This window comes from Gemmatimonadota bacterium (assembly GCA_009838645.1).
GTDB lineage: Bacteria > JAAXHH01 > JAAXHH01 > JAAXHH01 > JAAXHH01 > JAAXHH01.
Window position 1 is genome coordinate 519043 of record VXRC01000049.1, and the last position, 57437, is coordinate 576479.

The window sequence follows — 57437 nt, forward strand, 5'->3', positions numbered from 1 at the left end:
CCGGATTCGGCAAGGCCCTGGACATCTGGGACGGGCTGGGGTGGGAAGCGATTTTCGCGGGCATCGCGGCGTACACCGACCGGATGAAGGCCGCCTTGCTCGAGGTCCCGGGACTGGTGCTGGAAACGCCGGCGTCCTACGACGATTCATCGGGCATCGTTACTTTCCACGTGCCGGGCCTGGAGGCGGGTCCCCTGTCGGAGAGCCTGCAGCAGCATGAGAAAGTGCTGGTCTCCCCGCTCGAATTCGCGGCGGAAAGCACCCGTGTATCGACCCACGTATTCAATTCGGACGAGGACCTGGAGCGGCTGACGACGGGGATCCGGAGGGTACAGCGAGAGGGGCTGGACGCCTGAAGAACCCGCCTACCGGAACCAGTCGTAGTTGAGCCCCAGCGAACGGTCTTCAAGGGGCAAATCGACGCGCACGCCGCCCCGCGCGGAGGAGCGTTTCAGGGCGATCTCCACTTCCAGCGCCATGACGACCCTGCGGCCCGAGTTCTTGGGCTCGTCCAGCTTCCCTGCCAGGCAGTCCATCACGTCGTTCAGCGAATACACACCGCCATAGGGAGGCACGAACTGGGGACCCGGCCAGGGTACCTCCACCCGGTAGGGCCGGCCTTCCACCTCCATCTCCTCCCATCGCTGCCAGCCCGTTGGGAAATCGTAGGCCAGGTCGCCTTTGCTACCGTGCAGGCGCACGCCCGGCGCGCCCTTTCGAAAATGCACCACGAGGCCGCTTTCGGTCACCAACATGCCCTGACCCATGAATTCGTCGCTTCCCGATTCCCGCCGCGGTACATCGCCGGTTCCGATTACCCAGGCCGGTTCGCTGTCCACGAAATAGGACCAGTTCTGATGCTGGGCGAAGGGCCCCGGGGCCTCGATCGACAGCAACTCTCCGATGCCGCCGTCGCGCACCAGGGCGCCGGCACGGGCGAAAGATGGATGGGTGGTGGCGATCGCGCCGCAGCTCAACGGCACGCCCGCTTCCGCGCAGGTCCGTACCATCCGGTCCGCTTCCTCCAGCGTATGGGCCATAGGTTTCTCGGTGAAGATCCCCTTCGCGCCATGGTGAACGGCGAGGCAGGTGAAATCGGCGCGATGCTTGGTATTCGTCGCTACAGCTACGATGTCCGGTCGTTCGATGGCCAGCATGTCCCCGGCGTCGTCATAGAGGGATACGACGCCGTACCGTTCCCGGAAGGCGCGCAACCGTTTCACGTCCCGCTCCGCCGCCGCGACCAGTTCGACGTCCGGGCGGTCCCACAGCGCTTCGGCGTAGGAGGAAGGCAGCCCCTCCGTGCCCGGGTTTTCGTGGTAGTGGAAGCGCCGGTGGATGTTCAAATCGGGCGTCGGACGATCGATGTCGTCCACATCCCACACGCCGGTCCTCTGCGCGAGATCGTACAGCATGCCCATCCACCCGAGACCGATGAGTCCTGCCCGGTACTTTGCCACGGAATGCTCCTTCGTGATAAGCGGATTCGTCAAAACGGCAACGGAACGTCCAGTCGCTCGCCCATCTCCCGTACGGTACGCTGTTCGATCTCGCCGAACCGGATGCCCTGCTCCCGGTGGAGTGCCATACGTTCCTCTTCAATCGCACCGGGTAACAAGGCCTCGTCATATCCCGGCATGGGCTCGTAGGTTTCTCTCACATCCCTTACGAAACGATCCACTTCCTTTTTGAAATCCGCCGTGGGAATCACCGTTTCGGTGTGAATGGCCAGAACCATGCCGCCGTGACCCGCGCCCGGCCACCGGACCTGTACCTCATCGGCCTCCGGCAGCGCGGCGCCGGCCAGCGCGCATCCCAGGACCGTGGCGACCGCCCCGTAACCGATGCTCTTGAAGAAGGCGGCCGGTATGCGGGACAGGAGATCGTCGAATTCGGGCGAATGCTGGTAATCGGCCAGGATGCGCGTGGCCACGTCCTGCACGATCGGAGGCTCGTCGCCGGCCGGAATCCCGAAGCAGAGCGGCGGATTGCCGAAGTAACCGATCTGGGGCTTCGGGTCCTGGCCGCGGGCATCCCCCATGTTGCGGTAACCCTGGACCGAGAATCCGATGCAGCCCGACTCCATGCACATGCGGGTGTAGTGGCCCGCCGATCCATAGTGCCCGATATGCCGGGCCAATCCCATGCCCAGTCCGGTTTCACGGGCCTTTGCGATGGCGCCTTCCGTCGCATCCACCATGGGCCAGTACCCGAGCGTGCCGTCGCCATCCACGATGACGGAAGTAGGCGATTCGGCGATGACCCGCACACTGGGCCGTGGATTGTGATGCCCCTCGGCGAAGGATCGCGTATAGCCGGATGCCGCGCGGACCCCGTGGCTGCGAACGCCTCTGAGGTCGGAGTTAACCAGCAGCCGGCTGATGATCGAGGCATGGTGGCCCGACAAACCCACCTTCTCGAAACAGGCCGTCGTGAAAGCCAGCAGGGATGTTTCATCGACATGGATGTATGCTTCCGGCGGACGGTTCATCGATGGTTCCTTTGGATTTGCTGCGGTTGTATTTTCTGCAGTGTACAGGGCCGGATCAGACCACCATGGGCGTCTGGAGCACGGTCAGTCCCATGTCGATATACTTCTGCCGGTCCGATGGGTCCAGGAGCGCCAGGCTGACGGCGACGGACGTTCCCTCCATTTCCCGGGCGACGTGGCGGACGCAATCGTCCAAAGTCCGAAATGGCGGGTTCCGGTACCGTTCGATGTCGTACATGAGATCGTTGGGCCCGAAGGTGAGGACGTCTACGCCCTCCAGCGCCAGTTTCCGGCAATTGATGACCGCGTCGACCGATTCGAGCTGAAGCCATAGCACGCCCGTGTCGTTCCACCAGGCCGCATACTCGAGGCGGTCGTCACGACCGGTAATGCCGTGGCGCGCGCTGCCTCCCCAGCTTCTACCGCCGAACTGCGGATAGTAGAAGAAATGGACCGCTTCGCGCACCGTGGATTCCTCCCTGACTTCGGGAACGAGGATGCCCGCGGGCCCCAGGTCCAGATAGTTCCCGATCAGGTAGGTGTGCCGGGTATGCTTGATGCGCAGGATCACCGGCACGTCCAACGCCTCGGCGGAGGCGCAGAAGGAAACGATCCGGTCCTCGCTCTGGGGGCCGTGCTGGCAGTCCACGTTGAAGAAATCGATCTCGCCCTGCTGCAGATACCGTTCCAGGTCCTCCCGGCCGGAATCCATGGATACCCCCAGGCCGGTCACGATTTCGCCGCTGCGGATGCGGTGTTTCAACGAGATGGGCTGGACCATGGCGTAATGCTCCCTTCTTATCTTTACATCTTCGTCTATACCTTCGTCAGTACCTGAAGTTGTACTGGTGTATCTACACGTATTACAGCCGAGGGATGACGCCTCAGGGTTCGTTCGAGGCGGCGCCGGTCCGCGACGGGTATGTGCGCCTTGTCCCACCACCGGGCCCTGCACCGGTCGAACAGTTCCAGGCTGTCGAAGTAGTGCCGAAATACGAAATCGATGCGTGCACTTGACGCGAGCATTCGGCCGGCGACCGCCTCGGCCACCACCCGGTCCGCGAAATGAAAGTCGACGTATTCGCGGGCCAGCGTGGCCACCAGGTTCACTTCATGGGCGACCTGGCAGTATACCTGCTGCCTCGCGTGCCGGCGTTTGCCAAGGCTTGCTGGGAAATACGGACGGATGTCGACGACCCGGCCACCGGGCTTCAGTACGCGAATCGATTCGTGAAGGGCATGCCCCATGCCCTCTTGTTGCACTCATCACAAAGACCACGAGTACAGGGCCAGGTCGAAACTCCGGTCCTGAAAGGGCAGGCGGGACGCATCGGCCACGCCGAAGCGCGCGATGCCGTCCAACCGCTTCCGGGCATGAGCGCGCCCGACGTCCTCCCCGGCCTGGTCGACTCCGACGATTGATTCGATCCATCCCCTGATCCGGTTCGACAACCGGCCGTCACCGCAACCGATGTCGAGGACGCGCGCGCCGGCAAACGGTACGTGCCGCTTGAGTATCCGCGTTTCCCGCCGTTCCGGATCTACTCGAACGCCTTTCATGCCTCACTCCTGCCTATCATGCCTCACTACCGCCTCTACTGGTAACAGGCCGGACCGGAATTCGAGCCGGGCCGGGTTTTGCGCTGGTCTGGACATCATACCAGTCCGGATATCAGGTCGGTCCGGAAATCAGCCCAGACCGGCCACCTCTTCGATCCCGACCCAACCGCTGGTTTCCTTCGACTGCTCTATGGCCAGTCCCGTGAGGTAGAGCCCCGCGGCCATCCTGGCGTCGGTGCGGTTCGGCGTGCCCTTTTCCACGGCGTCCAGGAAATCGGAGACGCACTCCGCCTCGCCGGGCCACCCGCCGACCACCGGCATCGCGGGCTTTATGCGCATCGTTTCGCCATCAGGACCGGACTTGCTGCGCAACTGTATCGTATTGCGAAAATAGTCGACGACCAGGTCTCCGTCGTCGCCGGTCACCTCGATCTTGGTCTCCAGCGTATCGACCGAGTCTATGTTCAGGTGGATCGTGCCCCAGAGGCCGCCGTAGTCGAAATGGACCAGGCTGTGGAACTGTCGCCGGCCCGGCTGCCCGTGGCCGTCCATGACGAGCACCTTGTCCGGCGAACGGCCGATGATGCTGTTCAACCCGTCCACGTACCAGGGTCCCAGGTGGTGAGCGAGGCACAGGTCCGGGCCGCCGAATTGCGCCCAGTTGCTTCGCAGTTTCAGGTGGACGGTCTGCGGCACGCCGACCGCGCCCTGCCGCAACAGTTCCGCGGCGCGGCGAATAACCGAAGCGTAGCCGATTTCAAGATCGCCGTGGGTGACCTGGTCGGCCGTGACCAGCCGCTTCAGCATCCTGCGTATGCCGTCGGGATCGTCCGCGAGCGGAGGTTCGTAGTAGGCGGCGATCCCCGCGTCGAGGACGGCGTTCATGGCCGCTTCGTGGATGGCGTCGGGTATGGCCATCATGACGGCATCGAGCTCGGGACCGTCCAGCAATTCCTCGAAACCGCCATAGACCTGCACATCCGGATCCAGTTCCTCACGGATGCGATCCTGGGACGCTTCGCTGAACGCCGCGGCGGAAACGATCACCACCCGGTCGTGCTGCCGCAGGGCGGGTACGAAGGCTATTCTGGACCAACCTCCATATCCAATCAGGCCGACGCGAACGCTGGTCATTAATAGGTCTTTCACAGGATTACTTATCGTTTCACTACAGACGGGAATCGAAGTATATTACGACAATGAAAATCGCCATGGATCGGTATGGCAAGCACTAAGTAATATGGAGACTCCGGCTTGAGATACCTTTACCTGCTCGTTCTCCTGCCCCTGGCTTTGGCTTCAGGCCATTCGGCGGCCCAGGTGAACATCGAAGCGCTGCGTGGAGACACGGGCGACACCGGTTTCTCAGGCGCCTTGGCCCTGAGCCTGGAGATGCATACGGGGAATACGGACCTGAAGGAAATCGGACTGGAAGGGCGATTGGACTTCGATCATCCCAAGGTGCATACGTTTTTGCTTGCCCGTAACGACTTCGGATGGGAACAGGGCGAGCGTTTCGCCGATGAAGGACTGATCCACCTTCGCCAGCACTACCCCCTGCCTGGACGGTTCGGCATCGAGGCGTTCACCCAGTACAACTATGATACGACCTATCGGCTCGATGCCCGCGCACTGGCCGGCGGAGGGCTTCGATTCCACCTGGTCGAGTCCGAGGCTTTCCAGCTGTGGGAAGGCGCTTCCGCCTTCGTGGAACACGAGCGGCTGAGCGAATTGATGCCGGCGGATGACCACCCTGACAACGCGACCGTCGTCCGCTGGAGCCACTATCTGTCATCGAGAATCGCCGTTAATGACCGCGTCGTGTCCACGTGCACGGTCTATTTCCAGCCGCTGTGGAACGAGATCGGCGACACCCGCGTCCTCGGCGAACTCAATCTGGAGATCGACTTGGCCGGACCGCTCGTGCTGTCCCTGAATTTCGTCACGCGCTACGACAGCCGACCTCACGAAGGCGTCAGCAAGTTGGACACGGTGCTGGAAAACGGTTTGGCCGTGACTTTTTAGGATGGCAAAAGGTGGAAGAGAATCATAAGTTTAAGCCAGGGGCCACGGCCTAAACACAGGAGACCAGGAAATGGAGTTCAACGACCAGGTAAAGCAGGATTTCGACCGCGACGGCTTCGTGCTGCTCAAGGGGTATCTGTCTCCGGCGGAAGCGGCCGAGATCAACAGCAACATCGACCGGTTCATCGAAGAGGTGCTACCTGGTGCGCCGGATACGACGGCCTTCTACGAAGACAAAGCGGATCCGTCGTCCATCAAGCGGCTGCAGAACATGGCTGAACTGGACCCGTACTTCGACGGGCTGTTCGGTTCCTACGGTTTTGCGGAACTGGCGGGATTCCTGCTCGCGGACGACGTGCTTCCCAAGAATCCCCAGTGGTTCAACAAGCCGGCCAGGGTGGGCGACGTCACCCCGCCCCACCAGGACGGCTTCTATTTCATGCTGGAACCCAACGAGGCCGTGACCCTGTGGATCGCCTTGGACGAAATCGACGAAGAAAACGGATGCATGCGTTACGTGCGGGGGTCGCACCGGCGGGGCATGCGTCCCCACCGGACGTCCAACATACTCGGGTTTTCGCAGGGGATACCCGATTTTTCCGACGAGGACAGGGAACGGGAAGTGGCCATGCGCGCCAGTCCCGGCGACGTCTTCGCCCACCACAGCATGATCATTCACCGGGCGGACGCGAACCGGTCCGACCGCCGCCGCGCCGCCCTTGGGCTGGTGTATTTCGCGGCCAGGGCAAGGAAGGACGAAGAAAAGGCCGAACGCTATCGCCAGGAACTCTTTGCCCGGTGGGAAAAGGAAGGCAAACTCTAACGGGTGGCGCGCGGCGACAGCCGGACCGCTATACCGGGCTGTTCCTCGCTACTCCTCGCTATTCCTTGCGTTCCGCGTCGCGGTCTTCGGCGAGTTGCGCGCCCCACAGGTGCATGGTGTTGACCGGCTTGCCCTGTAGTTTCAGGTAGTAGAACAACTGCCCCTTGTGCTGAACCAGGTGTTGCACCATCTCGAGCATGCGATGGCCAAGCACGGGCGTGGATGGGTCCCACGGCGCGGGGGCGGGTTCGTTCTGCATCCTTTCCTCGCCGGCAAGCTTGAGCATTTCGAAGGCCAGGTCCCGATCCGCCGCGAGTTTTTCCTTTGCTTCCGCCACCGAGGCGACGGTGGCCATTGCTTCGGCCGGGGGCAGCATATCCCCAGATCCCATGTCGTCCGCGCTGACGCCTTCGGGCAAACCGAAGTCGCCGGTTACGAATCCCTTGATCGCCATGCCGCAAGCTTCGCCCACGTGAAAAAGCAACTGGCCCGTCGTCATCCAGTTGTCACCCGACGACGGTTTCCAGTCGAGATCCTTATCCTCGACGAGGTCCATCAATCCGTCTGCCGCCTGGTAGGAGTAATGCAGTTCACGAGTCAGTATTTCGGTCCAGTTCATGTTTTATCCTTTCAGGGTGTGGTCTGCCACGCGCCTTCATTCAGTTCCACAAGCGCAATATAGTTGCCGCAGGAATCGTCGAAAATGGCCTGGATGCCGAAGTCCTGTTTCGTCGGGTCCACGCTGAACCGGACACCCAGCTTCTTCAATCGTTCGTACTCGGAAGCGATATCGTCCACGGAAAACACGATGGACGGCATCCCCGAATCATATAACTCCTTGTGGTAAACCTGGGACCACTCGGTACCCTTCGGTTCCAGCAGGAGGGTCGTGCCTTCGGGTTCCTCGGGAGAAGCTACGATGGCGAGACTGGCCTCGGGCACGAACATGATCTCCTTGAAGCCCAATATCTTCGTGTAGAACTCGTGCGCCTCGATGGGATCGTTCACGAACACGCCCGTCATTTCGATTCGCATTTTCTACCTCCATGGATCCGAATCGTTTTATGATGGTTTAATTGCGGGCACCGCAAACCGCGTTTCAAGCGGACAGTCGACGTAAGACCGATTCAGCCACCGGACCGCCTTAGTACGTCCGCAATGCGCGTTCTACCCCCTGCATCGGCATGATCCAGTGCGGTATTACCGGCACCGTCCTTCGCGTGGATATCGGCCCCCGCTTCGATCAGCAATTCCGTCACTTCGTGGCAGTCGTCGTCTTGCGACGCGTTCATGATCAGCGGCGTTCTGCCGAAGAAGTCACCCGGCTGCAGGTTGCGCGAATTGACGTCCGCGCCGTGATCGAGCAGCACGCGCACCGATTCCGGCTGATGCTCCGAGGCCCAGTGCAGCGGCTTGCCGCCGTACAGGCCGGTTTCGTCCGCTTCCACGTCCGCGCCGGCTGCCAGCAGGACACGGACCACCTCGATCGCATCATTGTGTGCCGCCCAGTGGAGAGCGGTCTCGAATATCGGCCCCCTTTGAAAAACCGCCAGGGCATCCCGCTTCGTATGCTCCTTCACGATCTCCACCCAGCCGCAGCGCGCCGCCATTACGATCCCGATGCCGAGCCCGTTCGTACCCGCCGCCCGATGCGGGATCTCCTCCAGGAAATAGCGCCTGACTTCCTCCTGCTTTTCCCAGTGCGCCACGATCACCGGAGGATAGTGGTACGGCGTGTAGGGATGTATCTCGGCATCCCGCGCCACGAGCTCCTTCACGATGTCCAGCCGTCCGTGACCCGCGGCGCAGTGAAGCGGCTGGCGTTCGTTGATGCCGCGGTCGGGATTGACCACGTCAACCAGCCAGGGATGCGCATCCAGGTTTCGGACTACTTCGTCCAGGTTTCCGGTTCGAATGGTTTCGAAGAAACCCGCCACGTCCACCTGTCCGTTCCGACGATGATCTTCAGGCACTATATTCGACCCCGCGTGTTGGATAGGATGCATGTTTCTTAAACCAGTTCAATGTACGAATGGCCCGGGTATGACGCCACAGGTTTTGGCTGATTCCGGCCAACAGAACCGATGGGCGAGATGTTGACACATACCGGGCCCATACCTACATTATCATACTATATACCGGTGCTGGGTATTCAAGCGTATTGCGAGCATGGGAAGCCAGGAATCCAGGTGGATTGCGGGCACGGAACAGGAGCGATTATGGGAACGGTCAGGGTGCTGGTGGGCACGCGGAAAGGGGCGTTTATCCTGTCATCGGACGGCGCCCGAAAGGACTGGAGCGTCGACGGTCCGCATTTCGGAGGTTGGGAGGTCTACCACATCAAGGGATCCCCCATCAATCTGGATCGCCTCTATGCGTCCCAGGGCACGGGCTGGTTTGGGCAGCTGGTGCAGCGATCGGACGACGGTGGAAAGAGTTGGGACCCGGTGAGCAACGAATTCACCTACGAGGGAGAGGTGGGCACCCACCTCGATTTCGACGACAACCCGCGTCCGTGGGCGTTCAAGCGGGTCTGGCACCTCGAGCCATCGCTCTCCGATCCGGAAACGGTGTACGCGGGCGTCGAAGACGCGGCGCTCTTTCGCTCGACGGACGGGGGCCGTTCCTGGCAGGAACTGGCCGGCCTGAGGAACCACCCTTCTGGCTCGGGCTGGCATCCCGGCGCGGGCGGGCTTTGCCTGCACACTATCCTGCTGGACCAGGGCGATCCGGACCGGATGATCGTCGCCATATCCGTGGCGGGCGCATTCCGGACCCTGGACGGCGGTGCGTCCTGGCAGCCGATCAACAAGGGCCTGCATTCCGAATACATGCCCGAGCCCGAGGCCGAGGTGGGCCACTGCGTGCATCGACTCGCCATGCATCCGTCCCATCCGGACGCGCTGTTCATGCAGAGTCACCGTAACATCATGCGCAGCGACAACGGAGGAGATCACTGGAAGAATGTGAGCGGCAACCTGCCCAGCGACTTCGGCTTCCCGATCAGCGTGCACGCCCACGAACCCGAAACGATCTACGTCGTCCCGATGAAGGGAGACTCCGAGCACTACCCGGACGAGGGCCACCTGCGCGTCTACCGGAGCCGGACCGGCGGGAACGAATGGGAACCGCTGTCCTCGGGGCTGCCGCAGAAAGACTGCTACGTCAATGTCCTGCGGGACGCCATGGACGTGGATATGCTCGATGACTGCGGGATCTACTTCGGGACTTCGGGTGGCGCGGTCTACGTATCCCCCGACGGCGGAGATCACTGGAGCTCCATCGTGGAGAATCTCCCACCGGTCATGTCCGTCGAAGTCCAGACCCTCCCATGATACGCGTCGTCCTGCCCTATCACCTGCGTAACCTGGCGGGTTGCCGGGACAAGGAAGTCATCCTGCGGGTCGCCGGCAGGGTCGTGACCCAGCGCAAGATCCTGGACGCACTGGAAGCACGCTTTCCACAGCTCGGCGGCACGGTCCGTGACTACGGATCGGGATGCCGCCGGCCCCTCGTCAGGTTCTTTGGTTGCGGGCGGGACCTTTCCCTCGAATCGCCCGACGCGCCGGTACCGGAAGCCATCGCGCAAGGCGAGGAGCCCTACCGAATCGTGGGTTCGGTGGCCGGCGGGTAGCGGAATCAAGGCGCACCGAGCTCCTTCAATACCGCCAGCTCCCGGCTGGTTTCTCTCCATTCCGGACCGGCGGCGAACCGCTCCGCGTATCCCAGCGGTGTCAGCTCCAGCACTTCCTTGAAGAAATGGTCTTTCCTCTTGTGGATGCAGTCCATGACCAGGCCGTTGTCGCCCGGATTCGACTGGATAGACGCCGCCACAGCCAGGTCGGGCTGCAGGTCCAGCAGGTGTACGAATACGTGAAAGCCCGTCCCCTGGTTCGTGCCGATGGCATGAAACAGGGGCGTCTGGCCTCCCACGCCGTTCCTGCCCACCGCAACTCGCGCGTCGAGATCGGCCCCGTGTTCCAGCAGCATGGCCATCGCATCCAGTTCGTGAAACTCCACGGCCACGTGGAGCAGCGTACTTCCCCGCAGGGTCAAATGATTGCCGTAGTCGAGCGAAAAACGCGCCGTGACGAGTTGTTCGTTCGTTTCGAGGCGGGCTGCCAGGGAATCCAGATCTCCACGGTGGATGTCCATGACCGGACCGTCTTCAAAAGTGGCGCCATGGTCGATCAACAGGTTAATACAGGCGTGGAGATGGACCGGGCTCGACCGGGTATAGGTCTGCAGGAAACCGTACAGCACGTCGCAGTCCCACCCTTCGTTCCGCGCGTCGTTCGGGTCGACGCCGACGGCCAGCAACCGCCGCAGGTGTGCCAGGTCATGGCCCTCGCAGCAGCCGAAGAGCGAAGCAGCCAGGTCATGGATGTCGGCGCCGGCCTGCAGCAGTCGCGTCGTCATGCCGACCCGCGCCAGCATGTCGGCGAGCACCAGGGGCTTGACCGGCCGCTCCCTGCCTCGACGATCGATCCAAATGCAGGGCGTCTCCACCAGTTCGGGCCTGGAGGTGATCACCGTTTCGAAGGCGGGCAGGTCATTGCGCACGATGGCCTCGCCCAGTGCGTGATCTTCGGCCAGGCATTCGGTTTGTGGCATGATCGATTACGCTTCGTTGGTAATCCGTTCTATTTCAACATTTCGACGATTTCCTGGTGCCCGGCTTTCTCCGCCCGCGCCAGCGGGGTCGCCCACTCCGCACTGCCGCCCCGGGGATCCGCACCCCGGTCCAACAGGAACGCCGCCAGGTCCCGGCGTCCCCAGCGCGCGGCCCATCCCAGCGGGGTGGAGCACCATTCGTCGTCCACGGCCTCGATGGTTGCGCCCCGGTCCAGAAGCAGGGCGGATTTCTCCACGTCGCCGATTACCGCCAGTTTGTGCAGGTAGGTGACGCCGTGCCAGTTCGCATTGTTGGGATCGGCGCCATGGTCGAAGAACAGGTTCAGCATATCGAGGATATCGTCATTGGGGGTCAGGGCGCGCCCGTCCAGGTGCCATCCCTTGCGCCGGCGGAACGCGTACCCCATGTAGTTGTTGGCGTACCAGGGCCGGTTCAGTTCCGCCCCCGCCCGGATCAACATTTCGATGATCTCCCTGCGCGCGAAGCCCGCCGCCATGCAGAGCACCCCGTAATCGCCGCCATAGTTGGCCAGGCCGGGGTCCGCGCCGAGGAGTTCGCCGACCACGGGAATGTTGTCCAGCAGCACGTACATGCTGATGTCGGCCGTCGCCCCGTGCCGGTAGAGCAGGTTGATCATCTCCTGTTTCTTCCCCTGGCCCAGGGCCTGTGATAGGGGCACGCCGCTGGACTCCACCGGGGCGTTGGGATCGGCGCCGTGATCAAGCAGCAGTTTCGCCGTTTCCAGGTGATTGCCGGCCACGGCTTCGTACAGCGCGTGTCCCCTGGGCGCGTTGTGTTCCGGGGCGTTGGGATCGGCGCCGTGGTCCAGCAGCAGTTGCACGATGTCGGTGTATCCCTGTGCTGCAGCACTGAACAGCGGGGAGTGTCCGCAGGTATCCTGGTCGTTGGCCAGGTTTCGATCCTGGGCAAGGAGTGTCCGCACGCGCCGGTCGTCACCCAGGGCGCACGCGACCGTCATGCTGTAGTTCGCTCCTCTTGCTATCAGGTATCCGGTGAGCAGCGGATCCAGGCCTCCCCTGGACTTGCGCGCACGGAACACGGCCACGTGCAGCGGTTTGCATCCATCCCACCTGACCGGATCCGGTTCGGCCCCCTTGTCCAGCAGCAGGGCCGTCATTTCCAGGTTGTGTGCTGCCACGGCCTCGTGGAGGGGTCGGTTGCCCCGTTCATCCGAGGCGTTGATCAACTCGGGAGAAGCCTCGAACAACGCGCGGGTTTCCTCCAGGTCGCCTTGACGGACTACTTCGCAGGCCCGTTCGCCCACGGGCGGCGCACTGTACCTGGACGCGATGGCGTCCGTCAGAAGACCGGCGATCTCGTCGTACCCACGGTCCCTGGCCCGTTCGAGCGGCGGCACGTGATAGTCGAGTCCCGATGCCGACGAAGGGTCCGCGCCGTGGTCGAGCAACAGGCGGACCGCCTCCGTGTGCCCTTCCCGTACGGCGAAGTGCAGGGGCTGGTAGTACGCCCAGTTGCCGTTGGCCAGGCCGGGGTCTTCCCGCAACAGCGACCTGACCCTGTCGAGATCGCCTTCCACCGCGGCCAGCAGCATGTCCCATACCTTGTTCGGATTGCCATCCATGAAATGACCTTGCTCGCTCTTGAAATCGGGTCGTATCCAATCCATAACTCGGTCTCCGAATGTATCGTTTGCAGACGGCGCGTAACCGTTCAGTTCACTTGACAATGTGCGGAGCAGACTCGGCTTCAACTTGCCCCTTGCTTCGTACAGCCTTTTGCGCACCGTGCCCGCTTTCAATCCCATGAATCTGGCGATTTCAGGTGCTGAGTAGTCCCCAATATACCGAAGCACCGTTACTTCTCTCAGTGTTTCCGGCAATGCTTCCACCGCGCCGCGGACTTTATCGCTTATGTCCCTGCGCACGGCCCGGTCCAGGGGACTTTCCACCGCCGCCTCGATGTCCCCCTCCATGGGTACGAGTCGGTGGTTATCACGTCTCCTGAACCGGAAACACTGCCACTGTATGATCCGCCGCAGCCAGGACGGAAACGAAACCGGGTCGCGAAGCGACTCGATGTGCTGCCAGGCGGCGATGAATCCCTCCTGCGCGGCATCTTCCGCCAGGTGCCTTTCACGCAAAAGGCCCAGCGCGTAGCCGAAGGCCATGTCCTGATAGTTGGCCACCACCTTGCCGAAAGCGGCACTGCGATCCTCATGGGGTAAGGATTGGTCGGCTGATACCCGTATGTTGTGCTTTAGATCGTCTGTCATCTTCCGTGATTGTGACGATGCGGTGTTGGTTATCCTGCTGTCCACTCGTGTTACTTCAGTGTCATTTTCCACGCCAGGTGTTACAATATCGTTGAAGTATCCCGTGTAACGGACGCGAAGCGGGCTGGCCGTTCGGGAGACCTGTCACGCGCGGGGGCGCGGCGAGAGGCCGGCTTCAACAAGAGTGACGGTATCTGTTCAGATAAAAAACCGGAGGGACCGCACGATGCAGAACCTTAAAGTGAACGCGCTCCGGGTCTTCGTCCCGTCAAAAGACTACGAAAATTCAACCCGGTTCTACGAGGACCTCGGATTCGAAGTGGCCTGGGCCGCGGACGAAGTGAAGGAGATGCGCATCGAGGGATTCAGCTTCTTCCTTCAGAACTACTATCAGAAGGAGTGGGCGGACAACTTCATGATGCAGCTGAAAGTGGCGGACCTGGACGCCTGGTGGGCGCACATCGTGGAAAAGGACCTCGCGGCACGCTACGAAGGCGTCCGCGCCGCGGAGCCGAAAGTCTTCCCCTGGGGACTTCGAGAGATCAATCTGATCGATCCGGCCGGCGTGCTCTGGCACATCGCCCAGGATGCGGATTGACCTTTCTTATCGCGAATGATCATGTCCCGCCGGAACCGTAATCGGCCAGAAGGTACTGTACGGCCAGGTTCGTGTAATCTCCCCACCGGTCCGCGAAATCCCGGATCTGATCCTCGGAAATGCGTTCTCCGTTGAAGTAGTGCCGCTCGATGGACCGTTTGACCGCGAGATCGCCGGCGGCGATGACGTTGCCCCGTCCCAGGTAACGCGCGAGAAACCAGTCCGCCGTCCACCGTCCGATCCCCACAAGGGCCGTCAATTCCCGTTCAACCGACGCGTCGTCCTTCTCCGCGAGTCCGGCCAGGTCGATTTCGCCCTCACGAATGGAACGCGCCAGGTTCAGGATGTACCGTTCCTTCTGTCTCGAGAACTGCAACGGCAGCAGATCGCCGGGCACCGCTTCCGCCATTCGGTCGGGCGTCGGAAAGGCATAATGGGTTTCGCCGCTGAACACGTGAGGTTCGCCGTATTCGGCCACGAGCCTGCTCCGCACGGTATAGGCGAATCCCAGGTTGATCTGCTGGGCCGTGATCGAGGACACGATCATCTCGAAGGGGTCGACCTGCAGATTGGGACGCAGGCCGTGGTGGTTTTCCACCGCGGCGGAAAGGACCGGGTCCCCGGACGCGAACGCGTAGAAGGCCTGCAGCGGGAAGGACAGGCCAAGGATCTTCCCGGCTGCCTTGATCGCCTCGTCGAGCACTTCGCAGGACACCTCGTCGATCGCCGGGGAACCCGATCTGGCAGCCCCGTCCGGGGGCGTCAGGCGCAATTCGATCCGGTCTTCGACGCCGTACAGGGACAAGAGACACGGTCCCCCGGCTGTACGGACCACCTTGCTGAAGACGCCCGCTTCGAACCGGTTGGCGAGGTCGGTGCCATACCGCCGGTACCGGTCGAGCGTGGCCTCGAAGTCGATGATCGTACCGCTGTCCGCTACGGTATGTACCACGTTTCTGATGGTCTGGTTAACCCCTTGCATACGTCAGCGTTACGGTCTTTCAGAATGACGCATTCATGCCGGAAACCGAAGAAGCAATTACGATTCCAGGGGCTTCCACAGTCCGACAAACGTTCCCTCGTTGTCCGCGATCCACGCGAAGTGGCCCATGCCCGGGACTTCGGTTGGAGGTACGATGGACGCTCCACCCAGTTCCACGGCCTTCGCGACGTATGCGTCCAGATCGTCAACCTGCACATAGACCAGCGTGTAGTTGTGCGGCTCGTGACCGAGGGCGGAAATATGCCCTGTGATCCCTTCATCGTCCCCGGTGTCGATCATGGACGCATGTTCATGCGACTCCATGTTCCACCCGAACAGGTCGGCGTAGAAGGCCTGGGTTTCCTCTCGATTCTTGCATCCGATCTCGAAATGCACGACGGGATTCGACATTGCGCGCTCCTCTCTGGTTGTGGTGCGTGTTGCTGCGGTTCTTTCTACGTCTTGTACTTGTCATTGAGTCCGTGGCTGGCCCGGATCATGGGCAGGATTTTCTCCAGGCGCCTGGCCCTGGTTTCCGCCCGTTTGGCCTGGGAGATATACTCGGTGTACTCGCGCTGCTTGCCCGGTGTAAGGGCGTTGAACCGCTCGCCGGCGTCACGGTCTACCGCAAGGGCGCCGGCCAGTTCATCCGGTATCTCAACCGGCTTCTTCCTTTCAGCCTTGATCGCTTTTCCCTGCCGCTGGTTATTGATGGACTCGGCCACGTAGGCGCGCAACTGCGGTTCGTCGATCTCTTCGACCGCCTGAAACCGCCATTGTCGCATGGCCCGGGTCCTGCCTTCCTGCGCATTGACCAGGACGCCTTGTTCGTCGCGCAGCAACGCGCCCTGGAAGAACCAGACGCTCACGAACTCCTTGAACGCCCCGATGCCCGCCACATTCTTGCCTTCATGGGTATAGCAGGGCTGACCCCACTTGACGGTCTCTTCGACCTCGCATTCGTTCATGATGGCGCGCAGTCTTCCCAGCAGGGAGCGCCATTCCACGTGGCCATCCAGGTAGTCTTCAACCGATTTAAAACGTTGCACAGTTTGTCCTTTCAGGGAACAAGAACTAGGGCGAGACTTCAGACGTTCCCGATGGGTATTGCTGAGTGCTCAGCGTGTTTCCGAATAGACTGAGCCGTCCGGACATGGCGGCCTCCACGTCAAGTTCGTATGCGTGAGCGACGGTCGTGACGATGGGCCGGATCTGCTTCTCGACGTAGTGCCCGTAGTCTATGGGGGCCATGATCCGGTCCTCCGGTTGCGGTCCGTCAAGGGTAATCACGTACCGGATGACACCCGTAGGATTTTCCATGAGCCGGGCCGCCTTGACGTGGGGAGGCACCGAACGGGTGTAGGATTCGACGGGCTTGCGCAAATTCTTCCGGTAGACGAGCAACTCGTCCCGGCGGCCTGAGCGGACCTCCTGGACCCAGTGGTAGATTTCTTCTTCGATCTCGTTGCCGGGCACGTCGTGAAATACCCGGTCGAGCAGCACGCCCTGCAGCCGGTGGGCCAGGTCGGTCCAGTCCCGTCGTACGGCTTCCATGCCCACGATTTCCACGCGGTCGCCATCGGTTCCGCGCCGCAGGCCCGCGTAACCCTTGGCCCTGCCGCGCTCGACGTCGCCCCGCATGGAAGGCAGCAGGAACCGGTGGTAGCACTTTTCGAGTTCCAGTTCGAGGAAAGACGCCACTCCGTATCGTTCCCTCACGTGCGCGGCTAACCGGGCATTGATCCGGTCGCATACCTTCCTTCCCATATCCGTGGCCTGGTCCGATTCCGGACTATCAGCAGGATCGAGATCCACGAACACCGAATCCGTGTCCCCGTAAAGTACTTTATAGCCGTCCTTCTCCAACTCATCCCGGCACCACTTCAGGATGTAGTGTCCGAATTCGGTGATCGCACCGGCCAGTTGAGGCGCGGCGAAGCGGCAGGAAGCGGAGGCCAGTACGCCGTAGAAGGAATTCATGACGATCTTGTAGGTATAGGAGGCGAGTTCGTCCCCGGTAGTCCTGGCCTCCTCGCGGCGCTTGAAAAACTGTTCCAGCATGGAAGGCAGAATGCCCGGGGTACGGGAGAACCGTGCGCCATTGGGGGCTTCGATAATGCTCCCGGGCTGGTCGCCGTCGGACACGCGGCCAGGTTCCGCACCGGACACGCGGCCGGGTACCCCATCGGACACGCGGCCGGGCACCGTGCCCGTCTCGTCCGATGCCGCTTGCTGGCCCTGGATATGCGCCAGGGGATCGATGTTGTAGGTGCGGATGATGGATGGGTAGAGACTCTTGAAGTCGAAGACGAAGACGTTTCGGTAGAGCCCTGCTTTCGCGGGGATGATCAACCCGCCCGGCGCGCCGGCGCCCGGGGTGCGGTCCACGCCGGTCGTCGGCGCCACCATGCCCCGTTGATGTAGGGCGTTGATGTAGATGTTGTCGAAAGCGGCCACGCTGACCCACGCCCGTTCCAGTGGCAGGCCCGTCAGCAGCCCCCTGCGCAGGGTCAGGTTGATCAGTCCTTCCGCCTCCAGGATGTCGAGTACCAGCCTCGCGTCCTCGAGACAGTAGGCGCAGAAGGTCGCCCGGTCCTCGCGATAGACCTCCGTGATCTTCTCCGCCCTGGAGCTCCCCTCGTCGTCCTCCAGCAGCTTGCCCCGGCCCAGGATGGCGTTGGCCACGGTGTCCAGCCGGTAGTCCTCGAACCGCTGCAGCGTGCCGCGCAGCAGATGCAGGGCGTCCAGGATCTGCCGGCCATGGATCACCATGGTGCTTCCGCCCCAGATTTCCCCGGACCGGTACCAGGACTGGTCATCGGTCCGCCCGAGTTGAAACGGCACGTTCAGATCCCTGAAGCGTCGCTGCAGGACCTGCAGGTCGAAGTCGACCAGGTTCCATCCCGTGATCAGGTCCGGATCCATTTCGAGTACACGGGACGAAAGGCCGCGCAGCATCGATGCCTCGTCGGCCCAGCAGACCAGGTGCGGGGGGTCCCCGTCGGCCGGTTCGCCGACCATGTGTATTTCTACCGCTTCTATCCCGCCGTCCGAACCCGACAGCACCAGGCCCACGGCGTAGATGGTGGTCGCTTCGGGGTCCGTTTCGATATCCAGGGCTAGCACGCTGAAGGCGGGTTCCCAGTATTCCGGTTGAAGTTCGGGGTTGGCATAGACCCGGTCGACCCGGTCGCCGGATATCCAGGCGCCGCTGATCTTCACCCCGCCCCGTAGGCCTCGTCCGATCAGGTACTGCCTGGCGAAGGGGATATCGCCTTCGTAAGTCCGCGTCTGTTGGACCTCCAGGCTCTTGACCAGGTTGCGCTGGTCGCGCACGCGCTCGAACTGGATGCCTGCCACGGGTTCGCCGTCCATGGTGGTGTATTCCGATGGGACCACCCGGGCGGAAATCCCGTCGGAACGGATCCGGGCGTCGAGCTCACGTTGTTCCGACACCCGGACGTAGAGTGTGGGCGAAACCCGGTCGTCCGTGAACTGAAAAGTCTGGCCGTTTTGGAGTTTTCCGACTCCGCAGATCACGTCCCGGCCGTTCTCCGCCCGATGGAACACGTGGAGCAGGTAGCCCACGTCTTCGGGCGCGGCCGCCCCGCCGGGCGCGGATTCGTTGCCTGGAGCGGATGCTTCACCCGCGGCGTTTTTATGCGGTAGCGCGTTGGACATGGCTCAAGTGGTCTCGGAGAAACCGGCCGGTGTAGGACGCGTCGATCCCCGCCACTTCCTCGGGCGTGCCGGTGGCGATGACTTCACCGCCGCTGTGGCCGCCTTCGGGACCCAGGTCGATGATGTGGTCGGCCGTTTTGATTACGTCGAGATGGTGCTCGATCACCACGACGCTGTGACCGGCTTCGATCAGCCGGTTCAGGCTGGACAGCAGGTGGACGATGTCGGCCAGGTGCAGCCCGGTGGTGGGTTCGTCCAGGATGTACAGGATATGGCTGCCCCGGCGCAGCTTGCCCAGTTCGCTCGCCAGCTTGATGCGCTGGGCTTCGCCACCGGAGAGGGTGGTGGCGGACTGGCCCAGCGTGAGGTAACCCAGACCCAGCTGGTCCAGCGTCCCGATCTTCTTCGCGATGGAGGGCCTTTCTTCGAAGAAGGTGACCCCCTCTTCGACGGACATGTTCAACACGTCGGCGATGGTCTTGCCCCGGTAGGTCACTTCCAGTGTTTCCGGGTTGTACCGGGCCCCCTTGCAGGCCTCGCAAGGCACCTCCACGTCCGGCATGAAGTAGAGTTGGGTGGTGATCGTGCCCTCCCCGTTGCATTCGGCGCAGCGTCCTTCGGCCACGTTGAAGCTGAACCGGCCGGGCCGGTATCCGCGGGATACCGCTTCGTCCGTTTTCGAAAAGAGCGTCCTGATCTGGTCGTAGAACCCGATGTAGGTGGCCGGGTTCGAACGGGCGTTACGGCCGATGGGCGACTGGTCTATGTTGATGACATGCTTGATGTGCTCGACGCCTTCGAGCCGGTCGTGGTCTCCCGCGAGCACACGGCTGTCGTACAGCTGGTTGTACAGCTTTTTGAACAGCACTTCGTTGATCAGCGTACTTTTCCCGGATCCGGATGCACCGGTCACGCAGACGAACTTTCCCAGGGGAATCTCGACGTCGATGTCGTTGAGGTTGTTCTCCCGAGCACCCAGGATGCGCAACGATTTTCCGGTGGACCCGCGCCGTATCTGCGGGGTCTCGATGGTCCGTGCGCCCGAGAGATACTGGCCGGTTGGCGACGCGGCACAGTGCAGGATATCGTCGAGCTCGCCCTGCACCACCACCTCTCCGCCGTGCACGCCCGGTCCCGGTCCCATTTCCACGATGTGATCGGCCGCCCGGATGGTCTCCTCGTCGTGCTCCACCACGATGACCGTATTGCCGAGATCGCGCAGTTGCCTGAGCGTGCGGATCATCTTCACGTTGTCGCGGGGATGCAGACCGATGCTCGGTTCGTCCAGCACGTACAGCATGCCCATCAGGCCCGATCCGATCTGCGTGGAGAGCCGGATGCGCTGCGCTTCGCCGCCCGAGAGGGTGCCGGCGCGACGGTTGAAGTTGAGGTAGTCCAGGCCGATGCCCAGCAGCAGGTCGAGCCGGCCGATAATCTCCCGGATCACCTGACGGCCGGCCAACTCCTGGCGCCTCGCGGGTTCGATGGCTTCCAGCTCGGCGCGGAGTTCGTCGAAATTGATCTCCCCGAAATCGTGGACGGTGCGGCCGTTGATCCGGAACAGGTGCCGGGACTCCTTGAGCCGGGATCCCTCGCAGTCGGGGCACACCCGCTCCACCATGACCTTTTCGAGCCAGGCTTCCATGCCCGAACTGGCCACCTGCTTCTGCCGATACCGCTTGTAGTTCCGCTCGATCCCCTTGCCGATTCCGCCGAAGCCCCATGGCTTACCGAGCAGCTTGTGGTCGGGTTCCTTCGCATCGGGCGGCGCCAACAGGGGGAATTTGTCCGGCGTGCCGTCGAACAGCACGTCCTGGATATGTGGAGGTAACGCACGGAAAGGCGTATCGAGGCTGAACCCCATGTGCACCGAAAGGCTGTACATGACCCGCCCGGACCAGGTATCCGGCTTGTAGTTGAAGGCGTCCTTGACGAAGCAGCCGTCCCGGATGCTCAGCGACTTGTCCGGTACCAGCAGGTCCCGGTGCACGACCATGTACGTGCCGAGTCCGAGACAGGTCCGGCACGCGCTGGACGGATTGTTGAACTGGAAGTAGTCCGGCGCCAGGTCGCCCACCGCGAGATGGTGTTCCGGGCAGCCGAAGGACGCGTAGAACCGTTCGACGGCGGTTTTTTTGCGGCAGGCCGCCACGTGGATCCTGATGAACTGGTCCCCGGCGATCAGTGCGTTCTGAATCCCCTTGACCAGTTGTTTCTCGACACCTGGTTTCAGCACGAACCGGTCTACGATCACCTCCATGCGAAGGTCACCGGATTCGTCGACATCGACCTCGCCGCTGATGTCCACGGGCGTTTCGTTGATCACCAAGCGGCGGTACCCCTTCTTCCGGATCTCCGCGAAGAGAAAGTCGAGGTCCTCGCCATAGATCCGGGTAACCGGCGCGCGCAGTTCCACTTCGGTGCCTTTGGGCAGCGACAGCAGTTCATCGAGGATCTGCACCGCGGTCTTAATCGGAAGGTCGCGTCCGCAACAGGGACAGCCGGCGCGGCTGATCGTGGCGAACAGCAGGTTCAGGTAACTGCTGACATCGGTCATGGTGCCCACGGTGGAGCGTGGATTGCGCGCGACGGTCTTCTGCTCGATGGAGATGACGGGAGAAAGCCCGAAGAGATAGTCCACGTCCGGCTTGCCCACTTGCTGGATGAACCGGCGGGCATAGGAGGAGAGCGACTCCATGTATCGCCGCTGGCCTTCCGCGTAGATGGTATCGAAGGCCAGGGAAGATTTCCCCGAACCGGAAAGCCCCGTTACCACGATCAACCGGTTGCGCGGCAGTTCTACCGTGATGTCCCTGAGGTTATGCTCCCGGGCGCCCTGTACCAAGATCGTCGTGCGGGGACCGTTACCGTCGCCGCTTTCGATGGCGTGCGGGCCGGCCGATTCGGGATCGACTGATGCGGTACCGGTCGAGGCGGGATCGGCGGATGTACGCGGCCGGACCGGGATTTCGGACATGCCCATGCTCCTTAATCACCGTGCGACTGTTCGCCCACGGCAGCCGTAGTATCGCCCACGGCAGCAGCAGAATCACCCGCGGTAGTAATAGAACCCGAGTTCCTCGTACTCCACGTTGCTCTTCAACGTGAGACGCAGCGGGCTGGAAACCCGGGAAATGACGTCCTTGTCCGCGAGCCATTCGCACACGGTGGTAACGCCTCTGAGATTCATCTGGTTATCGAACCAGGTCTCGATCTCCGTGACCGACCTGGCCGATCCTTCTTCTTCGAGGTAGTCTAGAATGGGCTGGAACAGGTCCGGCAGGCGTTCCTCGAGATAGGTATCGATCAGCCCGAGTGCTTCACCTACCAGCGCTTCGGTCTTCGGCCGGTCGATCAGGTCCGTATACACTTTATTGAAAAACTCCGGATTGAGTTCCAGCGCCTGCTGGATGACTTCGCGACCGGCTAGCTGGCCGTGCATGAACACCTCGATCTTCGCGAGACTGCTCGCGCACAACATGATGTAGAGAAACGCGTAGTGAAGGTCGCGCCGGTCGTGAAACCACTTCTCTGCCTTGTACAGGGTGGGTATCACGTGCGATGCCGCGAGCATGAGCTGGACCTGGCGGTCTCTCGAATGCAACGCCTGGATGCCGTCGTACAGTTCCCGGATCGTCTCGTCGTGGGTGAAGAGCAGGCGGCTCCGGGCCAGGGCCGAATGCATAAACGAGCTTTGCAGTCCGCCTTCGATCATCTTCCTGAACGCGGAGCGCGGCTGCATGAAGACGTGGATGTACACGTCGTTCTCCAGGAGCGCGGCGCCTTCGGATACCTCGTCGTCATCCCTGCTGTCCCGGCGGAACAGGTCCTTGTCGTCCCGGGTGACAACGATCAGGTCGATATCGGATTTCTCCCATACCCGGTCGGCGGAGAGGCTGCCGAAGAGAATCGCCGCCAGGATGTGCCGGTCCTCCCGCGCCTTGCTCACGAAAGACGCGAGGGCCGACTCGAATTTCTGTTCAACGGTAGAGGTCGTGGTTTCCATCGGGGGATCCCCGGAAAGGCATCCAAAAGGATAAAGCGCATACCGCAAAACCGCGACCGGTCCGTGGATGCGCCCGTTTCTATATAACACGCGCCCGCGGCGGCGTCAACGCACAATTACGGGCGGCAAGGCGATGAAACCCCTTGATTACAACGCCCGCCGGCGGCTACTTTGCACCAGGTTACAGGTTACAGGTTACAGGTTACAGGTTACAGTTCCCGCATTCCGACCTTGCGGGAATCTCCGAATCTGTATCATCAGACTCCACAACCCGAGGATCGTGCAATGCCGGCATCACCAGCATCCGGCGATTCGTCCCGAATTCGGGACCTGCTGGCCCACCGCGGCGGGCTCGCTACCGTGTTGCGACCGGACCCGACCTTGTTCGAGCGGATCGGCGGCCGGTCCGTGGTCGCGGGCATCATCGACGGCCTGTATGACCGGATCGAAAAGGACGCCGAACTGCGTCCCATGTTCACCCGTACGCTGGCTCCCGAACGCATGAAGCAGAAGGCGTTCATGGAGGAGTGGATGGGCGGCGAACCGGGCTACACGCGGCACCACGCCTACGGCGGAATAAAAAACCGGCACGGTCACATACACATCACCAGGGCATCCGCCGACCGGTGGCTGTCCCACATGACCGCTTCGCTGCGGGATCACATCGGTGACGAACCGCTCGTTGCCGAAGCGCTGCACGTGCTCCGGCCCCTTGCCCACGGCCTCGTCAACGAGCGGAAACCCGCCCGGCAGGGATGGGAGATGAGATGTCACCGGGAGAAGCGATGGAGAGCGCCTGCCAGAATGGCGGCCAGGGGTCAGGCGGAAGCCCTCGAGCGCTGCCTGGACGAGGATCCGGCGGTGCTGGAGGATCCCCGTCACGGCGCGATCATCCTCGCGGAAGCGGCGTTGCGGGGTCACACGGGGGTAGCGGCCCTGCTGCTCGGCCGGGGTGTGGACGTAAATCTTCCGTCGGCCCATTCGAGCGACATCATGATGACCGCCCACTGTGCCGCACGGAGCAAGAAGAAAGACGAAACGGCCGCGTTCCTGCTGGAGCGGGGTGCCGTGTATGATGTCTTCAGCGCCTGTTTTCTGGGTGACCGGCACCGGGTAGGCGAGCTCCTGGATACAGCGCCCGGCCTGGTCGAGGTGCACGACCCCGCCTGCGACCTGCTGCCCGTCACCCCGTTGCATCATGCCGTGTACGGCGGACACGTAGAGGTCGCGAGGATGCTGTTCGACCGGGGTGCCAAAGTCGGCGTAAACAGCACGGCCCTGGTCCGTTACGCCGCCGGCAGACGGCGGACCGATCTACTTCGGCTGGTGCTGGAGCACGGCGCGGACGCCAGCCGGATCGGCTGTGGAAGATGGGTACTCGACGAGGAAGATTCGGCCCTGCTTATCGCCCGCGGCGCCGACGTCAACTATCCCGAAGGGAAATGGATCTGGACGGCCTGTACGGGGAACAACAGCCAGCGGGACGATCCACGGTACGTGCAGGCCCTGCTGGACAAGGGGGCCCGGATCGACACGGTTCTGCGCGGCGCCGGCGCCCTGCACTTTGCCGCCAAGGCCGGATTCACCGGGGTAATGGAGGTGCTGCTGGACAACGGTGCTCCGGTCGACGGGCGGAGCGAGAAGGGCGAGACCCCCCTGTTTTACGCGCTGAAGGCGGGTCCCCGGGCGGACATGGTGAAATCGGTGGCCCTGCTGTTGGCCCGCGGCGCGGACCCGGCCCGTGAAGACAGGCTGGGCAAGTCGCCCCTGGGCATCGCCCGTCGGATGAAGCGTCCGGACAAGGAACGCATCGTCTCGATGTTCGAAGCCGCTAGTCCTCCCGTACCGGCGTAATGTCCTTCAAATACGAAACCAGGGTCTCACGCTCCGGCGTCGAACCGTGGATTTCAATCCCCACTTCCGCCCATACCAGCGGCGTCGTGCCGTGTTCATCGTCTGTCGCACCCGGATCGGCGCCGGCATCGACGAGCATCTTCGCGATCCCGGTTTCTCCGCACAGATGCAGGGGCGTCTGCCCGGAATCCGCCCGGGCGTTCGCATCCGCGCCACAACCCAGCAGCACCCGGACCGTTTCCGGCCGTCCATGCTGCACCGCGGCGTGCAGGGGCGTCCCCACCACCGCGTGAACGCCGATCTTCCCTTCGTAGGCCACCGCGCCTGGATCGGTCCGGCAAAGCTGGCCGAGCTGGTCTGTCCTTCCGAGAACGGCGAGCTGGCAGGGATCCGCCGGCGCGCCCCGGTCGATCAGGTACTCCGCGAGACGGCGACAACGTTCGCCGCGGGACAGCGCCGCGCCCAGCGGCGTGTTGCCATCGCCGTCGGCCGTATCCAGCCGCGCTCCGTGGTCCAGCAGGATCCCGGCCGTTTCCGAGGACACAACCACGTGGAGAGGCGGTTCTCCTCCCAGACCCGGACGGGATGCCGCGCCGGGATCTTCCGCCAGCATCGCCCGGACGGCGGTGACATCATCAAGCAGGCACGCGGCGTGGAGGTCGACCTTCCCCCCGCCTTCTTGCAACAGCCGGGCCGCATCCATGTGCCCCCAGTGGGCAGCGAGGTGGAGAGCGGTCCAGCCGCCATAGGAATCGGTGCCGTGGTTCGGATCCGCCCCGTTGCGCAACAAAATTTCGATGACCTTCGTGTTCCCTCGTTCAGCCGACAGTTGAATCGGCACGGGACGGCCTCCCCAGCGCGGGTGGTCCATGGCATCGTTGACTATACTCTTGTCCTGCTCGAGGACGGCTTCGACGGACGTCGCGTCGCCACTCCATATGGCGGCACGCAACCGGCGCCGGCACACTTCCCGGCGAAGGACCGGCCAACTTGAAAACCCGTAACGCCGTGCAATGACCAACTGGGCATCGGCGAGTTTCGCCGCAGTGGGATCCATCGCGCGCGGATGCGCAGTGAACGATTCGATCGCCTCGGCGTCACCCGAGCGAAATGCCGTAAGGAGTTCCCGCGCCTGGGTTTTAAGCTGATCCAGGTCGGGATGCTGGGGAAGGGATAGAGAGGTATTCATCGGCGAATTCCTTTCCGTGGCGCTCCGATTCCGCATATTCGGAGAAGAAAGAGATTCGCGCAATCTATAGGTTGGATCAGGATTGGGTAGGCTCGGCCTTTTCCGCGGAATGGAGGCGCCCCTGTGCGCAACGGATAGTAAGCTAATGCCCGCTCCGATACGCGTCAAGCCCATCATCCCAATACGATTTATGCAGCGTTTTTCTCGAGGATCCGGGATAACAGCCCGTATCTGCGAACGCCAAACGGGGGATTTCGCCGTATGGACTTCAGGCGGCGCGCGCACTCCGGCAAGGCGTACAGCACGGCGCGGCGGGCATTCGGCGTATCTACCTCGGACAGGGCAAGCAGGGTGTAGTAGAAGGGGAACCGGCGCCACGCCCCCGCCCCGTCTTCGTGGCTTGCCAGTACGCCGATGCCTTCATCCAGGTGACGGGCGTAGTCGCCGAGACCGCCTACGGCCATATGACGCCAGAGCGCGACGGTGCAGGGACCGCAGCAGAACGTACCACGCGGTTTGCCCTTCGAGTGCGCCGCCTCGAAACACCCCAGTAGTAGGGTCGTTGCCGCCTCGAGTTCGGGCAGCCGGTCACGGCCGACGCGGCGATTCAGCAGGATGATCGCCCGGCAGGTTTCTTCGGCGTGGATATGTCGCAGCGACGCCGATTGAAGCCGCTCACCCGTGAAGGTATAGAGTTTGGATTGGCTGTCCTGTTCGGTAACGCCGAATGTCCCGGCATAGGCGGACTCGGCGCCGAAACGACCGGTGAGCCAGTCCAGGGCGCGTTCCGCTACGGTCCGGTCGAACGATTCACCGAGGAAGTGACGTTCGTTGATACGGTCCAGCGTTTCGGAGAGACTGTGGGGATGGGGTATGCTGTCCATGGTCTTCCTTGATGCCCGCCAGGTGTCAGCACAGTGGGCCGTTCCACCCGAATTATATTGACACAATGGGCCTTGCGCCAGTAAATCATCCTCGCTTCATCTTCATTTCCCGCAGGATCTTAGCACCATCAAGGTTAACCATGCAACACCGTATTGTAGTTAAAGAAAAGGGACGCTACAACGCGTTCCCCGTATTGAATCAACTTCCGGACGGGCGGCTGACGATCGGCTGTATCTCTTCGCCTTTCGGGGACCACTACGGTCTGGCCGGCTGGCTCACGTTTGAGTCCCGCGACCACGGACGAACCTGGACGCCGTCGGAAGATCCAATGCTGCCGCCTAACTGGCCGGGTACATCGCCGCGGGAACGGTACGACAGGCTTTCCGGCGTTTTACCCGACGGAACCCTGATGGCGGTGGGTTCGGTGGGACAGGAAATATGGCCACTGGACCGCCGGGAGGAAGCCGAGGCCCGCAGCCTGCGTTTCGTAGATGATGAGACGTACACCTCCCGTTTTCCGGGAAAGTTGATCATATCGGGGTATAGACTGTCGGTGATACGATCCCGGGATGGAGGACATACCTGGGATCGGCGCACCTGGACCGTATCAGGTTATGAATCCGCGGTCGGTTTTCCTCGCGGGACCGTACTCGAAGACGGAACGTGGCTGTTTCCCGTTTACACGACGCGCGCCGGGGGTGAGAGCGATTGCCTCCTGTTCCGGTCCAGCGACGACGGAGAGACCTGGCATCTCCATGAGGCGGTGCCGCGTATCGGCAGCGAATGGGCCCTGGTGGAGACGGAGCCGAACCGTGTCCTGGGCCATATCCGCTCGACGTGTTACTGGGATCCGGCTGCCGTTGAGCGTACCTATCACAGGGACCGGTTCTACACCATGGAAGTCTGGTCCGAAGACGGCGGCAGCACTTGGACCAGCCCGATCGAGGCGTCCTTCGAGGGCTATCCGAACCACCTGCTCAAACTGCGTGACGGACGGATTCTGTGTACCTACGGCTACCGCCGCGCCCCGATGGGTATACGGGCTCTGATCAGTGAGGACGGTGGTCGAACCTGGGACACGGACCACGAATACGTGCTTCGGGATGACGGTGGTGGGGTTTCGAGTGCATGGCCGCCGGAGAAGCGTCCCCGGATGGGCGGCGCGGACGTGGGCTATCCGATTTCGGCGGAATTGGATGATGGTACCATGCTGACCGTCTATTACATCACGACGGAAGACGAAACCACCCATGTCGCTGCCACCCTTTGGCATCCTGACCGGGACAGACCACCAGGTCCTCGAGGAGGGTGAGCAACCGGCGCTCAGGAAAGGGCGCCGGCTTGCCGCAGCACCCGCTCAGGCAACGGCGCCGGCTTGCCGCAGACGCTCCACGATGGCCGTGTGCCCGTACCGTTCGGCCCAGGCAATCGGCGTGGTCCAGGGTTCTCCGTCGGGTTGCGGATCGGCGCCGTGCTCGAGATAGAGATCGACCAGCGCATCGCGGTCCCAGCGGGCGGCCCAGGCCAGCGGTGTGGAATGGAGCAGCGTATCCCTGCCGTCGAGCGAGGCGCCGTATTCGAGGAGCAGGCGGGCGAACTCGATCCGTTCGTCCTCTTTCAAATTCGGTTCGCCCCAGACTTTTCCTGTAGCCGCGATGTAGTGCGGGAGTGAGGTATCGCGGCGGCCCTTCACGTTCGGGTCCACCCCGTGATCGAGGAACATGCGGAGGATCTCGGGAAACACGGATCGATCAAAATCCCGGTACTTGCGATGAGGACCGCAGGGCCAGATGCCGATGGGCTGGATGACGAGTCTGTACCACCGTGGATCGTCCAGGGCCCAGTCCAGTTTGCGCAGGCACACGCCCACCACGCTGGGATCGCCCCCGCAGGCGGCGCCCCACAGGATCTGCTCGACCAGGTCGGGCTGCAGGTTCAGCGCCATCACCGCGGCGGAAGTATCGCACTCCAGGGCCGCGCCGTCCGGCGTCATCGATCCTCCGTACCGGTACAGCAACTGCTTCATCCGCTCGTCCCGGTTATTGTAGGCACGGCTCATGGGATTGCCGGAGGCGTACACGGCGGCGTTGGCGTCGGCGCCCCGCTCGAGCAGCAACCGCGCGATATCGTGCTGGCCGTCGCCGGCGGCGATCCACAGCGGTTCTCCCCAGTTGTACGTCTCTTCCTCCAGGGACTGGATGCGGTACCGCTGGTTCGGGTCCATGCCGAGATCGAGCAGCAGCTTCACCATCTCGTACCGATTGTGGCGGACGGCGTCCCCCAGCAAGTGGGTTTCGGTATCAACATCCGGTTCGAACAGACCGGGGTGGCCTGCCGCGACCTGTCGCACGGCTTCCTCGTCCCCCAGCATCACGTTCGTACGCAGGCTCCTGGGGGCGCCCGCGCTCATGAGGATGCCGGCGGCCATGAAACAGCCTTCCGCCCGCCGCCGATCCGTATCGGCCGTTTGATCTACGGCCAGTTCGAGGGGGGTCCGATCTTCGAGATTGGTCTTGCCCGTGTCGGCCTTGACCGCCAGCAGCGCCTGAACGAGTCCTGGATGACCGTGGCTGGCCGCATGGTGCAGGACCGTATTCCCGTCTTCGTCGCAGGCCTCCGCGAGTTCGGGCGCGGCGTGGATTTCCCGCATCGCGCCGGCCACGTCGCCATCGGCGACTTTCTTGGCAAGCCGCACCACTTCCGGCGCTACGGTCAGATTCGGGCAGAGATTCGCTTCCCGCCGCCGCTCCATTTCCTCGTTGATCGTTTCTACGACGTCTTCAAAACCGCGGTCGCGCGCCATGACCAGGGGCGTGGAGGCATCCCGGTGGGGATAGACGCCCTGGTGCGGGTCGGCCCCCGCGGCCATCAACGCGGAAACCGCTTCGATCCGGCGGTTCATCACCGCGTGATGCAGGGCGCGGTGCTCGTCGTAGGAAGCGGTGTCCACACCCACCAGGTGGGGTGCTACCGCCAGAATTGAGTTTATGCGCTTCAAGTCTCCATCGGCCGACGCTTCGCAAAGCTCGGCCACGGTGAATGCGCCGGTGGTCGTATCGTTCGTCATGTTTCTTTCTCCTCAGAGTCGTCGTTGCCCGCGACGAGGTGGCCGAATCGATCCGCATAGACCTCCATGAGATCGTCATACCGGTCTTCCACGGTGGTCCCGGCCAGGTACGGTCCCAGGTGGTCGATGAAGGCGTGCCAGCCGGCGGAAAATCCCATCAGGATTTCCGGGGTGACGTGGGAATTCGTGAAGCGCAGACGCGTGCCGCCCTCGCAGGGCTCGAGCACCCACCGGACCACGGAAAGTCCCCAGGTATAGGCAAACACCCGTTCCGGTACCCATTCGCAGACCGTGCCTTCCAGGTTTCCTTCCGACTTGAAGTCCACGAAGATCCTGCCACCAAGGCGGCGGTCCAACGTGGCTTCGTATTTCATCCAGGCCGAGATCCCCTCCGCCGTCGTAACGGCCGCCCAGACAAGGTCGACCGGGAAGGGGTACACCCGCTCGATTTCGATACAGTATTCCGGCGATATCCTGGCTAGAGGTTCTGCCATAGTAATCACAGTGCTATGTTGTTAGTGTCAATTAGAACGGTCGGCGTTACAAATATGGGTATTGAGGTTTGTATTGACAGTGCAACCCGGCGGCACTAACCATGTTTTGTCGGTATTATGGGAGCGGTCAATGCGATTTGACAAGGAAAAACAGTGGATCGGCGCCGTGTACGCCGAAGACCTCGTCCTCATGGCCGAAATGCTGGCTGAAGATCCGTCTCTGGCAAATTTCAGCCACGAAGCTTTCGACGATCCTTACCGGGAGGGCCGCTTCCCGGTATATACCCTGTCTTTCGCCGTCGGCGGTCCTCCGCAACAGCAGATCGACTGGCGCCAGGTGGAACGAAAAACGAACTTCGACATGGTGAAGCTGCTCGTCGAAGCGGGCGCCGACCCCAATATCGAAAACGTGCACGGCCGGCCGCTCTGTATATGCCGTGAAGAACGTATGGCGCGGTACCTGATCGATCATGGCGGCGATATCAACCGGTGGCACGATAACGGGGGCGCGCCGGTGTATTTCGCGGTCTGGCAGATCGATCCCAACCGGTTGAAGATGCAGATCCGGCTGGGTGCCGATCCCGGACAGATCAATCCCCACAACGGATCATCCGCCTTTCATTCCGCCGCGGAAGTCAGGCCGGGCGACGAACAGGTTGCCGATCACCTCGAGATCATTCACGTGCTCAAGGAAGCCGGCCTGGATCCGAACCACCGCGCGGGAGTCGGCGTCCAGTCGGACTGGGGCCCCGTCTACCAGGGCGATGCACCGCTGCACATGGCCGCCCAGCTGAACAGGCCCGAAGTGATCGAGGCGCTGATTACCGCCGGCTGCAGCCGGTCCCAGACCAACGCCGCCGACGAAACGCCGCGAGAAACAGCCCGCAGGGTCGGGCGCGGCGAGGACATCGTCCGTATGCTCTAGGCTGGCGCGGAGACTGTCCATGGCTTACGATTTTACCGGCAAAGCCGCCATGGTAACCGGTGCGTGCAATGGAATCGGGCGATTCACGACGATTGCCATGCTGGAGGCCGGAGCCTCGGTGACCGCGGCAGACCTGACCCCCTGTCCACGCAGCCTGGAGCTTTTTCGGACACGCAGCGAGAAGGTGCACTTCATTCGCGCCGATGTAACCGATGCCGCCCAGGTCAGGACAGCGGTACGGCAGACCAGAAAACGCTTCGGAAGCCTGGATTTCGCCGTCAACAACGCAGGTGTCTTCAGGTACCAGACACTGACGCACAAATGGAGAGAAGACCAGTGGGATGACATGATCGACGTCAACCTCAAGGGCGTCTGGCTCTCCATGAAATACGAGATCCCCGTCATGCTCGATCAGGGCGGCGGGGCGATCGTAAACGTCTCGTCCGTCGCCGGCCTTGTGGGCATAGGCGGCATGTCCGGCTACGCCGCCAGCAAGCACGGCGTGATCGGCCTGACGAAATCCGCGGCGCTGGAATACGCCCGGGAAGGCATTCGAATCAACGCGGTATGCCCCGGCAGCCTGACCCGACCGTCCCTTCGCTTCCCTCGCGTCTTCACCGAGGTCAAGGAGGACGACGGACGGCACCCCATGGGACGTTGGTGCAGGGGCGAGGAAGTGGCGGACGCTATTCTCTGGCTGTGTTCGGACCGGTCCTCCTTCACGACGGGCCACGCCCTGTCGGTAGACGGCGGATGGGCAGCTCGCTGAAAGACGTACTGCTTCAGGCCACAGAATCTCAGGCCCGACCGCTTTTCGATTTTCAACGACCGGAGTATCAAACTCATGTCCCTCTTGACTTTCAAACTACTTTCCGCGGCCGCGATACTCGCCATCGCGGTGATCGGTGGGTTGATCCCCCTCTACGCCGCCAGACACGAAAACAGCCGGCGGTTTTTCTCGCTGGGAAACGCTTTCGCAGGCGGACTGTTTCTGGGTGTCGGTTTTATCCACCTGCTGCCGGAGGGCATGGAAAAGCTCGAGGGGGTCACGGACTACCCCCTGGCCGTATTGCTGGCCGCGATCGGCCTGGTGGGACTGCTGCTGATCGATCGCGTCGTTTACGGGGAGCACCACGACACCGGGCATACCGAGGACGGTGAACAGCACTGCATCTACCCGTACGTGCTGCTGGTGCTGCTGTCGGTGCATTCCGTCATCGCAGGCATATCCCTCGGCATCGAATCCCATTTTTCGGGACTGGCCATCATATTGCTCGGGATCCTCTGCCACAAGGGATCGGCCGCCTTCGCCCTGATGATCAGCGTCCTGCGGGCCGGCATCGAACAGCGGCGCCATCGGCCCATCCTGGCGGTTTTCGTATCGATGACGCCGATGGGTATTCTGATCGGCATGGGGGCCGCCATGACCCTGCATGAGAGCGAGACCGTTACGACCGTGATCGAGGGGAGTTTCAACGCCCTTGCGGCGGGAACGTTCATCTACGTGGCCATCATCGACATCATCGACGCGGAGCTTTCGAGGCGCAATGTACGCGTAGCGAAATTCGTCATGAGCGTACTCGCCGGCGAAGACGACCAGCCCATGCCCACCCGGGACCACGACCGCTTGTATAAATTCGCCCTGGTCATCCTGGGTATCGGACTGATGGCGCTGCTGGTGGAATGGGCGCACGCCCACTGACCTGCGGCATACCTCCCGCCCACTCAGCCGATGTGCACCTTTTCGCCGGTCTTCGCGCTGTCGTACATCGCATCGAGCAGTTGCATGTACCGGTAGGCGTCGTTCGCATCGACATCGGGTGCTACGCGGCCGGCGACCGCCCGGGCGAAGTGTTCGACTTCGTGGAAGAAGGGCAGGCCGTCTTTCGGCGGATCGGAATGGGGCACGTCGGATTCGTCGTCGATCTCCCGGGAGGTGAAAACGCCGTCCTCCATGTTCCACAGTTGACCGTGGGAATAGGCGCCCTCGCTACCGTAGACCTCCACTACGGTGGGCGTATCGCAGTGCACCCATCGGGAACAGTCGATCTGGATCGTCTTTCCTCCTTCGAAACCGGCTATCCCCGAGAAATAGTCTTCGGCCGGTCCTTCCGGTCCGTCATACAGTGCCTCGACGACGTGCTTGGCGGCAAAGGCCCACTGGGGATCCGGACAGCCCATCCACCACCAGGCCAGGTCCAGTTCGTGGGACGCGTGCTGGCCCAAAGCGCCGCCCTTCTGGCCGAAGACGTGGGTCCAGGCTTCGGGACTGTCCAACGGCGCCCTGTGGTTGTATTTCAGAAAGATGCGGGCGTGATACGGTTCGCCGATGCGCCCCCGGCTCAACGCGACGCGCGTCCTGCGGTTCACCGGGGCATGACGCATGAAGAAGCAGAACTGCATCGTTACGCCGGCGCGCTCGGCCGCTTCCTTGAACGTCAGGATGTGGTCGGCGCGGGTGGCGTGCGGTTTCTGCACCAGCACGTGCTTGCCCGCGGCAATCGCGTCGAGGACCATGGGATAGCGGGCGGGCGGATTCACCGCCAGGAGGACGGCTTCCACGTCCTTGTCGGCCAGCAGGTCCTGGTAGGGTCCGTACAGACGGGGGATGCCCTCCTCACGGCCCACCCGACCCAGTCGCTCCTCGATCAGGTCGCTTATCGCGACGACGTCGAGCAGCTTGCTCGCACAGGCCGAACGAATGGCGGCATGGCCGGCCCCTCCGCAGCCCACTACACCGAACCGAATCGCTCTTTCCTTTTGTGTCATCGTTTGTTTCCCGTGTTGGGAACGGCGGGATCTAGGGCGACAGCCGTTCGATCACCCAATGACCGTCTGCGCCGCGCCGGTAACGTATACGATCGTGCAGGCGTAGTTCCCGTCCCTGCCAGAATTCGAACTCATCGGGCGAAACGCGGTATCCGCCCCAGTCTTCGGGACAGGGAACGTCACCTGATGGGTGTTCCGCCTTTAGTGCCTCGTAGCGGTCTTCCAGCACCTTCCGATCGGAAATGACCTCGCTCTGACTCGAGGCCAGGGCCGCCAGGCGGCTTTCCAGGGGCCTGGACCGGAAGTAACGGGCGGATTCTTCTTCGGATACCCGGTGAACCGCGCCCGCAATCCGGATCTGGCGTCCGAGCTCGCGCCAGTAGAACACCAGCGCGGCCCTGGGATTCTCGTCCAGGTCCCGGCTCTTCGCGCTTCGGTAGTCCGTGTAGAATACGAACCCCCGCTCGTCGACCCCCCGCAGCACGACGATCCTGGCCGACGGCACGCCGGCCCGCGAAGCCGTGGCGACCGTCATTACGTCCGCCAGCTCGATTCCCGCGTCGACCGCGTTCCCGAACCAGATGTCGAACTGCTTGAACGGATCTGGATTCAGATCCTGTTCTTCCAGACTGCCGAATACGTATTCCCTGCGGAGTGCGTCCGGGTCCATGAGGGTGCTTTCCGTGCTGTCCGTGCTGCCGTGTGGTCCGTACGGTCCGCCTACCGCCATATGGCGAGAATCGCGCCCATCACCACGCTGTAGAGCACGCGGTATCCGGACTGGATCAACCACAGTTTCAGCCCCGTGTCGCCGAAGGCGGCGTCTGAAGCCATCGCCGTGGCGATAAAGCCGATGCCCACGAGGAGTCCGATCGTCACGCCTCCGCCCAGCGTCGATATGTTCAAGGCGCTGATTAACATCGCGAGTACGACCGCCGTAATCAGTGCGGTGAAGAAACTGATGACGAAGGGGGTGGCGGACGGCTGAATCTGGTCCGCCGTCTTGCCCAGCGCGGACAACCACGCTTCGCCGAAAATCGGGCCGTACCAGATCGCGCCGAGTGCGAATCCAGCGACGGTTGCCACGAGAATGGCCAGCCAGTTCAGTCCGGTTAACTCAAGCATGACGCCTCCTTGGTTCAGCAGGGGTTTATTGTGGTACGTCGGTCTCTTCCAATGGTTCGCTTTCGGTTTCACCGGTGGATTCCGAGATGGTTCCGTCATCCGGAGATTCCATCATCGGCTTGATCACGTACCGCAGGATGGTGACGTATTCCTCGGGGTTTCCCCTGAAAATCATGCCGGGTCCCTTCAGGTACTCTTCTTCGTGAGGGCCGGCGAAGGTATATCCTCTTTCCGCCGCGAAGCTCCGCAGTCTTTCAATGGAGGGTGTTTCGTCTTCATAGGGACCGATGTAGAGCAGTTCCACGACTTCTCCGTAATCCCAGGTCGAAAGCGAAACCGTCATGCCGGGTATGTGGACGTACTCCGGCAGTTCCTCCACTGAATCGGGAACGGGTATGCCATAGATACCGACCCACTCTTCCCTGGGCTGATCGGGCGAGACCGGCCAGCGGGCCCTGGGCGCCGGCAGGGGCCAGTAATCCACGCCATCGACACTGTAGTACAGATCGTACAGCAATTCGTAAGCTTCGGATGCAACGTGGTCCGGGTCGCCCCTGGCCTCGACCACGATCATCCGCTGGGGCTGCATGGTTGAAATCGCGGGTTCGACGAGATGGCCATAGGAGGAAAGGTCGGGGCCCTTCCACAGATAATACCCCATGACGGACACACCGGCCACGACCGCGACGACAAAGACCAGCAACAGTTTTTTTATCATAATCCTCCCATCCCCGTCATTCGCGGGTTCGAACGCGGATCAGGCTTTCATCGCGGATCAGGCTTTCATCGCGGATGCGCCGTGCCGTATGGCGCGGCGGCCGTAGCGGTCCCTGATGGTGTCGAGGGCGCGCACGAGACGATCGGACTTCCCGTCGCCTTCCCTGAATAGATCCGTTTGCACCGGTTCCTCCGGCCTTACCAGATTGCCGACGGCCACGCCGAGCAGCCGAATGCCCGTCCTGCCGTCCCATACGCCGTCGAACAGTTCCACGGCCGTCTTGCCGATGACGAAATCGTTGTCTGTCGGCGCCACGGCCGCCTGCCGTGTGAGGGTCTTGAAGTCCCCGAACCGGACCTTGACCCGGACCGTCCTGCCCAGCCGCCCCGCTTTCCGCAGCCGGCGTCCCACCTTGTCGCTCTGGTCCACCAGCACGCCGTGGCATTCCTCCCGGTCCGACAGGTCCGTGCCGAACGTGTTCTCGTGGCCCACCGACTTCGCGGGATGCCCGGTCACCACGGGCCGGTCGTCCTGTCCCCGGGAGATCCGCGCGAAATGGGCGCCGGCGGCGTTACCGAGCAACCGTTGCAGTTCCTCCGATGATCGCTGCTGCACATCCCCGATCATCCGGAGTCCGTGACGGACCATGCGATCCTGCATGTCCCTGCCCGCGCCCCACAGGCAGGATACGGGCAGGGGCGCCAGGAAATCCATCACGCGGACCGGAGGGACGATCACCAGGCCGTCGGGCTTGTCCAGGTCGGAGGCCACTTTGGACACGAATTTGCACGGCGACACGCCGACGGAAATGGTGAGGCGCGTTTCCTTCAGCACGTCCGCCTTGATCGACCGGGCGATCGCTTCGCCGTCGCCGAACAGCTGCGACGAACCAGTGACGTCCAGGAACGCCTCGTCGAGCGACAACGGTTCGACGAGGGGCGTGTACCGGTGGAAGACCTCCTGTACCTGCCGTGAAACCGCTCCGTAAGCCTCCGATCTGACGGGCAGGAAGATCCCATGGGGACACAGCTTCCTGGCCGTCGTGCCCGGCATGGCGGAATGGACACCGTATTCGCGCGCCTCGTAGGAACAGGTCGACACGACGGACCGCGGTCCATCGCCGCCGACGATGACCGGCTTGCCGCGCAGTTCGGGACGGTCCCGCTGCTCGACGGCCGCGAAGAAGGCATCCATATCCGCGTGCAGGATGGTGCGTGGGCTATTCACGGCAGATGCAAAAACGCTGTGGATGTGTATGTGTTGACTGAATACTATACATCCAATTAAACTAAACGCACGGCTGGCATACAAGGGCTTTGTTGATCGGCAGGCTCAGGGCGTCTTTTCACCGTACTACCGACGGAAGTGAGGCCATCGTGTCCGAACATGCAGACCTGAACGCGACCTTGATCGACGCCGTGGAGAACGGCGACCTGGCGAAGGTTCACAGGGCGATCGAGCAAGGTGCCGACGCGGCGATCATTACCCCCGCGCACATACCGCCTCAGCAGGAAACCGATGAACACTACGAGATCATGAGATACCTTTTTACCGTGGGCACCGACGTGAACTTTGCGGGATTCGACGAGGGCATCCTCATGACGTTTTCCGCCTACCGCGGCCAACTGCGGTACCTGCGCCTATACCTGGAAGTGGGTGCCGGGGCGGACATCAATCTCGCCCAGCCCATGAACGGCGTCACGGGACTGCACGTGGCGGTCCAGCACAACCTCCCGGACGTCGTGCGTTTCTTCCTCGAGAACGGCGCCAACGTCGACCAGGCCTGCCACGAAGACGCGCCGACGACCGACCCCGGACACGTATACGGTGAAACGGCCCTGCATTTCGCCGCCGCGGGGGCCGACCGGGAAATCGTCGAATTGCTCCTGGCCCACGGCGCGGACCGATCGGCGAAATCCTCCAGGGGAGAAACACCGCTGGACTACGCGGTCCGCAACCATCGGCCGCCGGACGTGCTGCAGTTGTTCGGTTAAGATGTTAATTCGATGAAATGCGTTTCAGTGCGAACCCGGCTGCAGCCGGCGCGGCATGCGGAAGTCCAGGAGCGCTTCTTGAAACTCGGGCGTAGGTACCGGGTCGGTTGCACACCTGAACGTCCAGCCGTCGGCTTCTACTGACGGGTTTCCATAAAGCCCTGACAGCACGCTCACCATACACTCCGAACAGTCGATGGAAGACCGGACGGGGTATACCGCACCTGTGCGGCCTGCGCCGGTTCCTGTGCCCGTGCCCGCGCCAGTGCTTGCGCCCGTCGCCGCGCCCTTCCCCGCCCTCCTGGACAACTCGTCCGAATAGCGTGTCAGCGAAATCCGGTATCCCGTCCCATCGCGCGCGACGCAGACCAGGTGGCCCCGGTCCACGCATTCTGTGCGGATGGTGTTCCACGGGATGATTACGCGCGGATTCGAGACGCGGTAGCGCAGGTCCGGCGTCCATTCCAGGGCAACGGCCAGGACGGGCAGTCGGTCCTTCACGTCGCAGAATGCCCTGGCGAATGCTAAATCGGTGTGATAATCCGGCAGAAAAGCCCTGGCGTTTCCATGGTGAATCAGGAACAGCAGGGCGCCCCGCTTTCCTTCCGCGTGCATCTGTGCCAGGGCGAGCAGATGCCTGCGCCCCCGGTCCGTGACCGCGTCGGGAAACATGGCGATACCGTTCGCGGACAGGGTACAGGACTTGACTTCCAGGTACAGGTCTGCCGCATTGTCCCGCAAGAGGAGGTCGAACCGGTGGACGCCGACGGTCACCTCCGTTCCCGCGACCTCGAAGTCCCTCAGTCCGGGGACCGCCCTGTCTTCGACCAGGTTGCGTGCCGCGAGGTTGTTCAGATGGGTGTGGAGGAACACGATGCGCTCCCGGTAGCGCACGGCCATCACCGTATACCGCGTCCTTCGGTCCGCCCGTCGGCCGTGATCGGCCAGGATCAGCCGTACCCCCGGCAGAAGCAGTTCTCTCATCCTGCCGGGATTCGGCATGAAGACGTACTCCTCCATGCCGTCGATCAGGCACGTTACGCTGAATCGGTTGGCCCGGGACAGATACGTCCCCTCGACGAGGGAGAGGGAAGTAATGGGCGGGTAGAACGAAGGTTCAGATGGCATGCCGATCCTGCGCGCTCAGTCGCATAGTAGTTCCCGCAGCCGCCGGATCATCCGGTCCACCTCGCCCGGTTGAAGCGTACCGAGTTTCACCCGGAAGCGGCCGTTTCTGCACCAGGTAACGATCGAGGGCTCACCGTCGAGCAGCAGCCGTTCGAACTCCTGGTCCGACCACCCCCGCCGCGCGAGATCGATATCGATCGAGACCACGTCGCCGCTTCGCTTGACCGACTTCACCAGGGATGAGGAGGACAATCCCTTTCGGATTTCCAGCCCCATCCGGTTAACTTCCCGGCGGACCGCGTCCTCGTCCCTTTCCATGATGTGCTTCACCGCCGCATAGACGCCGGCCAGCTCTTCCTTTCCGACCTTCATGGTACGGCCGATGGCCCGGTTGGGATTGCCGTGGGCGGCACATGCTTCCACGAGGGACTTCTTCCCGATAACGAGCCCGGTGGTCTGGGGACCGCGGATCGCCTTGCCGCCGCTGGCGATGATGGCATCGACGCCTAGTTCGCGGGTGAAGTACCGGAAATTGGCCCTTGGCGGTATGCTGAACGCCGCGTCCACGAGCACCGGCACACCGCGCGCGTGGGCGATATGGACGATCCGGTCGATGGGCAGCATGCGGCCCCAGGGCGACAGGGTCAGCACGGCGGCCGTGCGCTCGCTGATGCAGGCGGCGAGTTGTGCTTCAGTAGCGCCCCGTTCGTCGCCCATTTCCACGACCGTCGCGCCGGGGACCTGGATGGCGATGTCCTCGTAAAACCGCGCGCACCGGTGCACGATGACTTCGTTCTTCATGCCCGTCGTATCGGGCAGTTGTTCGATTCGGACCGGATCCTTGCCGGCCATGCAGGCCGCGACGGCCAGCGCGATTCCGCTCGCGGCGCCGCAGCTCACGTACGCGGCTTCGTTCCCTGTCAACCCGGCAATGGCCTCGCCGACCCGGGTCTGCATTTCGTACAGGTTGACGTACTGGCGGGACGCCTCGACCATGGCTTCCACCGCGCAGGGCCACATGATCGACCCGCCGTACCGCGTATAGTGGTCCGCGGCGTTGATGAACGGACGGACGCCCAGTTCCTCATAAACTCCCATGTCTGCTACCTCGCAAGCTTCTTCTGAGTGATGTTGATGAAATCCTGCGGTCCGACTGGATTCGGACGACGAATACCAACGTACTTTCGGCACGAGAGCCGGACAAGTCCAATAACCGGTGTTGATTTGCTTTGCCAGCGGGCTAAGGGGAAAGTAGGTTTATAACGGCTGGTTGACCTGAAATGGTGGTATATGAAGAATGACGTTTTAAAGATAGCTGCGAAGACCGAAAATCGATGGAAGCTGCATCTGGACCGAAGTGGAGAGGAACTCTGTCGGGTCGAACTGGTCAGGGAGCGCCTGCGCATCGGACACGCGATGATAACAACTGGTGGAGTGGCCGGACTCCATACACCGCATGATCGACGTCGGGAAGGACATGCTCGCCGGTTGATGGAGGCGTCCCATCGTTTCCTGCGAGAACAAGGTTGCTCCATTGCCTTGATGAATGCTATTCCCGGCTTCTACCACCGTTTCGATTACGACGTGGTGTTTCCGGTATATCGACTCTTCGTAGAAACCGACAACCTGCTTCAGACCCGAAGGCAACACGGTGTACGCCGGGCGCGCGTCAATGAACAACCTGCGCTGGTAAGGCTTTACAACCAGTGCAATCGATATCGTACCGGTACCCTGGTCCGTCCTGCGGACTGGCGCTTCGACAGACTGATCAACTATGGCAGGCCGCCGGGGACACTATTGCTCGCTGAGGACCAACGGGGACGGGTGACGGGGTACGCACTATGCAGACCGCGTGGCGACCGGTATTTCGTACAGGAATTGAATGGTCGTTCACACGTCGCGTTCGAGTCGCTGGCTAACGCGATCGGTACACGGGCTCGCCGGGCCGGATTCGAGCGCGTCCACTTCAGGATGCCGCTTGACCATCCGTTCGGCGTCTTTTGCAGCCGGCTGGGATGTGTGTGGGAGATCCAGTATCACGTAAACGCGGAGGATATGGGGCGCGTGCTCGATCTGCCCCGTTTCCTTCTGGAATTGCGATCGGATTTGGGTTTCAGGCTGCGAGATGCGAAGTGGACTGCAAACGTCGGTCTCTGGTTCGTCACGGATTCCGGTGCCGCAGGGCTGCAGGTCGAACACGGCAGGATACGCCGGTTCAAGCATCGTCAACCGGACGCTCATGAAGTAACCATCCCACAGGCCGCACTGCTCCAACTGGTGCTGGGTTACCGTACGGTCGACGATGTGGCAGGTTCGCCAAACGTACGGATGCCGGTTTCCGTTAAATCGGTCATGGAGGTCCTTTTTCCGCAAACACCCGCGACCATGCCCATGATCGCGATATGACGACTGTGGAGTAAGGGTTGTTGGTGAACTCCACGCCAATCCAGGAGGGGCACACTATGGGTAGAACGATCAGAATCGTCCTGGCGGTGGTGCTGGGCATGGCGGCCGGTAGCGCGGTCAACATGGGCCTGGTTTTGTTGGGCCCCATGGTCATACCGCCGCCGCCCGGCGTCGACGTAACGGATATGGAATCCCTGGCGTCGTCCATGCACCTGTTCCAGTTCCGGCATTTCGTCTTTCCCTTCCTGGCTCATGCAGCCGGCACGCTGGCAGCCGCGTACCTGGCCGTGAAGATTGCGTCGGGGCACAGGTTGAAGCTATCCATGCTCATCGGATCACTGTTTCTCCTCGGCGGCATCGCCAATGCCATGATGCTGCCCGCTCCGGGCTGGTTCATCGCGGCGGACCTGATCGGTGCGTATCTGCCCATGGCATGGATCGGCGGGCGGTTGGCGGCCAGGGATTGAGACATGTCGTGCCCGGAAGGTCCAATCGGTATGGAGTCCGTATCTGACGAAGCCTTCCTTGCGAGGTTCGAACGCGGAGATCTGGAAGCCGCGCAGGCCGCTGTCGAAAGCCAGCCACGGCTCGCAGGCTACGACGGGATCGCGGCCCATCCTCTTCTGCGAGAATTCGTCCGCCGGAATTGCGGCCACTGCTATAAGCCGGCCCACAGGGCTATTGCGGACCTGCTGATTCCCGACCGGGTGCGCGCCTTCAGGGATGCCGTGATGGCGGACCGGATCGAAGCGGTCCGGTCCAGGCTGACGGAAGATCCCAGGCTCGTACATGCCGAATTCACTGGAGGCCGGGGGATCGCTCGGGCGATACATCACTGGCGGTCCGTCCCCGTCGGCAGGATGCTGCTGGACGGCGGGGCCGACGTGAACGCCCTGACTACGGTGGGATGTGCCGGGGAAACCCCGCTCATGATGCAACTGCGATTCGGCACCCTGGAAGGCGCGCGATTCCTGCTGGAAAACGGCGCGGAACCGAACCGGGGCGGCCTCAAGCATACGCCGAGCGCATCGATGGCGAAGGGCCTCGGACTGCTGGTCAGGCACGGTTGGGACATCAACGAACGGGTGGACGGTCGCACCCTACTGCACCACGACGCCAATCACGGTCACGGCAAGCGGGTCCGTCTGCTCCTGGATCTCGGGGCCGATCCCAACCTCCGGGATGGTGAAGGCCGTACCGCGCTGCACCTGGTCTGCGCGAGAGGGACGGGAACCGGTACGATCCGTGCGCTGGTCGAAGCCGGCGCCGACCCGGACGCGCTGGACCACGGGGGCAGAACGCCGCTGGACTGTGCCGCTTTCGCAAGGGGCCGGACGGCGTTCCAAGCGCTCGTTGAACTTGTCGGCAAAACCGGTTGAAAACGAGGTCCGGCCGGGCGGCATCGGCCAGGCAACATAAAGGATTCGATCGGGTAACGGATCGGCATATTCGAGCAACGGATCGGAGCAACGCACTGGAAATCAAAGGAAAGTACCCCGACCGCGCCGCGCGCATGGCGTTTCCAGGAAAGTTCCGTGGACGGGTGTACCTGGACGCCTGCCGGACCGGGTTCATGATCTGTCCGGGTCTGGGTCCCGATTACGGACGGCCCTACTACGACGACCGCTGGGGCGACGAGACCGACTGGATCGACGGCAAAGCCGCCTGGTCCCTGTTCAAAGCCGGCGCTGCCGGTGATCTGGCGGCCATCGCGGCACTCCTCGACGAAGATCCGCGCCTGGTGAACGCCTTGCACTGGTACACCCAGCCGGTGCACATGGCCGCGCGCCACGGCCATGCCGATGCCGTGCAACTGCTACTCGACCGGGGCGCCGATCCCGGTCTCAACATATTCAATTCGACCTGGGCGCGTCTTCTCGAAGGCGCCCGGGAACGAGGCTTTGACGACGTGGCAGCAGTTCTAGAGATATCGATGAACGCCCAGTTCGGCTACGATCGCGCGTTCAGGGAGATCGTCGATCTCATAAAGGCAGGCAGCTTCGAGCGCGTTGCATTCGAGCGTGTTGCAGCGGTATTGCGCGAACAGCCCGAATTGGCCCGGCGAGCGGCCGAAGACGGAAACAGCGGTCTTCACCTGGGCGTACTGAACGGCCGCAAAGACATGATCGAGCTTTTTCTAAACCGCGGCCTGCCCGTCGATACCCGGCGAGCGGACGGCAAGACCCCGCTGACCCTGTCCTTCGATGTCGGATTCGGACTCGATCCGCCGGATCCGAAACTCGGTCTCACGGAGTTCCTGTTGGAGAACGGCGCACATTACGCCATTACAGCGGCCTGCCACCTGGGCGACCTGGATCGGGTAAAGTCGATACTCGAAGCACATCCCGCCGAAAAGCACCGCGATGCAGCCCTGAGGTCCCCCCTGTCCTATGCGGTGCGCGCAGGACATGAACCCATCGTTCGACTGCTGCTCGAAGCGGGCATCGACGGACACGCCGTAGACGAAGCGCTCTTCGTGGCCGTGTGGCACAAGCAGGCGGATCTGGCCGCACTGCTTCTGGATCACGGCGCCAATCCCAACGTGGAACTGGACTCCTGCGGATGCGCCGCGGGCACGAACGATCAATCCATAAGAGACCTGCTTATACACCATGGCGCGGTATACCCACCGTCCTGGAGCCTGGACCGCGTAGCACTCCGGAAACTGGTAGACGGCAAGTCGAACCGGGTCCGGGATCCTTATGTGGCCGCTGAAGTGATCGGTTCGGAAGACGAGCGACTGATCGATACATTGCTGGCCGACGATCCCTATACGCCGGGACGCCTGGTAGATCTTCAGTACCTGCCGGGCTGGGGCGACAACGCCGCGATCACAGGCAAGCTGGTCGCGGCGGGCCTGGATCCGAACCGCCGCACTTTCGAGGGCCAGACCTACCTGCACGTCTGCGCCCGGCAGGGCTGGGCATCCACCGCCCGGTCTCTGATCGAACTCGGCGCGTCGGTGAACGTACTCGATGAGAAAGATGGCCGCACGCCCCTGGCGGTCGCGGTCGAGCACAGCCAGACCGGCATGGTTCGCCTGTTGCTGGAACATGGCGCCGACCCCGGCCTGGCCGACTGGCCCTGGACCCTTCCGCTGGCGATCGCCGCGGAGAAGGGAGAAGATGAGATTACCGAATTGATCCGGGAGTGGAGGGACTGAGGATGCATAACGGCCGGGTCATCAAACCGTGGAAAGAAACTCGTCCCAGCCGGCTCGGACCGTCGCTTCCACGACTTCGGGATAGCCGAAGGCATACCGCTCAGCCAGCGAACGCCCGACGCGGGCGACCTCATCCCGATGCCGTTCGATCAGCGCTTTCAGTTCGTTGCGGTTTCGCACCGGCGCTCCGAGGACTTCCAGCGCGTTTCTTCCGGTTATTCCGATCGACCGGACCTGGGGCGTCAGCGTATGAATAGTCGGCGTCTCCTTGCCCGTATCCCGTCCGGATGCGTGTATCGCCCAAAGCCTGATCAGAATCGCGCGCTCGGTCTGCAGTCCCACGACGACCATGGGATCGAGCCCGCGGTACAGCACCTTGCGATGTTTGTTGGAGTTAATCCAGAAATCGACGATCAACTGGCCAACAGTACCGGGATCCGGATCCGTATCCGGCGATCCGGGCGATACAGCGGCCGATACAGTGACCGGTTCCGTGAAACTCTCGGCCAGCGCGGGGTCCCGGCAACCAAGCAGGCGGCTGGTGCCATGCAGGGCAAGCCGATCGATCCGCTGGATGCCGAGGTCGTACATTTCGCCGGTTTCGAGCAGAACGTGATGCAAGATCGCTTCTTCTTGCGGAAAAAGCCGTTGGTGCGCGAAACACAGGTCCTTAAAAAGCGCCGTAAAATCGGGAGTTTGCCATTTCCGGAATCGCGCGGCGGGAACCGCCAACCGAAGATCCACGTCGCTGTACCGGTCCGCGGTCCCCTGACCGAAGCTGCCTTCGATCCAGAAGGCCCGCACCTCTTCGTTGGACCAGATTTCAGGTGCGACTCGCTTGAGCGTTTCCACCTGGGGCAAATCAGGTAGAAACGAGAAATCCAAACCCATGACTACCCCTGTCTACGACGGAGCGTTTCTTATTACATTCGTACCGCACAGTACCGAACAATTTCGGGACATTACCGCGCATGTGTTCGGTAGATGCACAAACTTCCGTATAGACATTCGTCCGATTCTAGTCTGAATGGAAGCACGATCGCGAGGATGGTGAGAAAGTATGGCCGACACCGCCATAGTGCAACTGCCCGATCAGCCCGACCTGGTACGCTTGGAAGCAGAGGCTGAAGGCCTGCTCGAGGAAGGTTCCTGCCCATCGCTGCCCGATGCACGGCAGCGGATCGCAGACCGTTACGGATTTCCCAGTTGGTCGAAACTAGCGTCCTACGTCGGGTCGATAGGCACTATGGGGACACTCGAACGGGCGATCCAGGCGGACGACACCGATCGGGTGAGGCTGTTGCTGCGGGACGATCCCGGACTGATACACCGGGAGGGGCACTGGGTTAAGCGGCGCCGGCACAACGGTTACCGGCCCCTGGCCTACGCCGCCTTTTTCGGCAGGACCGGGGTCATGAAGACCTTGATCGATGCCGGGGCGGATGTACACGAAGGGGAGGAAAAGGCATTGCGGGCCGCGGCGTGCTTCGATCGGAACCTCCCCGCCGTCGACTTGCTGCTCGGCCGCGGCGCGGACCCCGACGCGTCGACGACCTCGCCCTCCGGTGTACCGTACCGGGTGATCGACTATCCCTGCATGACGTTGGCGCCGGCAATGCTGGACCGCCTGGCCTCGGCGGGCGGTACGCTCTTGTCGGATAACGCCGGGATGATCCTGGCGACGAATGAAAGACGACCTGTCGACAAGGCCGCGTGCCTGCGCGTCCTTAAGCAGGCGGGGATATCGTTGCCGGACACACCGCCCATGGCGCTGCATCTCAGGGACAGGGACCGTCTCGAGTGGCACCTGGACGGCGATCCTCACATGCTCGAGAGGCTGTTCAGCGTGGAGGAGATCTTTCCATCGGACTTCGGGATCAGGCATCCCGCTCCTTACGCCTGTGCGACCCCTTTGGCCGGCGGCGTAACGCTGCTTCACATGGCCGTCGAGTTCTGCGACGTGGAAATGGCCCGGTGGCTGCTTGAACAAGGCGCCGACGTCAATGCGCCCGCCGGAACCGACGACGAGGGGTACGGGGGCTGGACGCCGCTATTCCATACCATGGCCTCTCTGCACGTGCCGCGCAACTTCACGGACATGGCGGACCTGCTCCTGGAACACGGAGCCGACCCGGCGGTGCGCGCGTCCCTTCGCAAACCGACGCCGGAGGGCGGGGAATACACGTGGAGGGATGTGACGGCGGCCGAGTATGCCCGGAGATTCGTCTATCCCGATCTCGTGAACCAGGACGCGCTTCGACACGTCACGGAGGCGGGTGGCTGAACCGTATCCGCAGGCCGCAGGCGGCCGATCCGAACCCGAGAATACGCAGCATGCCAGAACTAGATCCAGTCCCACCCAGACCATGGCCGTATCCGGTCGCCCTGGACGATATCGCCGGCGAAGCCCGCGAGCTGTTCGAGGCACACCGGGCCGGTGCGGAAGCAGTGCCGGACAAGGCAGCCCGGAACCTTCCCGCACCGGATCCGTCCACCCTCACCCCGCAGGACGCCCGCGACGCCGTGGCCCGTAGCTACGGATTCACGGACTGGAGCTGTGTCGAACGGTACTTCCGCACGGTCGAAGACTACACACGCAGTCCCAACGTGGAACCCACGCCGTCGAATCCGTGTGACGGCGCCGGATACGCCGACGATTTCATTCGTCTCGCCTGTCTGACGCAGGGCGCCCAGGATCACCCGTCGAGGTGGGCAAGGGCACGGAGTATGCTGGATGCCCATCCGGAACTTTCCCGGATGAGTATTTACGCCGCCGCCGCGGCCGGTGACGTTTCCGCCGTGTCCGCTTTTCTGAAAGCAAGCCCCGAAATTGCGAAGACTCCGGGCGGCCCCCATGACTGGGAACCCCTGCTCTACGTGGCGTTTTCCCGTCTGGACCCCGGGACATCGGAACCTGTGGCCGTCCAAACAGCCCGGTTGCTGCTCGCCCATGGCGCCGACCCGAACGCGGGATATCTCTGGGCGGGCTTCCCCTGTCCTTACACCGTCCTGACCGGGGTATTCGGCGAGGGGGAAAACGGCCCGGCGAGGTGCCCGCCCCACCGGAATTGCTACGAACTGGCGGAGCTCCTAATCGCGGCCGGCGCCGATCCCAACGATTCGCAGACGCTCTACAACCGGATGTTCAGCCGAGACGACGAGCACCTGCGGTTACTGTTCGTCCACGGACTGGGAAAGGAAGGGAAACGGCCCTGGTACCGGTTACTGGGCGAGCAATCGAAGGGCTGGGTGAGCAGTCCGGCTGACATGCTGGCCTATCAACTACAATGGGCTGCTCGGTGGAACTATCCGGACCGGGTACGCCTGCTGGTCGAGAACGGGGCAGACGTTAACCGGCCGTCCAATCGGCCTGATGCGCGCTCCCCTTACGGCGAAGCCGCCTACCACGGGAATGAGGCCATCGCCGAGTACCTGGCGGCCCGCGGCTCATGTACGTTCCCGCTGGACGAACTGGACCGATTCGCCGGTGCCTGCATCGCTGGAGACACGGACCGGGCCCGCGCGTTGCTGGCCCGCGATCCATTGCTTGTCGAAAAACTCGGAGATCGCGGTAACGCGCTCATGGAGAACGCCATTGGATCGGACAACGGGGACGCGGTCCGGCTGATGGCCGAACTGGGGTTCGACTTGAATGCCTGCGGAATGCACGAAGCGGCCCGGTACGGCCACCTGGACATGATCAAGCTGCTGGTCGAGCTGGGGGTTGATGCATCACAACGAGATAGAGGACACGGCATCGACGCGATCGGTCATGCCAGCCACTACCAGCAGGACCATGTGGTCGACTATCTGGCACCGTTTGCCGGGGTACACCGGCTCGTAAAATCGGATCTGCTGGACCGCGTTCGGGAGCTACTGGAGAATGACCCCGCCTGCGCCCGCGAACGGGACGACGGGGGGAACACGCCGCTGCACTGTCTCGACGTGGATAACCGGATGGAGGATACCGAGGAGATACTCCGGCTGCTCGTAACGCACGAAGCCGATGTCAATGCCAGAAACAACGCGGGCCTGACACCGCTCGACAGACTGGAGCGTCTTGCCGGTTTGAGTCGAAGGGACGACCTGGCCGAATTACTGCGCGGATACGGGGGCGTGGAATCAGACGTCACGGACACGCCGAAGGACCGCCCGGGGTCCTGAATCGGCACCCGCCGCGCCGGATAGCATGACGCCCATCCCGATGAATCCTCAACCGTTGCCGGGATCACTTTCCCCATTTCGAAACGACAAGGCCCGCCAGCAACCCGACGACTATCCCCGGTGGCACGATCTCGACGTAGGATCCCGTGGAGACCGCCGCGAGCAGAGAAAGCACCGCACCCACCGCGCCGCCGGCCAGCACGTTCTTGCCTACCCCATCGATTCTGCACGCGATCATGCCGACTAGCAGACCCGTGACCAGGCCCTTCGCCGTTCCCCACACGATGATCTCGGTCATCATGCCCTGTGCCTCGGGAATCAGGAACGCGGACAGCCCGTCCAGCAGGCCAAGCACCGCGCCGGCGATCAATCCCAATGGTACGCGCTTCATGACGGCTGCTCCTGTGTATTCAGGTGACAGTTGAACATCCAGTTTGTGCCGTATTTGTCCGTGATCATTCCGAACCGGGCGCCCCAGAAGGTATCCTGCAGCGGCATGGTCACCTCGCCGCCGGCAGACATGGCATTGAACGCCTGCTCCTGTTCATCCACGCTCGCGAAGTCGATCGAAAGCGAGATGTTGGTGTCCGAAGGGACCGTTTCAATATGGTCCGAACCCATGAGCATGTTGTCTCCGAACTGAATGGACATGTGCATGGCCTGACCCACCATGTGGTCGGGGATATCCATGCCGATGTCCTGGTCTTTGCTGTAGTGACTCAGGTTCACGACTGAACCGCCCAGGCAGTCCCGGTAAAACTCGAGCGCTTCCTCGCATTGACCGTTGAATGCCAGATAGGGTACCAGTTTCACGATAGATCTCCTTAAGGTAAGCCACCGAGCGTGTGACGGGTTTGTCAGGTCACCTACCGCGCAGGTGGCGGATTCGTCGACGTCAGTTCACTTTCATGACAAAAGATACAACGCGCGATGTGTTAAAATTGTAAAAATGAGACACAAGTCTAGAGTTCCGCGAATTTAACGTTGTTTTTATCAAAGAACGCCTTCGGTGTGAACCCGGTAAAGGCATTGAATTCCCTGATGAAATGCGCCTGGTCGAAATACCCGCATTCGTGGGCCAGTCGAGTAAGCGTACTGTCCCGGTACCTGTCCAGGTGATGGCAGATGTTCAGGAACCGGCTGGTGCGGGCGAAGGTCTTTGGCGTCGTGCCGACCGTAGCCACGAACTTCCTTTCCAGCTGCTTCCTGGAGAGGCCGACGCATTCACCGACCTCTTCGACGGACAGTTGCCCACCCGTGGACCGGATGAGCTTGACCGCTTCGTCGAGCGCCACGTCATCCTTGTAATGCTCCCCCAGTCGTTCCAACAGGAACCCCTGCAGGACAGAGGCGAAACCCTCGCCGCCCGCCGTCGTATCGCTCGCACCGACCGTGCCGCTCGCTACTGCACGGATTTTCTCCATCAAATCCTCGTAATCGTCCGGCCAAAGGGCCGAGGTGCTCACCGTATCATCCAGAAAACTGTGGACGGGTCTGTCGAAAAAATGATAGGCGCCCCACGGATAGAAGCGTACCGAAACGAAGCCGGTCCGGCCATCGGACTCGATTTCGATGTACTTGCGCATCTGGGAGATTGCGAAACTCCGCGGCTGGACCATGCGCTTTCCACCCGCCACGGTCGTGATCCACGGATCGCCGTAGTGGAATACGATCTCCACGATGCCGTCCGGCACGATGAGCGACCTGGGCGCGTGGTCGTCCTCGTGCTCGGATTCCATCATCCAGACGAGTTGGACGTAAGGCGCGAGGCCGGCGTGCGTTTCGAATTCCCGATAGATCATGACTGATGCGATAGGTAACGGGAAAAGGTGCGTGCGTCAAGTGGGAGCGCGCTCTTGCCTCGGTTCCCTCAGCCGCGTATCTTTCGGAAAACCACATCCAATCACGACGCTGGACAAGCACTGCTCTTCACGGCCGTGTCCTATGAACCTCCGGCTTTCCTATCTGATCTGCGCCACGCCTCGTTGCGGCAGCAATCTGTTATGCGAGGCCCTGCAAAACACCGGTCTCGCTGGGATTCCGGGAGAATACTTCTGGGATGAAGCACGCTGGACCCGGAAGTGGGGTACAGCGAATTACACCGACTATCTGCACGAAGTGATCAAGCGAAGCACCACGAAAAACTGCGTTTTCGGCACCAAAGTCATGTGGGGATACTTCGACGTCTTTGTTTCAAGGGTCCGCGAGACACCTGAATACGGCCGGCAAAACGGCTCTTCACATGAATTGCTGGCGCGGTTGTTTCCCGGTCTGCGCTATATATGGATCACGCGGCGTGACAAGGTGCGCCAAGCCGTTTCCTTTTGGAAGAGTCTGCAGACCCTGGTCTGGTTTAGTAAAGCGGGGATCGACCCTCCCCCACCGCGCAAGGAGCCGGTGTATAGCTTCGAGGCGATTGACCATTTCGTGCAGGAGGTCGTGATGCACGAGGCGGCCTGGCAGGCATACTTCGACCGGCACGCCATCGTCCCATTTACGGTAATCTACGAAGACCTGGCATCCGCTTACGAGGCGACGGCCTTGAAGATCCTGGACTGGTTAGGCCTTTCGTATCCGCCTGACCTTGTCTTCGGCCCAAGGCTGCTTCAGAAGCAGGCCGATGACGTCTCGGAGATCTGGGTAGAGCGGTATCGAAAGGAAAAGCGTGAACGCGGACGACTCGGCGCACCGCACTCCCCCTTTCCCGAGACCACCTGGAGCCGCATGCCGGACTGAGGCCCGACCTTCATTCCGCCCTCGTTCGCACCGGACGCTTTCCCTTGACGCACCCGCGAGGCGCCTGTACCATTTCATGACCGGCGTGTGCAGGACGCCGCCCGTCCGCGGAAAGAACACAAGTTCACCTGTATCGGTTCCCTTCTGCCGTGGCAACCTTCTTCCTGCCCGTACGGCGGACACACGGGTGTGACGGCGGTCTCATGACCGCGCGAAGGAGGTTCCATGCCGTCCCTGCCTTCCCATCCCGATATACGCCATCTCAGGCTGCAGGCGAAAACGCTGCTGAAATCCGCGCGCAGCGGCGAAGAAGACGCCGTCGACAGGATTAGGTCGGCCACCGGCACGCGGCGTGACCGCGTCGTGCTGTCGGACGCCTATCACGCCATCGCCCGGGAACATGGGTTCAAGTCCTGGCCCCACCTGAAGATCCACCTCGAAGTCGCCGCCCGGGACCTGGACGAAAAGCGGGAGATGTTCCTGTCCTCGGCCTGGTTTTGGGGCGATCGGAAACGCGCCGAGGCCGTGCTCGCATCGGCGCCGGAACTTGTCCGGGGAGATATCCACGCCGCCTGCGCCGCCGGTGACGTGGATGCCGTCACGGACATCCTGGCGATCGATCCCGCCGCAGCCACGACGAAGGGCGGCCCGAGAGACTGGACCCCGATCCTTCACGCGACGTGGTCCTGTTTTCTTTCCGAGCGTGCCGACGCCATGGTCCGCATCCTGGAACTGCTCCTGCGGCACGGCGCCGATCCGGACAGCTACTGGGTGAACGATGACGACTGGAAGGAGTCGGCCCTCTACGGATGCGTGGAGAACAACTGCGTGCCGGCGGCCCGGGTACTGGTGGTCGCGGGCGCCGACCCCAACGACAACGAATCCCTGTACCACGCCTGCGAGAAGTTCAACCTGGAACTGCTGGATACGGTCGCGGCGAACGGGCTGGACGCGGAAGCGATTTCCTACTGCATCAAGCACGTCATGGACATGAACTGGACGGAGGGCATCCGGTGGTTTCTCGACCAGGGCGCCGATCCCAACGCCATCCATCCCGCCGACGGGGAAACGTCGCTACACTGGGCCGTAAAGAGAAACAACACGGTAGAAGTGATCGGCACGCTCCTGGAGGCCGGTGCGGACCCCAATGCCCGCACCACGACCGGGAAGAGCACGTCACTCGGGATCGTCGGCCGGACGCCGCTGGATTTCGCCCTGCGACTCGGCCGCGGGGAGGTCGCGGCGCTCCTCAAGCGACATGGCGCTGTACCGTCCCCCCTGTCCGAATACGATCGCTTCATAGTCGCGTGCGCCAAATCGGACCTCGAAGTCGTAGAGCAGCTGAAAGACAGGCAACTACCCGGCCTGACCGAAGACGACCGGACCCTGATCAGCCACGTGGCCCAGGTGGACAACTGGGCCGCGGTCCGTCTCATGGCGGACCTGGGATGGCCGATTGACGCCCGGGGCTGGATGAATGCCACGCCCCTGTACTGGGCCCTGTGCAAGGGGAATCCCGAGATGGTCGACTTCCTCCTCCGGCGGGGCGCTTCCACCGAGCCCATCGGCGGGTATTTCCAGGATCCGATCCACGCCGTGTTGCACTGCCAGTGGAATCGGGATAACGGCGGGTATCCCGCCGCGCTCGGTCTATTGCTCGACCACGGTCTCGGCGTTCCTGAAGGACGCTATCCCAGCGGCAATGCCGCCATGGACGCGGTGCTGACGCAGTACATCGAGGACTGAGGCGGCCATCGCAGGAACGCGGAGGAACCGGGCGAGAAGGCGGGTACCCCGTCCAGGCGCGGCGCTTCGAGACGGGGAGCCTCGATTTGACACCGGGAAACCGGCCACGGTCAACTTGACAAACCAGGGGCGGACGGGTATATAGCCTGTGTTGTAACGCAAACGATACCAGCCGGCAACTGATCATCGAATACTACGCCCGATACGAGGAGGCCCGGCATGGCCCGCATGGTCCACTGCGCCAAGCTCAAAGAGGAACTCGAAGGACTCGATTTCGTCCCCTTCCCCAACGAACTCGGCCAGCGCATCTACGATAACATTTCCAAACAGGCCTGGCAGATGTGGATCAACTATTCGGTCATGGTCATCAACGAGTACCGCCTGAATCTCGCCACGACCGAGGGCCAGGAAGTCTACGACCGGCACCTGGAAGAGTTCTTCTTTGGCGAAGGCGCCGAAATGCCGCCGGGATACCGTCCCCCTCAGACGAAATAAACCGGTCACCGCCGTCACCGCAGCCGTCGCCGCCCCGTGGTTTCATCATGAAGCGTGACGATGATATCCTGCTCATCTCCTGCTATGAACTGGGCCATCAGCCCTTCAGCCTGGCCTCCCCCGCCGCACGCCTGAAATCCGAAGGATATAACGTCTCTGTCGTCGACGCCGCGATCGAACCGGTCCCGGAGGATATCGTCCGCCGGGCGGGTTTCATCGGCATCTCGGTGCCCATGCACACGGCCATGCGGGTCGGGATGGACCTGTCGCGCCGCATCCGGAACCTCAACCCCGGCGCGCATCTCTGCTTCTACGGACTCTACGCCACGCTGAACGCCGAGTATCTCCTGTCCCACGGGGCCGACTCGGTGATCGGCGGCGAGTTCGAACAGCCGCTCTGCGACCTGGTCGGGAAGCTGTGCGACGGCGAATCGTCAGCGGCGACCGGAAAACTCCCTAAGGCCGGAGGTTCCGCTTCGACCGGCGATCACGCATCGGCCGGGGATCACGCATCGGCCGGCGATCCCGCATCGGTCGGCGGTGCGGCCGGTGGTGCGGCTGCCACCCCGAATCTCGCCCGCCAGTCCTGGCTGGTCCCGGACCGCGATACGCTGCCCGGACTGAAGCGGTACGCCCAGCTGGACAACGGCATTGAATCACTTCCCGCCGGGTATACCGAGGCCACGCGCGGCTGCCTGCATACCTGTTTGCACTGCCCGATCACCCCGGTGTACAACGGCCGGTTCTTCGCCGTGCCCGCCGACGTGGTGCTCGCCGACGTGGCCCAGCAGGTACAGATGGGTGCCCGGCACATCACCTTCGGGGATCCGGATTTCCTGAATGGCCCCACCCACGTCCTGCGCATACTAATAAGGGTGGGCGACCCCCCCCCCGGCCTCACCGTCGATTTCACCCCCAAGATCGAACATATAAACCGGCACCCGTGCATTTTACCGGAAGCCCGGGACCTGGGCGGCATCTTCGTCGTATCGGCCGTGGAATCGGTCAGCGACCTGGTGCTGGAGCGGCTCAGGAAAGGACACAACCGCGACGACGTCGTCCAGGCCCTCGCCGTCCTGCGTGACGCGGACCTGCCCATGCGGCCCTCGCTGGTGGCCTTCACGCCCTGGGCGACCCTGGACGACTACCTGGATCTGCTGGATTTCGTCGAAGTCCACGACCTGGTCGACCACATCGACCCGGTGCAGTACACCATCCGCCTGCTCGTGCCACCGGGGTCGGCCCTTCTGTCCGAAGCGGATACCCGCTCATGGATCGGCGAACTGGATGAAGCCGGCTTCACCTACGCATGGCGACATGTCGACGGGCGCATGGATCGCCTGCATCAACAGGTTACCCGTCTTGTGGAGGAGGCCGACGCGTCGGGAGAGGAAAGGGACAACCAGCGGGTGTTCCACCGGATCAGGTGTCTGGCCGCGGAAATGGCGGGCGTCGAGGCGCCTTCGGAGCAGCCTTTTCACGACATCCCGCTCAAACGGCGGCGCGTCCCCAGGCTGACCGAGGCCTGGTTCTGCTGAGCGGAACCCACCGCGAGCCGGAAAGGCTCGTTCATCTAATCTTCGGATATCCGGCTCAGGAAGTATAACCGGTTCAGGAAGTGTATCCGTCCTGGGCGGGACCGCAGTGTTGCGACCGGACCGGCGCCCGGTACTGCACGCGGTGATCGGGCGTCTCCACGCGGATGCCGCCCTGCTGCTTCGAAGTGAGGCAGTGGTCGAGGATGCCGCAGACGGTGAGCGTCCGTTCCACCGGGATCGGGGAAACGCCGGTCTCGAACATCTCGTCGATCTTCGACACCAGGCAGGCGGAATAGGTGACCGGAGGCGTGGGCGGCAGGAAGAACTGGGTCGACTTCGGCTCGGGTTCGTCCTTCAGGCGGGCGGCGAAACAGTAGTCCCCGATGGCGCCGTTGAGCATGAGCAGTGTGGTCTTCAGTCCATCCACGTGTTCGATGAAGTAGGCGGCCGGCTCAGTAGCGAGCCGTTGCAACTCGCCCGTGCCCAGCAGGTCCTGGGTTCGTCCGTCCTCGTCCGTAAGCCCCTTCGGACTGTCGCAGCGGGACAGCGCCGATTCCAGCAGTTCCTTCGAATAGCGTCCCTGCTCGCCCGCTTCCCACACGGCGTCGTCCACGATCATCTGCACTGCCTTGACCCCCGTTTCTCCTCCCCTGCGGCGCTCGATCATGCTCTGCATGGCTTCGAGGGCGTGGTAGTCCATGGCGTCCGAACCGCCGACGCCCACCATCAACGCTTCCTCGATGTCGCATTCCAGCGGGAGTTCCAGGTCGGGCAGCCGCCAGGTGACCGGCAGGCTCGAGCCCGCGAGCACCGGAAAACCGAGCCGCTTCGAATCGGCCACCATCTCCAGCCCCCGGTCGAAGCTGTAGGACAGGTTCTTGTCGTTGTAGACCGGCACCGAGCGGCCGTCCTGCTCGAACACCTCGACGCAGGCCTTGAACATCTCGTAGCGCGGGTAGAGTTTCTGTCCTTTTTCGTTGTTCGGATAATCGCCGTGCTCGCAGATGATCAGGATCCCGTCCACCGCCAGCGTATCCCCGCCGCACCGTAGTGCTTCGGCGATGGTGGGATAGACCTCGAAACCGAACTCTCGGGCGCGGCCGGTACTCTGGTCGCCCTCGGGCCGCTGGTCGACGTAGAGTGACACCACTTCCACGTCCGGCCGGTGCCAGCGGCCGGACCGCGGATAGCCCACGAGGAACCGGTCCGCGAAATGCTGTGAGTGAGACAGATAGGTGTAGATGGAACTGATGACGGCGAGCCGTTTGGCCATGATGTCAATATCTCCAGAACGTGGAGCGCGCAGGCGCCGGGTAGGCGACGTCGAGATGGGGCGTTTCGAGGCGCACCTGTCCCTCGTGCAGGCTGTCCACCCCCGCTGCGGTGAGGCCTGTCGTCAGCAGAGTCCGTTCCACGGGATAGGCGGCCTCGCCGGTGAGGAACATCTGCTCCACGTTGTTGACCTGCGGCGAGAAGAAGTTGGCCAGCGAAGTCCGCGCGGGCGGCATGGGAAGGTACATTTGCGTCGACAGCGGTTCGCTCCGCCCCGCGAGGCGCGCCGCGAAGTTGAAGTCCTCCACCAGTCCGTTGAAGAGGATCATGGTGCACCGGAGCCCGTCGCGGTGCTCGTAGGTGTAGGACACCGGATCTTCCACCATCCGCTTCATCTCGTTGATGGTCGGGAAGATATGGTTGAAGCCGTCGCGGGAGGGTTTCAGCGTATGGCTGCGGCAAAGCGCCGCTTCGAAGAGTTCGCGGGACCACACCTCGTCGTGGTAGGCTTCCCAGAAGGCATCGCCACGCCGGGCGTGGAGCCAGGCTACACCCGTCTCGCCGCCACCGCGCCGTTCGACCATGCACTGCAGGGTCTCCAGGCCGTGGAAGTCGTAGCTGTCGACCCCGCCGTAGCACACGCACATGGCCTCCTCCACCTCGGTGTGCAGCGGCATGTCGACAGAGGGCGTCCGCCAGGTGACCGGCAGGCT

56 protein-coding genes (2 of these 56 only partly in view) are annotated in these 57437 nt (G+C 62.5%); 22 read left to right on the plus strand and 34 right to left on the minus strand.

Annotated features, from left to right (window positions below):
- Window positions 1-356: the final stretch of an aminotransferase class V-fold PLP-dependent enzyme gene (locus F4Y38_16165; GenBank protein ID MXY50815.1), read on the plus strand. It extends 817 nt beyond the left edge of the window; only the last 356 of its 1173 coding nucleotides appear in the window; the start codon falls outside the window, past its left edge; the stop codon is at window positions 354-356.
- A gap of 9 nt (window positions 357-365) precedes the next feature.
- Here the strand turns inward: F4Y38_16165 and F4Y38_16170 are convergent, their stop codons facing one another.
- The 6 genes from F4Y38_16170 to F4Y38_16195 all read right to left on the minus strand — a co-directional run bounded on the left by F4Y38_16170 (window position 366) and on the right by F4Y38_16195 (window position 5185).
- Window positions 366-1460: a Gfo/Idh/MocA family oxidoreductase gene (locus F4Y38_16170; protein ID MXY50816.1), complete on the minus strand. Its 1095-nt coding sequence runs from the start codon at window positions 1458-1460 to the stop codon at window positions 366-368.
- Window positions 1461-1489: 29 nt separating this feature from the next.
- Complete coding sequence (locus F4Y38_16175; GenBank protein ID MXY50817.1) at window positions 1490-2491, minus strand: Ldh family oxidoreductase; 1002 nt, start codon at window positions 2489-2491, stop codon at window positions 1490-1492.
- A 55-nt stretch (window positions 2492-2546) separates the two neighbouring features.
- A complete protein-coding gene (locus F4Y38_16180; protein ID MXY50818.1) occupies window positions 2547-3272 on the minus strand; it encodes a hypothetical protein in 726 nt (241 codons plus the stop codon).
- 35 nt (window positions 3273-3307) lie between these two features.
- On the minus strand, window positions 3308-3739 hold the full coding sequence (locus tag F4Y38_16185) for a hypothetical protein (protein ID MXY50819.1): 432 nt from the start codon (window positions 3737-3739) through the stop codon (window positions 3308-3310).
- A gap of 18 nt (window positions 3740-3757) precedes the next feature.
- Entirely contained in the window at window positions 3758-4051 is a 294-nt protein-coding gene (locus F4Y38_16190; protein ID MXY50820.1) for a methyltransferase domain-containing protein, read from the minus strand.
- A gap of 129 nt (window positions 4052-4180) precedes the next feature.
- Window positions 4181-5185, minus strand: coding sequence for a Gfo/Idh/MocA family oxidoreductase (locus F4Y38_16195; GenBank protein ID MXY50821.1), 1005 nt, complete (start codon window positions 5183-5185; stop codon window positions 4181-4183).
- Between the two features lie 120 nt (window positions 5186-5305).
- Between F4Y38_16195 and F4Y38_16200 the strand changes: the two genes are divergently transcribed.
- On the plus strand, window positions 5306-6076 hold the full coding sequence (locus F4Y38_16200) for a DUF481 domain-containing protein (protein ID MXY50822.1): 771 nt from the start codon (window positions 5306-5308) through the stop codon (window positions 6074-6076).
- Between the two features lie 70 nt (window positions 6077-6146).
- Window positions 6147-6899, plus strand: a complete 753-nt coding sequence (locus F4Y38_16205) for a phytanoyl-CoA dioxygenase family protein (GenBank protein ID MXY50823.1) — start codon at window positions 6147-6149, stop codon at window positions 6897-6899.
- Window positions 6900-6957: 58 nt separating this feature from the next.
- Here F4Y38_16205 and F4Y38_16210 read toward each other — a convergent pair whose 3' ends face one another.
- From F4Y38_16210 to F4Y38_16220, 3 genes are all read right to left on the minus strand, one after another.
- Window positions 6958-7518 carry a DinB family protein gene (locus F4Y38_16210; GenBank protein MXY50824.1) on the minus strand — a complete coding sequence of 187 codons (561 nt, stop codon included), beginning with the start codon at window positions 7516-7518 and terminating at the stop codon, window positions 6958-6960.
- Between the two features lie 11 nt (window positions 7519-7529).
- Window positions 7530-7934: a glyoxalase gene (locus F4Y38_16215; protein ID MXY50825.1), complete on the minus strand. Its 405-nt coding sequence runs from the start codon at window positions 7932-7934 to the stop codon at window positions 7530-7532.
- Between the two features lie 92 nt (window positions 7935-8026).
- Window positions 8027-8905, minus strand: coding sequence for a hypothetical protein (locus tag F4Y38_16220; GenBank protein MXY50826.1), 879 nt, complete (start codon window positions 8903-8905; stop codon window positions 8027-8029).
- Between the two features lie 213 nt (window positions 8906-9118).
- Here F4Y38_16220 and F4Y38_16225 point away from each other — a divergent pair, with 213 nt between their 5' ends.
- Together F4Y38_16225 and F4Y38_16230 are read left to right on the plus strand one after the other, a co-directional pair.
- On the plus strand, window positions 9119-10234 hold the full coding sequence (locus F4Y38_16225) for an exo-alpha-sialidase (protein MXY50827.1): 1116 nt from the start codon (window positions 9119-9121) through the stop codon (window positions 10232-10234).
- Window positions 10231-10533, plus strand: a complete 303-nt coding sequence (locus F4Y38_16230) for a MoaD/ThiS family protein (GenBank protein ID MXY50828.1) — start codon at window positions 10231-10233, stop codon at window positions 10531-10533. Before F4Y38_16225 ends, F4Y38_16230 begins: the two co-directional genes overlap by 4 nt.
- Before the next feature lie 5 nt (window positions 10534-10538).
- On the opposite strand, the gene F4Y38_16235 is transcribed toward F4Y38_16230, so the two are convergent.
- Together F4Y38_16235 and F4Y38_16240 are read right to left on the minus strand one after the other, a co-directional pair.
- A complete protein-coding gene (locus F4Y38_16235) occupies window positions 10539-11513 on the minus strand; it encodes a hypothetical protein (protein ID MXY50829.1) in 975 nt (324 codons plus the stop codon).
- A gap of 29 nt (window positions 11514-11542) precedes the next feature.
- Window positions 11543-13789: a sigma-70 family RNA polymerase sigma factor gene (locus tag F4Y38_16240; protein MXY50830.1), complete on the minus strand. Its 2247-nt coding sequence runs from the start codon at window positions 13787-13789 to the stop codon at window positions 11543-11545.
- A gap of 226 nt (window positions 13790-14015) precedes the next feature.
- Between F4Y38_16240 and F4Y38_16245 the strand changes: the two genes are divergently transcribed.
- Window positions 14016-14387 (plus strand): glyoxalase, encoded by a 372-nt coding sequence (locus tag F4Y38_16245; GenBank protein MXY50831.1) that lies wholly within the window; start codon window positions 14016-14018, stop codon window positions 14385-14387.
- Window positions 14388-14406: 19 nt separating this feature from the next.
- Here the strand turns inward: F4Y38_16245 and F4Y38_16250 are convergent, their stop codons facing one another.
- From F4Y38_16250 to F4Y38_16275, 6 genes are all read right to left on the minus strand, one after another.
- Entirely contained in the window at window positions 14407-15369 is a 963-nt protein-coding gene (locus tag F4Y38_16250; protein ID MXY50832.1) for a DNA-3-methyladenine glycosylase 2 family protein, read from the minus strand.
- Window positions 15370-15426: 57 nt separating this feature from the next.
- Complete coding sequence (locus tag F4Y38_16255; GenBank protein MXY50833.1) at window positions 15427-15780, minus strand: VOC family protein; 354 nt, start codon at window positions 15778-15780, stop codon at window positions 15427-15429.
- A gap of 44 nt (window positions 15781-15824) precedes the next feature.
- Window positions 15825-16418, minus strand: coding sequence for a hypothetical protein (locus tag F4Y38_16260; GenBank protein ID MXY50834.1), 594 nt, complete (start codon window positions 16416-16418; stop codon window positions 15825-15827).
- Window positions 16419-16443: 25 nt separating this feature from the next.
- Window positions 16444-19050: a DNA polymerase II gene (locus tag F4Y38_16265; protein MXY50835.1), complete on the minus strand. Its 2607-nt coding sequence runs from the start codon at window positions 19048-19050 to the stop codon at window positions 16444-16446.
- Complete coding sequence (uvrA, locus tag F4Y38_16270) at window positions 19028-22027, minus strand: excinuclease ABC subunit UvrA (GenBank protein ID MXY50836.1); 3000 nt, start codon at window positions 22025-22027, stop codon at window positions 19028-19030. The genes F4Y38_16265 and uvrA overlap by 23 nt, the downstream gene beginning before the upstream one ends.
- Window positions 22028-22099: 72 nt before the next feature.
- Complete coding sequence (locus tag F4Y38_16275; protein MXY50837.1) at window positions 22100-23056, minus strand: nucleotidyltransferase domain-containing protein; 957 nt, start codon at window positions 23054-23056, stop codon at window positions 22100-22102.
- Window positions 23057-23341: 285 nt separating this feature from the next.
- On the opposite strand from F4Y38_16275, the gene F4Y38_16280 reads away from it, so the two are divergent.
- Window positions 23342-24910: a hypothetical protein gene (locus F4Y38_16280; protein MXY50838.1), complete on the plus strand. Its 1569-nt coding sequence runs from the start codon at window positions 23342-23344 to the stop codon at window positions 24908-24910.
- Here F4Y38_16280 and F4Y38_16285 read toward each other — a convergent pair.
- Both F4Y38_16285 and F4Y38_16290 read right to left on the minus strand, forming a co-directional pair.
- The gene (locus F4Y38_16285) at window positions 24888-26276 is read right to left on the minus strand and encodes a hypothetical protein (GenBank protein MXY50839.1); all 1389 of its coding nucleotides are present in this window, start codon (window positions 26274-26276) and stop codon (window positions 24888-24890) included. The genes F4Y38_16280 and F4Y38_16285 overlap by 23 nt on opposite strands.
- 11 nt (window positions 26277-26287) lie before the next feature.
- Window positions 26288-26983, minus strand: coding sequence for a hypothetical protein (locus tag F4Y38_16290; GenBank protein MXY50840.1), 696 nt, complete (start codon window positions 26981-26983; stop codon window positions 26288-26290).
- Between the two features lie 11 nt (window positions 26984-26994).
- On the opposite strand from F4Y38_16290, the gene F4Y38_16295 reads away from it, so the two are divergent.
- Window positions 26995-28296 (plus strand): exo-alpha-sialidase, encoded by a 1302-nt coding sequence (locus tag F4Y38_16295; GenBank protein ID MXY50841.1) that lies wholly within the window; start codon window positions 26995-26997, stop codon window positions 28294-28296.
- A 45-nt stretch (window positions 28297-28341) separates the two neighbouring features.
- On the opposite strand, the gene F4Y38_16300 is transcribed toward F4Y38_16295, so the two are convergent.
- Both F4Y38_16300 and F4Y38_16305 read right to left on the minus strand, forming a co-directional pair.
- Window positions 28342-30051, minus strand: coding sequence for a hypothetical protein (locus F4Y38_16300; protein MXY50842.1), 1710 nt, complete (start codon window positions 30049-30051; stop codon window positions 28342-28344).
- The gene (locus F4Y38_16305; GenBank protein ID MXY50843.1) at window positions 30048-30545 is read right to left on the minus strand and encodes a hypothetical protein; all 498 of its coding nucleotides are present in this window, start codon (window positions 30543-30545) and stop codon (window positions 30048-30050) included. Before F4Y38_16305 ends, F4Y38_16300 begins: the two co-directional genes overlap by 4 nt.
- A gap of 130 nt (window positions 30546-30675) precedes the next feature.
- Between F4Y38_16305 and F4Y38_16310 the strand changes: the two genes are divergently transcribed.
- The 3 genes from F4Y38_16310 (at window position 30676) to F4Y38_16320 (ending at window position 33172) form a co-directional block, all read left to right on the plus strand.
- Window positions 30676-31470 (plus strand): hypothetical protein, encoded by a 795-nt coding sequence (locus F4Y38_16310; GenBank protein MXY50844.1) that lies wholly within the window; start codon window positions 30676-30678, stop codon window positions 31468-31470.
- A 19-nt stretch (window positions 31471-31489) separates the two neighbouring features.
- A complete protein-coding gene (locus F4Y38_16315) occupies window positions 31490-32239 on the plus strand; it encodes an SDR family oxidoreductase (protein MXY50845.1) in 750 nt (249 codons plus the stop codon).
- 75 nt (window positions 32240-32314) lie between these two features.
- A complete protein-coding gene (locus F4Y38_16320; GenBank protein MXY50846.1) occupies window positions 32315-33172 on the plus strand; it encodes a ZIP family metal transporter in 858 nt (285 codons plus the stop codon).
- Between the two features lie 23 nt (window positions 33173-33195).
- Here the strand turns inward: F4Y38_16320 and F4Y38_16325 are convergent, their stop codons facing one another.
- Genes F4Y38_16325 through dinB form a run of 5 tightly spaced genes read right to left on the minus strand, consistent with a single transcriptional unit; the run spans window position 33196 to window position 37309 of the window.
- Window positions 33196-34239 carry a Gfo/Idh/MocA family oxidoreductase gene (locus F4Y38_16325; protein MXY50847.1) on the minus strand — a complete coding sequence of 348 codons (1044 nt, stop codon included), beginning with the start codon at window positions 34237-34239 and terminating at the stop codon, window positions 33196-33198.
- A 31-nt stretch (window positions 34240-34270) separates the two neighbouring features.
- Window positions 34271-34909, minus strand: a complete 639-nt coding sequence (gene pdxH, locus F4Y38_16330; protein MXY50848.1) for a pyridoxamine 5'-phosphate oxidase — start codon at window positions 34907-34909, stop codon at window positions 34271-34273.
- 50 nt (window positions 34910-34959) lie between these two features.
- Complete coding sequence (locus F4Y38_16335) at window positions 34960-35463, minus strand: DUF1761 domain-containing protein (GenBank protein ID MXY50849.1); 504 nt, start codon at window positions 35461-35463, stop codon at window positions 34960-34962.
- A complete protein-coding gene (locus F4Y38_16340) occupies window positions 35390-36082 on the minus strand; it encodes a hypothetical protein (protein ID MXY50850.1) in 693 nt (230 codons plus the stop codon). Before F4Y38_16340 ends, F4Y38_16335 begins: the two co-directional genes overlap by 74 nt.
- Window positions 36083-36139: 57 nt before the next feature.
- Window positions 36140-37309 carry a DNA polymerase IV gene (dinB, locus tag F4Y38_16345; GenBank protein ID MXY50851.1) on the minus strand — a complete coding sequence of 390 codons (1170 nt, stop codon included), beginning with the start codon at window positions 37307-37309 and terminating at the stop codon, window positions 36140-36142.
- A 149-nt stretch (window positions 37310-37458) separates the two neighbouring features.
- Between dinB and F4Y38_16350 the strand changes: the two genes are divergently transcribed.
- The gene (locus tag F4Y38_16350) at window positions 37459-38076 is read left to right on the plus strand and encodes a hypothetical protein (GenBank protein ID MXY50852.1); all 618 of its coding nucleotides are present in this window, start codon (window positions 37459-37461) and stop codon (window positions 38074-38076) included.
- 24 nt (window positions 38077-38100) lie between these two features.
- On the opposite strand, the gene sfsA is transcribed toward F4Y38_16350, so the two are convergent.
- Entirely contained in the window at window positions 38101-39204 is a 1104-nt protein-coding gene (sfsA, locus tag F4Y38_16355) for a DNA/RNA nuclease SfsA (GenBank protein ID MXY50853.1), read from the minus strand.
- Window positions 39205-39219: 15 nt separating this feature from the next.
- Window positions 39220-40302 carry an aminotransferase class V-fold PLP-dependent enzyme gene (locus F4Y38_16360; protein ID MXY50854.1) on the minus strand — a complete coding sequence of 361 codons (1083 nt, stop codon included), beginning with the start codon at window positions 40300-40302 and terminating at the stop codon, window positions 39220-39222.
- A 192-nt stretch (window positions 40303-40494) separates the two neighbouring features.
- Here F4Y38_16360 and F4Y38_16365 point away from each other — a divergent pair, with 192 nt between their 5' ends.
- The 4 genes from F4Y38_16365 (at window position 40495) to F4Y38_16380 (ending at window position 44773) form a co-directional block, all read left to right on the plus strand.
- Window positions 40495-41610: a GNAT family N-acetyltransferase gene (locus F4Y38_16365; protein MXY50855.1), complete on the plus strand. Its 1116-nt coding sequence runs from the start codon at window positions 40495-40497 to the stop codon at window positions 41608-41610.
- A gap of 56 nt (window positions 41611-41666) precedes the next feature.
- Complete coding sequence (locus tag F4Y38_16370; protein ID MXY50856.1) at window positions 41667-42077, plus strand: hypothetical protein; 411 nt, start codon at window positions 41667-41669, stop codon at window positions 42075-42077.
- 3 nt (window positions 42078-42080) lie between these two features.
- Window positions 42081-42989 (plus strand): hypothetical protein, encoded by a 909-nt coding sequence (locus tag F4Y38_16375; GenBank protein ID MXY50857.1) that lies wholly within the window; start codon window positions 42081-42083, stop codon window positions 42987-42989.
- 134 nt (window positions 42990-43123) lie between these two features.
- Window positions 43124-44773, plus strand: coding sequence for a hypothetical protein (locus F4Y38_16380; protein MXY50858.1), 1650 nt, complete (start codon window positions 43124-43126; stop codon window positions 44771-44773).
- Window positions 44774-44794: 21 nt separating this feature from the next.
- Here F4Y38_16380 and F4Y38_16385 read toward each other — a convergent pair whose 3' ends face one another.
- Window positions 44795-45664, minus strand: a complete 870-nt coding sequence (locus F4Y38_16385) for a hypothetical protein (GenBank protein MXY50859.1) — start codon at window positions 45662-45664, stop codon at window positions 44795-44797.
- 169 nt (window positions 45665-45833) lie between these two features.
- Here F4Y38_16385 and F4Y38_16390 point away from each other — a divergent pair, with 169 nt between their 5' ends.
- Complete coding sequence (locus tag F4Y38_16390; GenBank protein ID MXY50860.1) at window positions 45834-47057, plus strand: ankyrin repeat domain-containing protein; 1224 nt, start codon at window positions 45834-45836, stop codon at window positions 47055-47057.
- Window positions 47058-47107: 50 nt separating this feature from the next.
- Window positions 47108-48937, plus strand: coding sequence for an ankyrin repeat domain-containing protein (locus F4Y38_16395; GenBank protein ID MXY50861.1), 1830 nt, complete (start codon window positions 47108-47110; stop codon window positions 48935-48937).
- A gap of 64 nt (window positions 48938-49001) precedes the next feature.
- Here the strand turns inward: F4Y38_16395 and F4Y38_16400 are convergent, their stop codons facing one another.
- The 3 genes from F4Y38_16400 to F4Y38_16410 all read right to left on the minus strand — a co-directional run bounded on the left by F4Y38_16400 (window position 49002) and on the right by F4Y38_16410 (window position 50739).
- The gene (locus F4Y38_16400) at window positions 49002-49328 is read right to left on the minus strand and encodes a hypothetical protein (protein ID MXY50862.1); all 327 of its coding nucleotides are present in this window, start codon (window positions 49326-49328) and stop codon (window positions 49002-49004) included.
- Window positions 49325-49798: a VOC family protein gene (locus tag F4Y38_16405; GenBank protein MXY50863.1), complete on the minus strand. Its 474-nt coding sequence runs from the start codon at window positions 49796-49798 to the stop codon at window positions 49325-49327. The genes F4Y38_16400 and F4Y38_16405 overlap by 4 nt, the downstream gene beginning before the upstream one ends.
- Window positions 49799-49899: 101 nt before the next feature.
- A complete protein-coding gene (locus F4Y38_16410) occupies window positions 49900-50739 on the minus strand; it encodes a helix-turn-helix transcriptional regulator (protein MXY50864.1) in 840 nt (279 codons plus the stop codon).
- Between F4Y38_16410 and F4Y38_16415 the strand changes: the two genes are divergently transcribed.
- The 4 genes from F4Y38_16415 to F4Y38_16430 all read left to right on the plus strand — a co-directional run bounded on the left by F4Y38_16415 (window position 50738) and on the right by F4Y38_16430 (window position 55452).
- Window positions 50738-51673: a hypothetical protein gene (locus F4Y38_16415; protein MXY50865.1), complete on the plus strand. Its 936-nt coding sequence runs from the start codon at window positions 50738-50740 to the stop codon at window positions 51671-51673. The genes F4Y38_16410 and F4Y38_16415 overlap by 2 nt on opposite strands.
- A 225-nt stretch (window positions 51674-51898) precedes the next feature.
- On the plus strand, window positions 51899-53419 hold the full coding sequence (locus F4Y38_16420) for a hypothetical protein (protein MXY50866.1): 1521 nt from the start codon (window positions 51899-51901) through the stop codon (window positions 53417-53419).
- Between the two features lie 219 nt (window positions 53420-53638).
- The gene (locus tag F4Y38_16425; protein MXY50867.1) at window positions 53639-53914 is read left to right on the plus strand and encodes an oxidative damage protection protein; all 276 of its coding nucleotides are present in this window, start codon (window positions 53639-53641) and stop codon (window positions 53912-53914) included.
- Between the two features lie 44 nt (window positions 53915-53958).
- Entirely contained in the window at window positions 53959-55452 is a 1494-nt protein-coding gene (locus tag F4Y38_16430; GenBank protein ID MXY50868.1) for a radical SAM protein, read from the plus strand.
- A gap of 73 nt (window positions 55453-55525) precedes the next feature.
- On the opposite strand, the gene F4Y38_16435 is transcribed toward F4Y38_16430, so the two are convergent.
- Window positions 55526-56728: a hypothetical protein gene (locus tag F4Y38_16435; protein ID MXY50869.1), complete on the minus strand. Its 1203-nt coding sequence runs from the start codon at window positions 56726-56728 to the stop codon at window positions 55526-55528.
- A gap of 1 nt (window position 56729) precedes the next feature.
- Window positions 56730-57437, minus strand: partial view of a hypothetical protein gene (locus F4Y38_16440; protein MXY50870.1) — the 3' portion only. The gene runs 486 nt beyond the window's last position; 708 of the gene's 1194 nt are visible here — the last part of the coding sequence; the start codon falls outside the window, past its right edge; the stop codon is at window positions 56730-56732.

Bases quoted from the DNA above. Each gene is read 5' to 3' on its own strand.
- pdxH (MXY50848.1), bottom strand. From the start codon at position 34,909: ATGGACCCGGACGCACTCCGCAGGGAATACGTATTCGGCAGTCTGGAA.
- F4Y38_16245 (MXY50831.1), top strand. From the start codon at position 14,016: ATGCAGAACCTTAAAGTGAACGCGCTCCGGGTCTTCGTCCCGTCAAAA.
- F4Y38_16290 (MXY50840.1), bottom strand. From the start codon at position 26,983: ATGGACAGCATACCCCATCCCCACAGTCTCTCCGAAACGCTGGACCGT.
- F4Y38_16415 (MXY50865.1), top strand. From the start codon at position 50,738: ATGACTGATGCGATAGGTAACGGGAAAAGGTGCGTGCGTCAAGTGGGA.
- F4Y38_16225 (MXY50827.1), top strand. From the start codon at position 9,119: ATGGGAACGGTCAGGGTGCTGGTGGGCACGCGGAAAGGGGCGTTTATC.
- F4Y38_16380 (MXY50858.1), top strand. From the start codon at position 43,124: ATGGCGTTTCCAGGAAAGTTCCGTGGACGGGTGTACCTGGACGCCTGC.
- F4Y38_16410 (MXY50864.1), bottom strand. From the start codon at position 50,739: ATGATCTATCGGGAATTCGAAACGCACGCCGGCCTCGCGCCTTACGTC.
- F4Y38_16340 (MXY50850.1), bottom strand. From the start codon at position 36,082: ATGATAAAAAAACTGTTGCTGGTCTTTGTCGTCGCGGTCGTGGCCGGT.
- F4Y38_16190 (MXY50820.1), bottom strand. From the start codon at position 4,051: ATGAAAGGCGTTCGAGTAGATCCGGAACGGCGGGAAACGCGGATACTC.
- F4Y38_16220 (MXY50826.1), bottom strand. From the start codon at position 8,905: ATGCATCCTATCCAACACGCGGGGTCGAATATAGTGCCTGAAGATCAT.
- F4Y38_16235 (MXY50829.1), bottom strand. From the start codon at position 11,513: ATGCCACAAACCGAATGCCTGGCCGAAGATCACGCACTGGGCGAGGCC.
- F4Y38_16280 (MXY50838.1), top strand. From the start codon at position 23,342: ATGCCGGCATCACCAGCATCCGGCGATTCGTCCCGAATTCGGGACCTG.
- F4Y38_16295 (MXY50841.1), top strand. From the start codon at position 26,995: ATGCCCGCCAGGTGTCAGCACAGTGGGCCGTTCCACCCGAATTATATT.
- sfsA (MXY50853.1), bottom strand. From the start codon at position 39,204: ATGCCATCTGAACCTTCGTTCTACCCGCCCATTACTTCCCTCTCCCTC.
- F4Y38_16265 (MXY50835.1), bottom strand. From the start codon at position 19,050: ATGTCCAACGCGCTACCGCATAAAAACGCCGCGGGTGAAGCATCCGCT.
- F4Y38_16175 (MXY50817.1), bottom strand. From the start codon at position 2,491: ATGAACCGTCCGCCGGAAGCATACATCCATGTCGATGAAACATCCCTG.
- F4Y38_16325 (MXY50847.1), bottom strand. From the start codon at position 34,239: ATGACACAAAAGGAAAGAGCGATTCGGTTCGGTGTAGTGGGCTGCGGA.
- F4Y38_16365 (MXY50855.1), top strand. From the start codon at position 40,495: ATGAAGAATGACGTTTTAAAGATAGCTGCGAAGACCGAAAATCGATGG.
- F4Y38_16305 (MXY50843.1), bottom strand. From the start codon at position 30,545: ATGGCAGAACCTCTAGCCAGGATATCGCCGGAATACTGTATCGAAATC.
- F4Y38_16420 (MXY50866.1), top strand. From the start codon at position 51,899: ATGCCGTCCCTGCCTTCCCATCCCGATATACGCCATCTCAGGCTGCAG.
- F4Y38_16180 (MXY50818.1), bottom strand. From the start codon at position 3,272: ATGGTCCAGCCCATCTCGTTGAAACACCGCATCCGCAGCGGCGAAATC.
- F4Y38_16335 (MXY50849.1), bottom strand. From the start codon at position 35,463: ATGACGGAACCATCTCGGAATCCACCGGTGAAACCGAAAGCGAACCAT.
- F4Y38_16385 (MXY50859.1), bottom strand. From the start codon at position 45,664: ATGGGTTTGGATTTCTCGTTTCTACCTGATTTGCCCCAGGTGGAAACG.
- F4Y38_16230 (MXY50828.1), top strand. From the start codon at position 10,231: ATGATACGCGTCGTCCTGCCCTATCACCTGCGTAACCTGGCGGGTTGC.
- uvrA (MXY50836.1), bottom strand. From the start codon at position 22,027: ATGTCCGAAATCCCGGTCCGGCCGCGTACATCCGCCGATCCCGCCTCG.
- F4Y38_16400 (MXY50862.1), bottom strand. From the start codon at position 49,328: ATGAAGCGCGTACCATTGGGATTGATCGCCGGCGCGGTGCTTGGCCTG.
- F4Y38_16250 (MXY50832.1), bottom strand. From the start codon at position 15,369: ATGCAAGGGGTTAACCAGACCATCAGAAACGTGGTACATACCGTAGCG.
- F4Y38_16275 (MXY50837.1), bottom strand. From the start codon at position 23,056: ATGGAAACCACGACCTCTACCGTTGAACAGAAATTCGAGTCGGCCCTC.
- F4Y38_16255 (MXY50833.1), bottom strand. From the start codon at position 15,780: ATGTCGAATCCCGTCGTGCATTTCGAGATCGGATGCAAGAATCGAGAG.
- F4Y38_16370 (MXY50856.1), top strand. From the start codon at position 41,667: ATGGGTAGAACGATCAGAATCGTCCTGGCGGTGGTGCTGGGCATGGCG.
- F4Y38_16315 (MXY50845.1), top strand. From the start codon at position 31,490: ATGGCTTACGATTTTACCGGCAAAGCCGCCATGGTAACCGGTGCGTGC.
- F4Y38_16390 (MXY50860.1), top strand. From the start codon at position 45,834: ATGGCCGACACCGCCATAGTGCAACTGCCCGATCAGCCCGACCTGGTA.
- F4Y38_16195 (MXY50821.1), bottom strand. From the start codon at position 5,185: ATGACCAGCGTTCGCGTCGGCCTGATTGGATATGGAGGTTGGTCCAGA.
- F4Y38_16240 (MXY50830.1), bottom strand. From the start codon at position 13,789: ATGACAGACGATCTAAAGCACAACATACGGGTATCAGCCGACCAATCC.
- F4Y38_16425 (MXY50867.1), top strand. From the start codon at position 53,639: ATGGCCCGCATGGTCCACTGCGCCAAGCTCAAAGAGGAACTCGAAGGA.
- F4Y38_16375 (MXY50857.1), top strand. From the start codon at position 42,081: ATGTCGTGCCCGGAAGGTCCAATCGGTATGGAGTCCGTATCTGACGAA.
- F4Y38_16205 (MXY50823.1), top strand. From the start codon at position 6,147: ATGGAGTTCAACGACCAGGTAAAGCAGGATTTCGACCGCGACGGCTTC.
- F4Y38_16320 (MXY50846.1), top strand. From the start codon at position 32,315: ATGTCCCTCTTGACTTTCAAACTACTTTCCGCGGCCGCGATACTCGCC.
- F4Y38_16215 (MXY50825.1), bottom strand. From the start codon at position 7,934: ATGCGAATCGAAATGACGGGCGTGTTCGTGAACGATCCCATCGAGGCG.
- F4Y38_16210 (MXY50824.1), bottom strand. From the start codon at position 7,518: ATGAACTGGACCGAAATACTGACTCGTGAACTGCATTACTCCTACCAG.
- F4Y38_16310 (MXY50844.1), top strand. From the start codon at position 30,676: ATGCGATTTGACAAGGAAAAACAGTGGATCGGCGCCGTGTACGCCGAA.
- F4Y38_16285 (MXY50839.1), bottom strand. From the start codon at position 26,276: ATGATGGGCTTGACGCGTATCGGAGCGGGCATTAGCTTACTATCCGTT.
- F4Y38_16185 (MXY50819.1), bottom strand. From the start codon at position 3,739: ATGGGGCATGCCCTTCACGAATCGATTCGCGTACTGAAGCCCGGTGGC.
- F4Y38_16395 (MXY50861.1), top strand. From the start codon at position 47,108: ATGCCAGAACTAGATCCAGTCCCACCCAGACCATGGCCGTATCCGGTC.
- F4Y38_16300 (MXY50842.1), bottom strand. From the start codon at position 30,051: ATGACGAACGATACGACCACCGGCGCATTCACCGTGGCCGAGCTTTGC.
- F4Y38_16360 (MXY50854.1), bottom strand. From the start codon at position 40,302: ATGGGAGTTTATGAGGAACTGGGCGTCCGTCCGTTCATCAACGCCGCG.